The organism is Parageobacillus thermantarcticus, assembly GCF_900111865.1.
GTDB classification, from domain to species: domain Bacteria; phylum Bacillota; class Bacilli; order Bacillales; family Anoxybacillaceae; genus Parageobacillus; species Parageobacillus thermantarcticus.
Genome location: NZ_FOJS01000014.1, coordinates 1 through 57,671, shown reverse-complemented (window position 1 = coordinate 57,671; position 57,671 = coordinate 1). Strand labels below are relative to the sequence as shown.

Genomic DNA, 57,671 nt, shown 5'->3' with positions numbered 1-57,671 from the left:
AGTCATACATACCAAGCGCTTCTAATTGGTGGATTCGTTGCAAATAGCGGCGAATTGCGTCGTATTCGCCTTGTAAGTCTTGGCGTAGCATTTCTCTATTATCCATAGAAGTATATACCGAGGCTACTTGTGTGGTGGGGATGCCTCCAAGATACTGAATAAGCTCGCTTAAAACGATGGAATGGCCAAATTCATCTTTGGAATGTTCTGCTAATTCTTCAGCAACCGCAAAATAAGCAGCACCTTTAAGCATACTTGCATGTTGAGCATATTGAATTCCAGTTGCATATTCCCATGCTAAATCGAGATTAAGACCATGTACAATTTGTTCTATCGCCTTTTGATTATTCAAGTTATTGCCCATCCTTTCTAGCACAATTTAATACAATTGTATTCAATATAGCTTAAAAATGATATAAATGACCTAACTGAGACAGGGGAGTATATAATTTTATAAATCGCTACAATTTGATGTAAAATAAACCTATCGAGCACAAAAGGGGCTGAAACGATGAACGAAAACCGAAAGCCAAATCGCTTAATTTATTCGAAATCCCCATATTTATTACAACATGCGTATAATCCTGTAAATTGGTATGAGTGGGGACCAGAAGCGTTCGAAAAAGCAAAAAAGGAAAATAAACCAATATTTCTAAGTATTGGTTATAGCACTTGCCATTGGTGTCACGTCATGGCGCATGAAAGTTTTGAGGATGAAGAAGTGGCGAAAATATTAAATGAAAAATATATATCTATTAAGGTGGACCGGGAAGAACGACCGGATATTGATTCCGTGTATATGCGCGTCTGCCAGATGATGACGGGGCAAGGCGGCTGGCCGCTCAGCGTGTTTTTGACTCCGGAAGGGAAGCCGTTTTACGCGGGAACGTATTTTCCAAAACGGAGCCGGTACGGACGTCCCGGCTTTGTTGATGTATTGACGCGGCTATATGACAAATATAAGGAAAATCCGGATGAAATTATTCACGTTGCGGAACAAGCGACAGAGGCGCTTCGTCAGTCCGCGCGCGCTTCGGGAACGGAGCGGCTTTCGTTTGCGGCGATCGAGAAAGCGTACCGGCAGCTATCGAACAGCTTTGACGCGGTATATGGCGGGTTTGGCGGCGCGCCGAAATTTCCGATTCCGCATTCGCTGATGTTTTTAATGCGGTATTATCAATGGAAGCGGGATGACCGCGCGCTTTTGATGGTGGAAAAAACGTTAAACGGTATGGCCAACGGCGGGATTTATGACCATATCGGCTACGGGTTTGCCCGCTATTCGACCGATGCGATGTGGCTTGTGCCGCATTTTGAGAAAATGCTGTATGATAACGCGCTTTTAGTGATCGCGTATACGGAAGCGTATCAATTAACGAAAAACGAACGGTATAAAGAGATTGCCGAACAAATCATCGAATTTGTCCAACGGGAAATGACTTCGCAAGACGGTGCGTTTTATTCAGCGATTGATGCCGATTCCGAAGGTGTGGAAGGAAAATATTATGTATGGACGCCCGATGAAGTGATGAACGCGCTCGGTACGGAACTAGGCGAGCTGTATTGCCGCGTTTACGATATTACCGAAGAAGGAAATTTTTCTGGAAAAAATGTGCCAAACCTCATTCATGCGCAAATGGAGCGTATCGCAAAACAATACCGTCTGACGGAAGAAGAATTGCGCGAAAAGCTGGAAGAAGCAAGGGAGCAGCTGTTTGCCGAGCGTTCATCGCGCGTCCATCCGCATGTAGATGATAAAATTTTAACGGCTTGGAACGCGTTGATGATCGCCGCGCTGGCAAAAGCGGCAAAAGTATACGAGCGCCGCGACTATTTACAGATGGCAAAGCGCGCGCTTTCGTTTATCGAAACGCACCTTTGGCAAAACGGGCGGCTGATGGTGCGCTATCGCGATGGGGAAGCGAAACATCTCGGCATTATCGATGACTACGCCTATCTCGTTTGGGCATATATCGAGATGTATGAAGCGACTTTGGATTTGGCGTATTTGCAAAAAGCGAAAACATGTATGGAGCAAATGATTGACCTTTTTTGGGATGAAAAGGGCGGTGCGTTTTTTATGACAGGGAGCGACGCGGAAGCGCTCATCGTTCGGGAAAAAGAAATTTATGATGGCGCGCTGCCGTCGGGAAATAGCGTCGCCGCTGTACAGATGATTCGTCTTGCAAGGCTGACAGGCGATTTGGCGCTATTGGAAAAAGCCGAAACGATGTATAAAGTTTTCCGGCGTCAAGTCGAAGCATACGAAAGCGGCCATACGTTTTTCTTGCAAGGATTGTTATTGCTTGAAACGCCGACGGCCGAGGTCGTGCTGTTTGGCAAACAAGGCGACGAAAAACGGGAGCAGTTTATTCTAAAGTGGCAGCACACGTTTGCGCCAAACGTTTTTCTGTTGGCGGCGGAACATCCGGCCGATGTGGCGGGCATCGCACCGTTTGTGGCGGAGTATGAACCGCTTGGCGATGAAACGACCGTGTACGTGTGTGAAAATTTCGCCTGCCAGCAACCGACAACGGACATCGAATCCGTTGCCGAGGAATTGTTTGAATGATCTTTTTGTCCATGTTCGCAACGGTTGGCAGGATTTTTATTCATTCGCGAAGAATAAGTACGTTAAAGACGAAAATGAAGGGGAGTGCGGATATGCCAATTGCCAATCCAAGCAGAGAGGAAATCGGAGAAATTTTGCGAAAAGCAAAGCGTATCGCCGTCGTTGGGCTGTCGGACAATCCGGAGCGGACGTCGTACATGGTGGCAAAGGCGATGAAAGACGCCGGCTATGAAATTATTCCTGTCAATCCGATGATCGAGGAATGGGAAGGCATCAAAGCGGTGAAAAAACTAACGGATATTGAGGGGCATGTCGATATTGTGAACGTCTTTCGCCGGTCCGAATATTTGCCGGAAATCGCCCGTGAATTTGTGCAGATCGACGCTGACGTGTTTTGGGCGCAGCTCGGTGTCGTTAATGAAGAAGCCTATGAATTTTTGAAAGAAAAAGGCTATACGGTTGTGATGGATCGCTGCATTAAAGTGGAACACGCGTTAACGAAACAACATTAAGCGAAATCGACCATCTTTTTAGATGGTCATTTCCATTTTTAGAGGGAATTTTGCGTATTTTGTCCTAATCGGTAAAATAGGCGTAGACGCTCGCGAATTTTATGTTACAATAAAACAGAAACAAATGTTCTTGTTTTGTTTGAAAGGGGTATGTATGTGACAAAACAATCCGTATATGAATACAACGATGATGCGATTCAAGTGTTAGAAGGACTCGAAGCGGTTCGGAAGCGGCCGGGAATGTACATCGGCAGCACCGACAGCCGCGGCCTGCATCATCTCGTTTATGAAATCGTCGACAACTCTGTTGATGAAGCGTTAGCGGGTTACGGAAATTATATTCTCGTCAAAATACATAAAGATAACAGCGTTACGGTGCTTGACGAAGGGCGCGGCATGCCGACGGGAATGCATAAGCTCGGCAAGCCGACGCCGGAAGTGATTTTGACGGTGCTTCACGCCGGCGGAAAGTTCGGGCAAGGCGGCTATAAAACGAGCGGCGGTTTGCACGGAGTCGGCGCATCGGTTGTCAACGCACTGTCGGAATGGCTTGTGGTGACAATTCATCGCGACGGCTTTATTTATCAGCAGCGTTTCGAGAACGGCGGGAAGCCGGTGACGACGCTGGAAAAAATCGGGACGACGAATAAAACAGGCACGATCATTCAGTTTAAGCCAGATCCTACGATTTTTAGCACGACAACGTTTAACTACGAAATATTAAGCGAGCGTTTGCGCGAATCGGCGTTTTTGTTAAAAGGGTTAAAAATCGAACTTGTCGATGAACGGACCGGGATGCGCGACGTGTTTCATTACGAAAACGGGATTAAGGCGTTTGTCGAATATTTAAACGAAGATAAAGATGTGCTTCATCCTGTCGTTTATTTTGAAGGAGAGCAAAACGGCATTGAAGTCGAATTTGCCTTTCAGTTTAACGACGGCTATTCGGAAAACGTGCTGTCGTTTGTCAACAACGTGCGCACAAAAGACGGCGGCACGCATGAAACCGGAGCGAAGACAGCGATGACGCGCGTCTTTAATGAATATGCGCGCAAAAACGGGCTATTAAAAGAAAAAGATAAAAACTTAGAAGGCACCGATATCCGCGAAGGGCTGTCGGCAATCGTCTCGGTGAGAATTCCGGAGAACTTGTTGCAATTTGAAGGACAGACGAAAGGAAAGCTCGGGACAAGCGAAGCCCGTTCCGCCGTTGACGCGGTCGTGTCCGAGCATTTAACGTACTTTTTGCAAGAAAACCCGGATGTTAGCGCGATGCTGATTAAAAAAGCGATCCGGGCATATCAGGCGCGGGAAGCGGCGCGAAAAGCGCGCGAGGAAGCGCGCAGCGGGAAGAAGCGAAAAGGAAAAGAGACGGTGTTAAGCGGAAAATTGACGCCGGCACAATCGCGCAATCCGCAAAAAAACGAATTGTATTTAGTGGAAGGAGATTCGGCGGGCGGTTCGGCGAAACAAGGGCGCGACCGCCGCTTTCAGGCTGTATTGCCGCTGCGCGGAAAAGTGATTAACACGGAAAAAGCGAAGCTTGCCGACATTTTGAAAAACGAGGAAATCAGCACGATTATCCATGCGATCGGCGGGGGCGTTGGGCCGGATTTTTCGCTTGATGACATTAACTACGACAAAGTGATTATTATGACGGATGCGGACACGGACGGCGCGCACATTCAAGTGCTGCTTTTGACGTTTTTCTACCGGTACATGCGTCCGCTCATCGAAGCGGGAAAAGTGTATATCGCCCTGCCGCCGCTCTATAAAGTAAGCAAAGGCAGCGGCAAAAAAGAAATCGTGGAGTACGCATGGACGGATGCGCAGCTAAAAGAAATTACGAAAAAATTCGGCAAAGGCTATACGGTGCAGCGCTATAAAGGGCTTGGCGAAATGAACGCCGACCAATTGTGGGAAACGACGATGAACCCGGAGACGCGCACGTTGATCCGCGTACGGATTGAAGATGCGGCAAGAGCGGAGCGCCGCGTCACGACGCTGATGGGCGATAAAGTTGAGCCGCGCCGCAAATGGATTGAGGCGAACGTTGCGTTCGGATTGGAAGACGATCCAAATATTTTAGACAATGAGCACGTGTTTGTCGCAGGAGGGGATTATTGATGGCAGAAAGGTTATTGGATTTGCCGCTGGAGGACGTGCTTGGCGACCGTTTTGGGCGCTACAGCAAATATATCATTCAAGAGCGCGCGCTTCCTGATGTCCGCGATGGATTAAAGCCGGTGCAGCGCCGCATTTTATATGCGATGTATATCGACGGGAATACGGCGGATAAACCGTTCCGCAAAGCAGCGAAAACGGTCGGGAACGTGATCGGAAACTTCCACCCGCACGGCGATTCGTCCGTCTATGAGGCGATGGTGCGGATGAGCCAAGATTGGAAGCTGCGCAATGTATTGATTGAAATGCACGGCAATAACGGAAGCATTGACGGCGATCCACCGGCGGCGATGCGCTACACGGAAGCGCGCTTGTCTTCAATCGCCTTGGAGTTGCTGCGCGATATTGAAAAACAGACCGTCGAATTTGTCCCGAACTTTGACGATACGACGAACGAGCCGGTCGTGCTGCCGGCGATGTTTCCTAATTTATTGGTGAATGGTTCTACCGGCATTTCGGCGGGATACGCGACCGAAATTCCGCCGCATCATTTAGGCGAAGTCATCGATGCGGTGATTATGCGCATCGACAAGCCAAACTGCACGGTCGATGAGCTGATGACCGTAATTCAAGGCCCCGACTTTCCAACGGGCGGCATTATTCAAGGAAAAGACGGCATTAAAAAAGCGTATGAAACGGGAAAAGGAAAAATCATGATCCGCGGCAAAGCGGCGATTGAACAAGGAAAAGGCGGGAAAAAGCAAATTATCATCACAGAGCTTCCGTATGAAGTGAATAAGGCAAATCTCGTCAAAAAAATCGATGAGCTTCGCTTTGATAAAAAGCTGGACGGCATTGCCGACGTCCGCGACGAAACGGACCGCACCGGATTGCGCATCGTCATTGAACTAAAAAAAGACGCCGATGCGGAAGGAATTTTAAACTATTTATATAAAAACACCGATTTGCAAGTGCCGTACAATTTTAATATGGTCGCGATCCATCAGCGCCGGCCAAAGCTGTTAAGCCTTCCGGAATTGTTGGACGCGTATATCGAGCACCGAAAAGAAGTAGTGACAAACCGCTCGCAGTACGAACTGAAAAAAGCGCATGAGCGCCAGCATATTGTCGAAGGCTTAATGAAAGCTTTATCCATTTTAGACGAAGTGATCGCAACGATCCGCGCTTCCCGCGATAAGCGCGACGCCAAAGACAATTTAATCGCCAAATACGAGTTTACGGAAGCGCAAGCGGAAGCGATCGTGTCGCTGCAATTGTACCGGTTGACGAACACGGATATTACCGCGTTGAAGCAAGAAGCGGAACAGCTTGAAAAAACGATTCAGGAACTGACCGCTGTTTTAAATAGTGAAAAGAAATTGCTTGCTGTGATTAAAAAAGAATTAAAAGCGATGAAAAAGCAATATGCTGATGAACGAAGAACGGTGATTGAAGATGAAATCGAAGAAATTAAAATTAATTTAGAAGTGATGATTCCGTCAGAAGACGTTATTGTCACCGTGACGAAAGAAGGGTACGTGAAGCGGACGAGCTACCGTTCCTACAGCGCCTCAAACGGCCAAGATTTTGGCATGAAAGAATCGGACCGGCTGCTTTCGCAAATGGAAATAAATACAACCGATGTAGTATTATTGTTCACGAGAAAAGGCAACTACTTGTACTGCCCTGTTTATGAGCTGCCGGATATTCGCTGGAAAGATGTCGGCCAGCATATTTCCAATTTGATTCCGCTTGACCGCGATGATGAGATTATCGCCGCTGTTCCTGTCAAACGGTTTGATGAACCGTTAAGCCTTATTTTTGCCACTAAACAGGGCATGGTGAAACGGACGGAGCTGGCGCAATATAAAGTGCAGCGCTATACGCGGCCGCTTGTCGCGATAAATCTCAAAGAAGGCGACGAAGTCATACATGTGTATGCGACGGATGGACAACAAAGCGTATTGCTTATAACGAATCAAGGATACGGATTATGGTTTGATGAAGCAGAAATAAATATGGTCGGCGTGCGCGCTGCTGGAGTGAAAGGGATCAATTTAAAAGAAGGAGATTATGTCGTTTCCGCTCATTCCATCGTCGACGAAGACGAGCGGTATTTAGTTATCGCGACCCAGCGCGGAGCCGTGAAAAAAATGCCGTTGAGCGAATTTGCGAAAACGTCGCGTGCCAAACGCGGAGTGGTCATGCTGCGCGAGTTAAAAACAAACCCGCACCGCATCGTTGCTTCCGTTTTGACGGATAAGGGCGATGATATGTTGTTTATTCGCACAGAAACAGGAGCGATCGAGACGCTTTCCGTTTCTTCGCTGCGCGTTGCTGACCGTTACAGCAATGGTTCTTTTATTATTGATAGCGACGAAGCGGGAAACGTGATCGATATGTGGAAACAACCATCTAATATATTAGGGAAAGAGGAGATGAAATGAGATTTAGACGTCAAGAAGCGTTTCGCTACCAATTTGGTCAGCCGCTTCCATGCACATTTCGTCTTGTGCACGATCATGAAAAATATATAGAAATCGAGGAGAAAAGCGCCCATATTCATGATATTAGCCCACATGGAATGAAACTGGAAACTCCAACGCGGATTCCTTACGAGCATCATCAAGAGATTGAAGTCACATTTACACTCAATGATGTGACGTTTCGTTTTTTAGGAAAAATTGTATGGGAGAGGCCATTTGCGCGGACGTATTATTACGGCGTGCGGCTGTTGATTTCGAATGAACAAGAAGAAAAGCTTATCAGTGAGATTAAACGACACGCGGCGCTTCACCGCAAGCGGTAAAATCAAAACAACTCGGCGATGTGCCGAGTTGTTTTTGTTACCAAAATTTCCACCATTTATTCGAACGTTTCACGCTAGCGCTGGCCGCTGCTTGGCGGAAGGAAAGAACAAGCTCGCGAAACGCTTTTTCGCGCTCCATAATTTGTTCTTCATAGCGTCTTTGTTCTTCTTCCCGTTTCGTTTTTTCTTCTTGTAAAAATGTAACGACGTTGTCGAGATGTTCATGAATTTCTTCGGTCTCTTCCTGCAGTGTTTTTGTATATTGCGCTAGTGAGCGATGAATTTCTCGTTTAGTAGATGCGGAGTTTTCGTAAATTTCACCCATGTATGTTTTCATTTCTGCCACCGCTTGTTGCACCGCTTCTGTTGTTTCTTTTTTCAGTTCGCCAACGATTTCTTTTTTCATCGTCCTCGCCAGTTGTTCCGCTATGTGGTAAGAATCAGGACGCAAAGGATGCGACGCGTCGATCACTTCTCTCTCCAATCCGATGTTTTGTTGTTCCTCCTGCAAATATTGAATAATATCATGTTTCGTTTTTTTCACAGCGAACCATTGTTTAATTTTTGTAAATTGTTCCAACAACGCATCGTCATAAATGCGTGCTCCTTGTTTTGTCCGCGGAACCGTAATGTATTGCGCAAATTCTTTTTCCCATTGTTTTAGGATTCGCGGAGCGACTTCCACTTTTTTTGCGGCTTCGCGGAGTGTATAAGATTTCATTACGCTTTGTCCATCCTTTCTCTATCAAAATGGTTATATGTTTATTTCCAAGAAAATGGTTTATTTTCCTGCTAAATGACAAAATATAACAAAAAAAGTGATCGATAGCGAAAAAAGACGAAAGATGTCGAAAATAAATGTTGACGAACTTGTATATACAAGTTAAAATAAAAACAGCTTGTATATACAAGTTTGAAAACGATTGCTGAAAGCGGTTAAATTATGAAGTTAGGGAGGTTTTCGTGATGGGGGCTTACGAACAATCAGTCGCCAAAATTGTCGAAGCGATTGGCGGAAAAGAAAATATTGTCGTCGCCACCCACTGTGTCACGCGATTGCGCTTCGCGTTGAAAGATGAGGGGAAAGTCGATAAAGAAGCGCTGGAAAGCGTGGATATTGTGAAAGGCTCGTTTTCTGCGAACGGTCAGTTTCAAGTGGTGATTGGACAAGGGCTTGTCGATAAAGTATATAACGAAATGGTGGAAATGACCGGGATCGGCAGAGCGACAAAACAAGAAATTAAAGATGCCGCGGAAGCGAAGTTAAACCCGCTGCAGCGCGCGATTAAAACATTAGCGGATATTTTTATCCCGATTTTACCGGCGATTGTGACGGCCGGTTTGTTGATGGGAATTAACAACATTTTAACGGGTCCGGATATTTTTTATGAAGGCAAATCGTTTGTCGAAGTGCACAAAGAATGGGCAGATCTCGCCAACATGATCAACCTTATTGCCAATACGGCGTTCGTCTTCTTGCCTGGTTTAATCGGCTGGTCGGCGGTGACGAAGTTTGGCGGAAGTCCGCTGTTGGGGATTGTCCTCGGTTTGATGCTCGTTCATCCTGATTTGCTAAACGCATGGGGATGGGGAGCTGCGAAAGAAAAAGGCGAAATTCCTATTTGGAATTTATTCGGATTTGAAGTACAAAAAGTCGGGTATCAAGGCCAAGTGCTGCCGGTGCTTGTCGCCGCTTACGTTCTTGCGAAAATCGAACAATTTTTGCGCAAGCGCATACCGGATGCGTTTCAATTGTTGCTTGTCGCGCCGATTGCGTTATTAATCACGGGATTTTTAGCATTTATTGCAATTGGTCCGATTACGTTCGCAATCGGAAACGCGATTACGCATGTATTTGTTAGCATTTTTGATAATGTTCCGGCGATTGGCGGCTTTTTGTATGGCGCGTTGTACGCACCGCTTGTCGTCACAGGAATGCACCATACGTTTTTACCGGTCGACTTGCAATTGATTGCAAGCACAGGCGGTACGTTCTTATGGCCAATTCTTGTCATGTCAAACATCGCCCAAGGCTCTGCGGCATTAGCGATGATGTTTGTCGCCAAAGATGAAAAATTAAAAGGCCTTTCTTTCACGTCTGCGGTGTCGGCTTATCTTGGCATTACGGAACCGGCGATGTTTGGGGTAAATTTGCGTTTCCGCTATCCGTTTATTTCGGCAATGGCTGGAGCGGCGCTTGCCGGAATGTTTATTACGATTAATAAAGTGATCGCGCCGTCGATTGGCGTTGGCGGTTTGCCAGGATTTTTGTCGATCGTGCCGCAAAAATGGGTGCCGTTCTTTATCGGAATGGCGATCGCCATCATCGTACCGTTTATCTTAACGTTTGTATTTGGCAAGTTCCGCAAAGAGAGCCGTTAATGGAAAATAAAACTATGTTCCAAATAATCAATTTGACATGCCATTGGCGAGAACCCGCCAATGGTATCGTTTTTATCCATAATGCAATCGAACGAGGTGATGATGTAATGCAGCAGCCATGGTGGAAAAAAGCGGTCGTATATCAAATTTATCCAAAAAGCTTCAATGACACAAACGGCGATGGAATCGGCGATTTAGCGGGAATTATCGAAAAGCTCGATTATTTGAAACAGCTCGGCGTGGACGTCATCTGGCTGACGCCAATTTATAAGTCTCCGCAACGTGACAATGGCTATGATATTAGCGACTATTTTCAAATTCACGATGAGTATGGGACGATGGAAGATTTTGATCGCTTGCTCGAAGAAGTGCATCGGCGCGGCATGAAATTGATCATGGATATGGTCGTCAACCATACGTCTACAGAACATGAATGGTTTAAGCAGGCACGGACGTCGAAAGACAATCCGTATCGTCATTTTTACATTTGGCGGGATCCGAAGCCGGACGGAAGCGCTCCGACGAACTGGCAGTCGAAGTTTGGCGGCTCGGCGTGGGAGTACGATGAGAAAACAGGGCAATATTATTTGCATTTATTTGACGTGACGCAAGCGGATTTAAACTGGGAAAACGAAGAGTTGCGCCGCCGCATTTATGACATGATGCATTTTTGGTTTCAAAAAGGAGTGGACGGCTTCCGTTTAGATGTCGTCAACTTATTGTCCAAAGATCAACGTTTTCTTGATGATGACGGTTCGGTGCCACCGGGCGACGGCCGTAAGTTTTACACGGACGGACCGCGCATCCATGAATTTTTGCATGAGATGAACCGGGAAGTATTTTCGAAATACGATATTATGACGGTCGGGGAAATGTCATCGACAACGATTGACCATTGCATTAAATATACAAATCCAGAACGCCATGAGTTAAATATGGTGTTTAATTTCCATCATTTAAAGGTTGATTACCCGAACGGGGAAAAATGGGCGGTCGCTGATTTCGATTTTCTTGCCTTGAAGCGAATTTTATCAAAATGGCAAGTGGAAATGCACAAAGGCGGCGGTTGGAACGCGCTGTTTTGGTGCAACCATGACCAGCCGCGGATCGTGTCGCGCTACGGCGATGATGGAAAATATCATAAAGAATCGGCGAAAATGCTCGCGACCGTTATTCATATGATGCAAGGGACGCCGTATATTTATCAAGGTGAAGAAATCGGCATGACTGATCCGAAATTCGAGCGGATTGACGATTACCGCGACGTGGAATCGCTCAATATGTATCGCATTTTGCGAGAACAAGGAAAAAGCGAGCAAGAAGTGCTCGAAATTTTAAAACGGAAATCGCGCGATAATTCGCGGACGCCGATGCAATGGAACGACAGCGAGAATGCTGGATTTACGAAAGGCACTCCTTGGATTCGCGTTGCGCCGAATTATCGGCAAATTAACGTGAAAAAAGCGCTGGAAGATCCAACATCGGTTTTCTATCATTATCAGCGGCTCATTCAATTGCGTAAACAATATGACATTATCACGACAGGAGATTATCAGCTATTGCTTGAAGATCACCCGGATATTTTCGCTTATTTGCGAAACGGGGAGAACGAAAAGCTGCTTGTCGTGAACAATTTTTACGGGAAGGAAACGACGTTCGTATTGCCGGATGACGTCGACGTAAGCGGCTATGCGAGCGAAATATTGCTTTCTAACTACGATGACTCGCCGAGCGATTTTCGGAAAATAACGCTGCGCCCGTACGAATCGATTGTTTATTACTTGACGAGATCGTGATACAATACATGTCGGTGAAGCGTATGTATGAAAATAAATATTTAACTATTTATCACGATCTTGCCGAAAAAATTCGCCAAGGGCATTGGGAGCCGTATGACAAACTGCCGTCGGAAAACGAACTTGCCGAACGGTATCACACATCGAGAGAAACGATTCGCAAAGCGTTGAATTTGCTTTCCGAACATGGCTATATTCAAAAAATGAAAGGAAAAGGCTCGATTGTTTTGGATGTTGGCAGATATGATTTTCCGGTTTCCGGGTTGGTTAGTTTTAAAGAATTGGCGCAAAATATGAAACAGCCTGTAAAAACGATCGTCAACGAACTGGAAGTCATTAAGCCGGATTCGTATTTAAAGCGACATTTGCACGCGACAAGCAAAGACGAAATATGGAAAGTGATTCGTTCCCGTGAAATTGAAGGGGAACGGATCATTTTAGACAAAGATTTTTTTCTTAAAAAATATGTTCCGACATTGACGCGGGAAATATGTGAAGATTCGATTTATGAGTATTTGGAGAAACAGCTAAAACTAAAAATCAGCTTTGCGAAAAAGGAAATGTCCGTTGAAAAAGTCAATGACGACGATCGAAACTATTTGGATTTAAACGGTTATGATCATGTCGTTGTCGTAAAAAATTTCGTTTATTTGGATGATGCGACGCTATTCCAGTATACGGAGTCGCGCCACCGCCTCGATAAATTCCGTTTTGTCGATTTTGCGAGACGAAAGTGAACGAACACTTGTCCTCATGCAAGTGTTCGTTTCTTTTTCGTTAAGTTCCCAAAATTGTGTAGAAGAAAATTACCAAAAGCAATTTTATTTTTCGATAGCCCAAGTTCAACTGAAAAAGGAATTTTAAACGATAATTATAATTGACCATTTTTTCACCTCAATTAAATCTAATAAAACTATGTGCTAAATAATCAACAGAAAAAACAATCATAAATTCTCATAATTATGGCTATCCTTGTAACAACAAAGGGGTGAATTGGTTGGAAGGAACATGGTTGTCTTTATTACCGTTTCTTGTAGTCATTCCGCTTGCAATTTGGCTGAAAGAAATTGTTCCTGGACTTGTCGTCGGATTGGTCGTTGGCGCGTTTTGTTTAGAAAAAGGAAGCGTGCTTGCTACGATTGAGCGTGCGGTAGACACGCTGTTAAAAACGATGAATGATGTAGAACATTTGAAAGTAGTTGCATTTTTATATTTATTTGGTTCATTAATTGGCATGATTCAAATCGCTGGCGGAGTGAAAGGATTTGTGCAATGGATCGACGGACGGCTTCATTCGAAGCGAAGGCTATTGTTGTTTATATGGCTTACTGTCCCGTTTACTTTTTTTATGCCGATGTTTCGCATTATGTTACTTGGCCCTGTGATGAAATCGATCCTTGGAAAATTTCGCGTTGATCGACGGAGAGTAGCGTATATGATCGATGTATCAACGGAACCGATTATCGTCCTTCTTCCCGCCGCAACGGCATTTGTCGGGTTTATGGAGTCGGTGGTAGCGGGAGCACTCAAACAAAACGGAATCAACACATCGGCTTACGAACTTTTTTTAGCGAGCTTACCGTACAACTTTTTTGCAGTCATCGCGCTTTTTGTCGGATTGATGACGACAGTGACGAACGTGCGGATTGGAAGGAAGGAAAGAAAAAGAGAAAATGAAAAAACGAATCCGTTTCATCAATTGGGGCTGCGCAAAGAGTTAGCGCTAGTGACAGGGGAACCGCTTCATTTGTTTTTTCCGCTTTTTCTTGTGCTTGTGCTGACGTTTTTTTTCTTTTGGTACAGCGGGACGAAAAATGGAGCCGTTACCATGATCGATGCGTTTTCGAAAGCCGATGCGACGATGGCGATGTTAATGGCATTGTTTGTTACAATCATCGCAACGACGGTGTTTTATCTCATCAGGCGGCAGCCGTTGCATGAGCTGATTTATCATTTTTTTGACGGCGGTAATCAGTTGATGGCACCGATCGGGATGCTTCTTCTCGTTTGGGCGGTGTCTCTTGCCGCAGATGAATTAGGGTTTTCCACGTATGTTTCGTCAACGCTTGGAACGTGGCTTCCAAAAGAGGTCGTTCCTGCTACCGTATTTGTCGTCGGTTCGTTCATTTCTTATTTTATCGGTACATCATGGGGAACGTGGGGGATTTTTATGCCGCTTGGCGTAACGTTAGCGGCGGCGACGGAAGCGCCGCTGCCAATAACGATCGGGGCGGTATTTGCGAGCGGAACGTTCGGCGCTTTCGCTTCTCCGCTAGGCGACACAACGATTACAACCGCGTCGATGATGGATTTAGACTTAATGAGTTATGCGAAATACAAATTGCGTATTTCATTATTGTGCGCAATATTATCGACGGTCGCTTATTTCATCGCGCCGATCTTTTTTGCGTAACGACATCAGTGTACATACTTGTCGATGTCGTTACGTTTTATTTTTCGTTGTAAGGTATTTTTGGTTATTGCGATCAAGTCCGCAAAATTGTATAAAAACAAAACGGTAAAAAGCGATTTTATTTTCCCGTAATGATCAAGTCCTGATTATTGTGTAGATTTTCATTTCTTGGTCCAGCGAATTAACGTTTTGGAAAAATCAAGCTGCTTTTTGCCGCTTCTTTTTCCACAAATTCCCGGACTTGATCCCCGCAATCTAAGTTTACTGTGCTGGTAATAGAATTTTACATAACAATTTGGCTTTAACCGTTATTATTTTACTGTTCGTTAATAACTGCACTATTTTAATAAACAAAACTATGTGCTAAATAATCAAACAAAACACAAAAAAACAGTTGAATTAAACAAAAAGACAAGCTATGATAAAATTAACATACTGACTGGTTAGTTAAATAAGGAGGGAGAGTCTGATGGCAACTCATACAACAACCGTCAATATTCGTTTTTGTGAAACAGATGCGCTTGGACACGTCAGCAATATCAGCTATTTTATATATCTCGAGGAAGCGCGCATCCGGTTATTTGAAGAATTGGGTTATAACAGTGACGTAAAAGAATGGCGGTTTATACTTGCTTCCGCCAAATGCGATTTCGTTAATCAAGCGTATTTCGGACAAACATTAAAAATCGAAACAAATGTTTCAAAAATCGGCAATAAAAGTTTTCAACTCGTTCATCGAGTTTTAGATGCGAAAACGGGCACGCTCATCGCCCTTGGCGAGGCGGCCGTTGTCTATTTTAATTTTGAGAAACAACAAAGCGAACGCCTTCCCGACGATCTGCGAGAGCGATTGCAACGCTATGTTCTTTCCGATTCAGAGCAAGTGAAATAGAACGAATTGCAAAGAACGTAAACTCTCTGTAATAGCACCGCTTCAAATGAATAACGATATGATTTACACAAATAAAAACATCTCAGTCGAAATGTAACAAAAAGCAGCTACCAAAAATCAAGGTAGCTATTTTTTATACCTTCCAAATTACCTTGGTGAGTCCGAGAAATGGTGTAAAAAGTAATGTTTTTCTGAAGCCTAAGTTCACTAAGATGAAAGTGGAATTTTATAATCAGAATTTGATCTTCCGCTTCCCCAATATATTGCCGCTTAATGAGTTCCTCGTTTTTGTATTGACCACTTTTTCGCTTTCTACATACTGTATGAGTAAAAAACACAAGAAAAGGGGACAGCAATGGAAATTAAAGCAACCATCGGAGATGCGACGTTTACATGCCGGGGAGAGTTGGAAACGTATTTTCAACCGTTTCGTGAGGCAACAATTGGAGCAAATATGACGTTTTCCAGCCCATTTGGGCAACAGCGAATGATTTATGCAGATTGGACAGCAAGCGGCCGTTTGTATGCGCCGATTGAACGAAAAATAACCGAAGAACTTGGCTCGTTTATTGCCAATACGCATACCGAATCAAACATAACGAGCACGAAAACGACATTGGCGTACCAATACGCAAAAGAATTGATTAAACGTCATGTCAACGCAGGACGAAATGACGTCATCATTATGGAAGGAGCAGGGATGACGAGCGCGGTAAATAAACTGCAGCGGCTGCTCGGCTTAAGAGTGCCGGAACAGTGGAAATCACGTCTTAAGCTTTCCGATGAAAAACGCCCCGTTATTTTCGTCACACACATGGAACATCATTCCAACTTATTATCGTGGGCGGAAACGATTGGAGAAGTGGTGACAATTCGTCCGGACGCAAACGGTGACGTTGATGTCGATCATTTGCAGGAATTATTGCAGGCATATGCACATCGCCCGCTAAAAATCGGCGCTTTTACCGCATGCTCGAATGTAACGGGCATTCAAACGCCGTACCATCAACTAGCGAAAATAATGCACGAACACGAAGGAATTTGCTTCGTCGACTTTGCCGCCTCCGCTCCGTATGTTTCCATCGACATGCACCCTGATGACCCGCTAAAAAAATTAGACGGTATTTACTTTTCGCCGCATAAATTTTTAGGAGGCCCGGGAAGCGCAGGCGTGCTTATTTTTGATGCGCATTTGTATCAAAACCGCATCCCTGATCATCCGGGAGGAGGGACGGTCATATGGACAGACCCTTGGGGAAATTACAAATATATCAGCGACATTGAGACGCGGGAAGACGGAGGAACACCGCCGGTTTTACAAACGATTAAAGCAGCGCTTGCCATCCAATTAAAAGAAAAAATGGGGATTAAACGCATGCTGAAGCGGGAAAAAGAATTAACGACGCTTTTTTTATCCGAATTAAAGCAAATACCTCGCGTTCATATTTTAGAAGGTCACCGGGAAGACCGGCTTGGCATCATATCATTTATGATCGAAGGAATACACTACAATTTAGTCGTAAAGCTTTTGAACGACCGCTTTGGTATCCAAGCGCGCGGCGGCTGTTCATGCGCTGGCCCGTATGGCCATTACTTGCTTGGAATTGACAAAGAACAATCGAAAAAAATGATGGCACAAGTAGAACAAGGAAACTTGCTAGCAAAACCGGGATGGGTTCGTATTTCGCTTCATCCAATTATGACAAACGAAGATATATATCATATCATTCGGGCGATCCGCCATATTGTGCGTCACGAAGAAAAGTGGAAGCAAGAGTATATATATGACCATAAAAAAAACGAATTTCATCATCGCAACGATGATCGCGACGTTCGCCACTTATTTACTCTTTAGCAGCATATCGTTTCCATCCCCGCTTCCCAACGTGTACAATAAAACCATAATGGAAAAAAGAAGGGGAGACATATGAACGAACTATATCATTTATTTCTTCGCACAGAGCGGGAGCGAAACTTGTACGAACGGGCGCGGAGGCTTGCTGATCAATTTTATAAGCGCGCTAGATGGTACGATGAACACGCGGAATTTCCGTTTGAGAATTTTAATGATTTAAAAGAAGCGCGCTTTCTTTCTCTCACTGTCCCTAAATCCTATGGTGGAGAGGAAATTTCCCTTTATGAATTTTTGCTTATTCAAGAAACGATCGCCCAAGGAGACGGTGCGACGGCGCTATCGCTCGGCTGGCATTTGGGCATTTTGCTGAACCTTGCAGAGACGAAAAAATGGCCGTTACCCATTTTTGAACGAATTTGCCGCGAAGTGGTGGAAAAACAAGTTTTATTAAACAGCGCCCATTCCGAAAAAGCGACAGGAAGTCCAGCGCGCGGCGGAAAACCGGAAACCACTGCGGAGCGCCGCAACGGCCGCTGGGTCATTTCCGGCCGAAAAACGTTCGCTTCGCTAGCTCCGGCGCTCGATTACTTTATCGTATCAGCAATCATTAAAGAAACGGGAGAAGTCGGAAACTTTCTCATCCCAAAAACAGCGGCTGGTTTAAAAATTGAAAAAACGTGGGATACGCTCGGCATGAGAGCGACGCGAAGCGATGACGTTATTTTAGAAAACGTGGAAGTAGAAGAAGAAGCGCTTGTCGAAATGCTTAGTTCGCCAAAAGCAAAAGGTCATGCCCAAGGCTGGCTTTTACATATTCCCGCGTGTTATTTAGGAATTGCCATTGCCGCGCGCAATGAGGCGATCGCGTTCGCGAAAACATATCAGCCAAACAGCCTTTCCCATCCGATTGCCGAAGTGCCGGAAGTGCGGCGAAAAATTGCGCAAATGGATATACATTTGATGTCAGCCCGGCATTTTATGTATTCGATCGCCGATCAGTGGGACCGCTATCCGGAGAAACGGACAGAAATGAAAGAAGAATTGGCAACTGTAAAATATATTGCAACGAATGCCGCTGTCGATGTCGTTGATTTAGCAATGCGCATCGTCGGCGGGCAAAGTTTATTTGCCGAGAATCCATTGCAGCGATATTATCGCGATGTCCGCGCCGGATTGCACAATCCGCCGTCCGATGACATTACCGTTTCGATCGTGGCGGATCGCGCTTTAAATTCAAAGTAAAAGAGCAAAACTATGCAGTCAAACTTTAATCTGTCTGTAATAAAACATATAGATTGGAAAGAAAGTGAAGTTTTCACTTATGAAAGACTGGAACTCCGCGGTATTCCAGGGAAGATAGGAATATTGTCCACTCCTTGGAAGGCAGGAGTAAATAACAAGTATATGTGGCACTTCTTTGGCAATAACATCCCATCTGGAGAACTGACAGTGGTCGCAGTTCAAAAAGACACAAATAAAGTGAGTAAAGCACTTACAGTCGATGGAGGGAGTCATACGTGGGTATCTCCTTATGGTAGTGTACCAAAAGCGGTTAACGGTCATACGGATATTCCTGCTAGCATGATGTTGCCCGATAAGGGGAAGTGGGTTCTAAATGCTTATATAGGAAAAGAGTTGTTTGGGCAGATTATAGTGGATGTTCAGTAACCTCCCATTTGTTTTAGGTTATGCTACAGAATGTTGTTGAATTTTTTACTCAACTATCATGTATCATGGAAGAACGAATTAACTTCCATCATCTATGGTATTGCGAAGTGATGCATGCATGGGTGGCTATGAGTTTAATAATAAAGAAAAGGAGAACACATATTAGTCACGTACAATGTACAATATGTGTTCTCCTTTATTTTTAGGATTTTTTATAATTTAGGTCTTGATAACAAAACGACCGCTTTTCCTTTACTTTTCAAGCGCCTTTTTCAAAAACTGCGGAAGCTGGAAGCATTGTTTTAATATTCCTTCGTTAACGTATTTCGTGTCCGACGGAATCGTTGAAGTTTCTGGAAGAGAAAGTGGTTTTGTCGATCCGATGGTAAAGCTCCATAATCCGCCTGGATATGTAGGCACAGTGGCGGTATAAACTTGAACATGCGGGAATAATTCGCGAATGTTTGTATAGGTTTGACGTAAAATGTCCAAATGGAAAATCGGAGATTGGCTTTGGCAAACCATTAGTCCGTCATCTTTTAAAGCGCGGCGGACATTGGCGTAAAAGTCGCGCGAAAAGAGCGCCTCTGCTGGACCGACAGGATCGGACGAATCAATAATAATCACATCATACTCGTTTTCGTGTTCTTTCACGAAAGCGACCCCGTCATCATAAATAAACTGTACTCGCGGATCAGATAAATTTCCCGATACTTCTTGCAAATGTGCTTTGCAGGAAAGCACTACTTTTTCATCGATTTCAACCATATGAATTTCTTCAATGTGTTTATATTTTGCTACTTCTCTAGCCGCACCGCAATCTCCGCCGCCGATGATAAGCACTTTTTTCGCCGACGGGTGGAATTGCAGCGGTACATGGGAAATCATTTCGTTATAAATATGGCCGTCGATGGATGTCGTTTGCACGACTCCGTCAAGCACAAGCATGCGCCCGAAATCGTAAGAATCCAAAATCATGACATGTTGAAAGTCGGATTGTTCGGAGAAAATAATGTCTTTAATACGGTAGCTGATTTTTAAATTTTCGCGGTCATCTTCCGTTAGCCAAAGCTCACCGTTTTCGACTTTTACATAAGGTGGTAATGAATCGTGTACGTGCTTCATTGCGACCTCCTTTTAATCCTGCTTGTTTTCTCACACCTTTCTAATATTAATATATTTTACGAAATGTGACAAATCCTGCGACCAGAACCAAGCCAATCCCGCGCTCGCAACAGCGGATTGCTGTTTTTTCTTTAACAGCTATTTTTGGAAAAAAGCTACCGCCTTTCTTCGCGAAAAATCGCCTGTAAGCTTTGTTTATTTGCAAGCAAATCAGATAACGTATATGAATCCAACACGCGCAAAAACGCTTCTAACGCCTCATGCAACACGCTTTTTAACTGGCAGACAGGGGTCAGAACGCAATGATTGCCGTGGCTGGCGAAACACTCCACAAGCGACAAGTTTTCTTCCGTTTTGCGGACGACAGCACCAATGCGAATTTCTTCCGGCTGTTTAGCGAGCCGAATACCTCCGTTCCGTCCCCTTATCGTTTCAATATAGCCTAATTTTCCAAGTTCATAGACGATTTTGCTTAAATGGTTTTCCGAAATCGAAAATACTTTGGAAATTTCTTTAATGCTTGTTTTCTCACCAGGCTCTAGCGCTCCTAAAAAGAGAAGAACGCGTAAAGCATATTCGGTATAGTTTGTCAGCTGCATTTGTTTCACACCTTTAAGAGCGGATTTCAATACGATTTTATCATATAAATGTTTTTGAAAAAAATTGTGAACAATTTGTTAAAGATGTATTTTAAATATTGCTTTTGAAATATCACTATGCTTCAATAAAGATGTATTTAAAATACATGTTTTGTGGGGGATAAGAGTAATGGAAACAACAACAACATTAAGTCCAAAAACAATCGAGATCGTCAAATCGACGGTGCCAGTGCTTGAAGAACGCGGTGAACAAATTACGAAACGGTTTTATCAATTAATGTTCACCAATCATCCAGAACTTCTCAACATTTTTAACCATGCCAACCAAAAACAAGGACGGCAACAAAGAGCGCTTGCAGCCGCGGTTTACGCTGCAGCGAAATACATCGATCAGCTAGAAACGATTTTGCCTGTCGTCCAACAAATCGCCCATAAGCATCGCAGTTTGGGAGTTAAACCAGAGCATTATCCGATCGTCGGTAAACATTTATTGCTTGCGATAAAAGATGTGCTTAAAGAAGCAGCGACAGACGAAATCATCAACGCATGGGCGGAAGCGTATGAAGTAATTGCGGATGTATTTATTAAAGCGGAAGCACAATTGTATGAAGAAGCCGCAGCCAAACGTGGAGGATGGAAAGATTTTCGCCGCTTTATCGTTCAGAAAAAAGTAAAAGAAAGCGATGTCATTACATCGTTTTATTTCATTCCAGAAGACGGCGGGGAAATTAGCGAGTATTTGCCAGGACAATATGTCAGTGTCAAAGTTTCTATTCCAGGGGAAAAATATACCCACATTCGTCAATACAGCTTGTCCGATGCACCTGGAAAAGGATATTACCGCATTAGCGTAAAAAGAGAAGCAGAAACAGCAGAAAAGCCGGCCGGAATTGTATCCAACTATTTACACGACCATGTTCAAGAAGGGGATGTACTTGAACTAAGCGCTCCGGCTGGCGTCTTCACGCTCGATATGTCAAAAGAAACGCCGGTTGTGTTCATCAGCGGCGGCGTGGGCATTACCCCGCTTTTCAGCATGGCAAGCACAGTTGTTTCGCGTCAGCCTAATCGCCAAGCAACGTTTATTCATGCAGCGATCAACGGAAACGTCCACGCATTCGATCAAGAGTTGCGCCGCTTGGCGGAACATCCGACATTTTCGTATCATGTTTGTTATCAGTCACCTTCTGTGGAAGACCGTAAACACCCTTATTTCGGGAAAGAAGGATTTATTGATTTGCCGTGGATGCAAACGGTAATTCCAAACAAAGAGGCAGATTTTTACATCTGTGGACCAATTCCGTTTATGAAAACTGTCTATCGCGCTCTAAAAGAATGGGGCGTCGCCGACGAAAATATCCATTATGAATTTTTCGGACCAGCTGGCGATTTAACGAAGTAATCATTGTGTTAGAGGCACCTTTCCGTTTGGAGGAAGGTGCCTTGTTTTGCTATGATTAATAAAAAGGAGGGAGGCAACGAATGGGATACGAATTGGCGACATTCGCCGGCGGCTGTTTTTGGTGCATGGTTTCGCCGTTTGAAGAACAGCCGGGAATTATCCGCGTCATATCTGGGTATACTGGCGGCCATAAAGAAAACCCGACATATGAAGAAGTATGTTCGAAAACGACGGGGCATTACGAAGCAGTGCAAATTACGTTTGACCCCGACGTATTTCCATATGAGAAGCTGCTTGACATCTACTGGCGGCAAATCGATCCGACCGATGACGGCGGACAGTTTCATGATCGCGGCCCGCAATATCGCACGGCGATTTTTTACCATAATGAAAAACAACGCCTTCTCGCCGAAAAATCGAAGCGGGAACTTGAAGAAAGCGGCCGCTTCTCGAAACCGATCGTAACGAAAATCTTGCCGGCATCCACGTTTTATCCAGCGGAGGAGTACCATCAAGATTACCATAAGAAAAATCCGCTCCGCTATAAATTGTACCGGATCGGTTCAGGGCGCGATGCGTTTTTGAAAGAGCATTGGCGCGATCCCGAGCGGGAAGCGATGCTGCGAAAAAAATTGACTCCGCTTCAATTTGAGGTAACGCAGCGAAACGGGACAGAACCGCCGTTTAACAACCCATATTGGAACAACACGCGGGAAGGCATTTATGTCGACATTGTCTCCGGCGAGCCGCTTTTTAGCACAAAAGACCAATATGACTCCGGCTGCGGCTGGCCAAGCTTTACAAAGCCGCTTCATCCAGAAAATATTAAAACAGAGCTCGATTTAAGCCACGGGATGATTCGGACGGAAGTGCGGAGCCGCAAAGCAGATTCCCATTTAGGCCACGTCTTTAACGACGGGCCGGAGCCAACCGGTCTTCGTTATTGCATTAATTCCGCCGCGTTGCGCTTTATTCCAAAAGAAGATTTAGAAAAAGAAGGATACGGGGAATATTTATCCTTATTTGAGGAAGACGATAAGGCAAATCAATAAAGATAAAATCGGAAAAATTGTGTAAAAACAAAGCGGAAGGCGGTTTTATGTTTCCGTAATCCCAAATTTACTGTACTAGTAAATAGAATTTTTACACAATCATTCGTACTTGACTATAAAAAACGGTTGGCATTCCGACCGTTTCTTTATATGATGAAGGTTAAATAAATATACAGGAGGAAACAGTCTATGCAAACATTTCGCGAACATCGCTGGCAATCGTTTCTGCAAAACTATGAAAACCGGGCGCGTTTGTTGATTTCATGCCCGGACAAACCGGGGATTGTTGCGGCGGTAACATCGTTTTTATATGAACAAGGCGCAAATATTGTGGAATCTAATCAATATTCCACCGATCCTGAAGGGGGCACTTTTTTCTTAAGAATCGAATTTGATTGCCCAAATATCGCGGCGCGACAGCAAGAGATCGAATCCGCTTTTCGGCCGATCGCCGAGTCGTTTCATATGGATTGGCGCCTCCGCTTACATAACGATGTCAAACGAATTGCGATCTTTGTCTCCAAAGCGGAACATTGTTTGCTCGAGTTATTGTGGCAATGGCAAGCAGGCGAGTTAATCGCCGATATCGCGCTTGTTGTAAGCAATCATGAATATCTCAAAAGCACAGTGGAATCGGTCGGCATTCCATATTTCTATATTCCAGTTACGAAAGAAACAAAAGCGGAAGCCGAGCAAAAACAAATTCAATTGCTCAAAAAATACGATGTGGACACGATTGTGCTCGCCCGCTACATGCAAATTTTATCACCGTCGTTTGTCGCCGAGTTTCCGGGAAAAATCATTAATATCCACCATTCATTTTTACCGGCGTTCGTCGGGGCAAGACCGTACGAACGGGCATATGAACGCGGCGTGAAACTGATCGGCGCGACATCGCATTACGTTACCGACGATTTAGATGAAGGACCGATTATCGAACAAGATGTCACCCGCGTCGATCACCGCCACCATCCTGACGATTTAAAGCGAATGGGGCGGATTATTGAAAAAACAGTGCTTGCCCGCGCGCTAAAATGGCATTTAGAAGATCGTGTCATCATCCATAAAAACAAAACAATTGTCTTTTATTAAACGTGAACAAAAAAGGAGGCAAGCGCGCCTCCTTTTTGCAACTTAAAATCTATGTTCAAAATAAATAAAATTAGAAGGATTTCCAAGCAACAAGTGGAATTAGTTATAATGAAAGAAAAAGGAAAGAAAGAAGGGAGAAGCATGGGTGAAAAACGGACGCCAAGCGGTTTTCTATTAAAACAGCGTGCGTTTTTAAAATTATATTTAATCACATTGACCGAACAAGAACGTTTATATGGGTTAAAAATATTAGACTTACTGCGTCAAGAATTTAAGCCGTACGGCTATCGCCCGAATCATTCAGAAGTGTATAAAGCGCTGCATGACCTGATTGAAGATGGGATTTTGCAACAAGTAAAACGAAAAAAAGAAGGTATGAAATATCAAGAAGTTGTCTATTATCGGTTTGCCGATGGCGGTTATGAAAAAGCAAAATTGTATAAACGGCAATTAAAAGCGGAATTGGATCGCTGTGCCGCGCTTATTCGCAAAGCAATCGAAGATAATTTCAGCTGACGGAGAGCAATATAAACGATGGTGACTCTCCGTTTTTCTTGCATTTTATTTTACATAATATTTTTATAGTAAATATATAATCTTTTTTGCGCGAAAACAAGACATTTAGTAGAATAGTAACCGTAATGCAAAAAGGAAAGGACGACAACAAGTGAAACTGCCAGAGAAAATTGAACAAATGATTCAATATCGCAACCAGCTATTTTCTCACGATGAAGACGCTCATCTTATCGGAAAAGGCGGTTATACCGCTTCTGATGAGTCAATTATATATGATGCGATCATTGCGCTTGCGCTTGGGAAAAACGTTTTGCTAAAGGGGCCGACAGGGTCCGGAAAAACGAAACTAGCGGAAACGCTGTCATCTATATTCGGTCAGCCGATGCATAGTGTGAACTGCTCCGTTGACTTAGATGCAGAAGCACTGCTCGGCTTTAAAACGATCCAAAACCGCGACGGGAAAGCGGAAATCGAGTTTGTTCCGGGTCCTGTCATTCAAGCGATGACAAAAGGGCATTTATTATACATCGACGAAATCAACATGGCAAAACCGGAAACATTGCCGATTTTAAACGGTGTCCTCGATTATCGCAAAATGATTACCAACCCATTCACCGGTGAAGTCGTTAAAGCAAAAGAAACGTTTGGTGTCATCGCTGCCATCAACGAAGGGTATGTTGGCACCGTGCCGCTCAACGAAGCGTTAAAAAACCGTTTTATTGTTATCGATGTGCCGTATATTCAAGGAGATACGTTAAAATCCGTATTGCTTGCGCAAACTACATTAACGGATGAAACGTTGATCGACCGCTTCATCGCGTTATCCGCTGATTTAATTACACAAGTGAAAAATGGGCACATTTCTGAAGAAGCCGCTTCGATTCGGGCGCTCATCGATACGTGCGATTTAGCCGTATATTTGCCGCCGCTCCGCGCCATTCAGCGCGGAATTATCGAGAAGCTTGAAGATGATCGGGAAAAAGCGGCAGTGCGCAACATCGCGGAAACGTTGTTCGAAGAATGAGGGATGCAATAATATGGAACGGTTTATCCAATTTAACGATAAAAAGATTGATTCGTTTTTGTTTATGCAGCTTTCCGATTTAGCGAAAACGCTGGCGAAACATAGCGATTGGGAAATAGAGTTTGGCTTTCAGTCTTATGTTGACTTTCCAAACCGAAAATTATATGTCAGCCATTTTTGGGACAACCGCCCAAAAGAAGAAAAAGAAAACGGCCTAAAAAGCGATGTCTGTTTGCGGGCAGTCGGAACGCTTTTCCATACAGATTTTTCCGAAGTCACCGCATTTCTCGACAACATTAAAAACATATCGATCCCTAGCTTTGCCAAGCAGCTATTTGCGCTAGCGGAAGATTTGCGCCTCGAAGAGATTTGCAAAAAAGAACGTCCTGGCACGAAAAAGTGGTTTCGCATCCGCCGCGCTGTATACCGACGTTATTTTCAAAGCCAAGCGAACGCCAATTTGCTAAGAAGCGTGTATACAGATGCGTTGTTTTCTATTGTCTATTTATTATTAACATCCGACTCACCGCTAGAGGACGTTCCAACTATTTATGAGCCAATCGACCGGATGATGCCTTGGCTTCGTCAGACGCTCCCTCAGTTTTTTGACGCTGCTTCGACGAAAGAAGTGGCCCGCATCACGCTGATGATTGCCGAAGCGCTTGATGACATACTAACAAACGATATGTTAAACACATATTTTTATTTGCCAGAACAAAGTTATAACAACGTGGAGAAAATAGGGATGACGCTCGAAGACTTAAAACGAACCGACCCGCTTAATAATTGCGATATTTTGGATAAAGAAAAAGGCGGGGACGAAGATGTGCATGAGCAGGAATTGCCGACATGGCATCGCGAAACGAGCGACATGACGAAAAGTTTCTTGCGTTTCGAACTTGAGCAAGGCTCACGGACTGATTTATTAGGAAAGGGAGGGCGCGAAGGTGAAGACGGAGATCAAGCGTTTGTGATTGTACAAGGCTCCGCACGAAAATCAAATCGGAACGATTATATAAAACAAAGCGCCTATGAACAAAAACGAGAAAGCAAACAAGCAGGAAAAGGAGATCGCTACGGAAAAGACAATCGGTACGCGGAAGCGATTTTTCTTTTTCCGGCTTCTCCTTCATCCCAACAAATCGCTCAATATGAGCAAAAGAAAGCCGATATTTTGCCGTACCAAAAGAAATTAAAACAGATGATCGAAAAAACGTTGGAACATCAAAAAACACTTCCGCGAACGGATTTACATTTTGGCCGTCTTCATAAAAAACTGCTTCGTCTATGGACAGACGAGCAGCCGCGCCTATTTTACAAAAAACACCAGCCATCTTCCCGCATTGACGCCGTCTTTACGCTGTTAGTCGATTGCTCGGCATCGATGTATGACAAAATGGAAGAAACAAAACGTGGCGTGATTCTGTTTCATGAAGCGCTAAAAGCGTTGTTTGTGCCCCATCAAATCGTTGGATTTTGGGAAGATCCGAATGAGGCAACAGAAACGAAACAGCCAAATTATTTTCAAACGGTGATTTCGTTTGCGCAATCACGAAAAAAAGAAAGCGGCCCAGCGATCATGCAGCTGGAGGCGCAAGAAGATAATCGCGACGGATTTGCGATCCGTGTCATGACGGAGCAACTTTTGAAGCGGCCGGAAAAACAAAAATTTTTATTGGTGTTTTCCGACGGGGAACCAGCGGCACTTGGCTATGAACAAAACGGCATTATCGATACGCATGAGGCTGTATTAGAAGCGCGCAGACACCATATCGAAGTGATTAACGTCTTTTTAGCCAACGGGGAAATTGACGAAGGGCAAAGAGAGACGGTTCAAAATATTTACGGAAAACATAGCATTGTTGTTCCAAACGTGGAACAGCTTCCAGATTTTTTATTCCCGCTATTAAAAAAGCTATTGTACAAAAGTTTATGAAAAAGGATGGATTGGCGATGATCAAACTGTTTACGGACGGCGATTTAGACGGAATCGGATGCGGACTGCTGGCGAAAATCGCGTTTGAACAAGTAAATATCTCTTTTTGCTCCTACCGCAATTTAGACGAACGAGTGAAACAATTTATCGAAGATGAACAGCATAACGAAGCAAGCATTTTTATTACCGATTTGGCGGTTAGTGAAGAAGTAGAAAAAAAGCTGGCGGAACGGTTTGAGGCGGGAAAGCACGTGCAAATCATCGACCATCATGTCACCGCTCTCCATTTCAATAAGTATCCGTGGGGGTGGGTGCAACCGACAGATGAACAAGGCAAAAAAACGTGCGCAACCTCGCTGTTTTATGAATATTTAATCCGCACACAAAAACTTGAGCGAAACGAAACGCTCGATGAATTTGTCGAACTCGTCCGCCAATACGATACGTGGGAATGGGAAGAGACAGGCAACATGCGGGCAAAGCGGCTAAACGATTTGCTGACGATTTTAGGCTTGGATGAATTTTGGGATCGCATGAGCGAGCGGTTAACGGAAGGCGGCCCTTTTGCGTTAACAGAAACGGAAGAACTTATTTTAGATATGGAAGAAAAGAAAATTCAGCGCTATATCCGTATGAAGCAAAAACAGCTTGTCCAGCGCTGGTTTGGCGATTACTGCGTCGGCATCGTCTTTGCCGAACGGCATATGTCTGAATTGGGAAATGCCTTATCCAAGCGATGCCCACATTTAGACTTAATCGCCATGGTCAACATGGGAACGAAACATATCGGCTTTCGCACGATTCATGATACGGTAAACGTCGCTGAATTTGCAAAGCAGTTTGGCGGTGGAGGCCATCCAAAAGCGTCCGGATGCTTTGTCGATGAAAAAACGTTCCCGCTTTTCGTGGCAGACGTTTTCCCGCTGCCGCCGGTATATCATGATGCGGAGCAGAACCAGCTGAACACGAAAAAACAAAAAGAAGGCTTCTTTTTTACCAACAATCAAGGGCAATGGTTTTTCTTCCTTCCAAACAATGAAAATTGTCTCGTTTATTATGAGGAAAAAGAAAAACAATTTTCCAGCCAAGAAGAGGCGGAACGATTTATCAAACGCCAGTTCGCAGCGGGATTGGCGGACGATCAAGCGGTGATTGATTACTTGCAACAACAGTTGTCCATGGAAAAAGAAATGATCGCAAACGAGTATGTGAATGTCTTGCAACAATACAAACTGAAAAACCGATACCAAAAATAGGTGTCGGTTTTGACATTTTTGCGTAACTTCCATCATACTATATAGATTTAGAAAGTTTAAACTGCTTTTCAGAAAATGTTAACATAATTGTAACAGTTTAAATGTTTAATTAAGACAGATTTAGGTTATAATTATGAACGGGGAGGTGAGAAATATGAAACAGTATATTTTTTCTTTTTACACAGATCAAACGAAACCAGTCGTTTGGGAAGAGACCATTTTAGCATCTGGGATGATGGAAGCCTTTTCAAAAGTGAAGGCGCTCACGAGAAAATATAAACGAGAAAAAGGTGTACCAGTCCGCGTTCAATACAAAGGAGTTCTATATCGTCACACAGATATTGCGTAACAAAAACGGAAGGATGGTACGATGTGTTTCTTTATAATGTATTACAATTGGTAACATGCAGTGGTTCGCCGACATAAAAGCAGCCGCTGCATGTTTTATTATTATTTCCAGTTTGTATTGCTTAATCTATTATTTTCCAGTTATTCAGAAGTAAAAAAGCGATTGCATTAAACCACAAGGACGTCAATATAATTCAATTCAATATAATAATGATTTTTCACAGACAGACAACAGTAACAGATACAGATATGGATAGTGCCTGCAAAAAATAAGATGTTAATAAAAAAGTAAACCTGCGCTTCGTAATTTTCTAAATTCCAGAACAAAGTTTTTTATAGTTCATGATAAATCACATACTTTGTTTTGTACTTTTAATTTGCTGGCAAATAACATACGCAAACATCCATGTTAGTTAAATGTTAAATTTGAATCATCGTTTTTATTTTTTGTCTCAATATATCTAGTTTACTTAATTTGTGAAACAAATTCTTTATAACTTCCTATAATTTATATTATGTAAACTTAATGATTTCCGCACAAATGGAGGGTTTCTTCCCTCAAGTGCCCATAAAATCAATTATCCGGGAACTTGTTAACCTAAGTTCCTCATAATTTTTTGTGTCTACGAATTATCATTTTTTAAACGAATTATCATTATTTTTTTATCGATTATCATCGGTCGTTGATTATCAACTGGAGGCGTTTTTTATGTTGTTTCGACAAGCCATTGATGAATTTGTGTTGTACTTGCAAATTGAAAAAAACTATTCACTTAACACCGTTGATGGTTATGCGTATGATTTGAGATGTTTCGAGAACTTCTTAATTCAACACGGCTATTCTGTACAACTTCATGACATTACAAAAACGCATGTTCGTCGCTTCATCCAGCATCAAATTACAAAAGAAAATGTCAAGCCTCGAACGATCTATCGGAGAATTTCTTGCTTGAAATCGTTCAGTAAATACTGTGTCAAAGAAAATCTAATCGACAACGATTTTATGATTGGAATTGATACTCCTAAAACGGATAGCAAATTACCGACTTATATGTCTTTGTCTGAACTACGAAAACTGTTTCATTTTTTGGAGCAAGACAATAGCCGAATGGCGATGCGAAACCATCTTCTGTTTAAACTGTTAGCCACTACGGGTATGCGAAGATCTGAAATTGTTGAACTAACTTGGGAACAAATTGATTTATCGAACAACACGATACGTATTTATGGGAAAGGAAAAAAAGAGCGCTTACTCCCCCTTCATCCTATGGTTGTCCCTTTAATAAAAAGCTATATGGAAAGTTTAGAGGAATATCAGCTCCATCCTTCCCAACCGGTATTTTTAAATAAAAACGGCAAAAAACTGAACCCGCGTGGTTTACATAAGATATTTAAGGAAATCTTACAAAAAGCTGGTCTGCCACCTCAACGGTTCTCACTCCATCATTTGCGGCATACGTTTGCTACCTTGTTGATACAAGAAAATAAAGAAAATGTTGATTTGCGTACCGTACAAGAACTACTCGGCCATGAAAGTTTAGTCACGACGCAAGTATACACGCATGTTGACTTTGAGCAAAAGAAAAAAGCGATTGAAACATTTAACATATTTTAAAACCTGCTTAGTACGGAAATAACTACCCTAGCCGGGTAGTTATTTCATGTGAATATGAGTTGGCGGATACAAAGGCACTGGATGCGTGAGATCGTACGACATTGAGTGCATTCCATGAGTTTGCTGATAAGGCATTGGAGCATGGGGAAAATACCCTTGCTGCGCCATAGCAATCTGATTATAAAGTTCTGGTGCTTTAAATGTAAAATAATCAGAATGATTATTCCCTGATTCTTTAAGTATTTTTTGCTGTAATGCTGTAAATGCATACTTTACGAGATGTTCTTTAAACAGATTGATGTAATTTTTGTTTTTCAATTGATTCGAATAAACTTTAGGAATTTCATCAAAAATTTCTTCTAAATCTAGCGTGATATTATAATTAGATTCAAGTTCCATAGCAGTTTCAAAAAGAGTTTCGATTATTACTTGGGCCGCTCGAATTTCTTTAATATACTTTGCATCGCTTAAAATATAATGCTGCAGAGCGTCAAGCTCATATCTAGAGTGTCCAAGCAAAAAGCGTATAGCATCATCTGAGACCCCCATTTCATGAAACAATGTAGAAAGAGTGTATCGTAATCCGTGCGGTGTGAAATACTTCTCTGTTTTACGGATGATTTTGTTTCTTCTTCCCTTCTCTTTTGCATGATTATGATTTTCCTTATTCTCTGGTTGTTCATATTCTACTTTTATCCATCCCAAATGTTCACATACTTTATCGATTATATAATTCATCTGCTTGTTAATGAGCGGCTTTCCTCTCAAGCCGTATAACAATGCATCATTTGGTTCCATGTGTTCAATATATTGGGTGAGTAATTTCATGAGCTTAGGTGGTAATGGAATAAAGAAGTCTTTGTTTTTGCTGTTTGGCGAATTGTCAGTGTGTTTATCCCCTTCCTCTAGATATTGGTCAAGAAGTTTATCTTCTTTTACTCGATCTTTTTTGGGATCGAACTCATAAACTAGACCGTTCATAGTAGTAGAGACTGAACGAACGGTTAGTTTTTCGAGCGATGTGACTCTGAGAGCAGTAAACATATCTATTAGGGTTGGAACTAATACATTAACACCTCTTTCTTGCAACTCAAACGCAGCTTTGTAAACTTGGTATAATTCGGTGATATTTAATGCTCTCGAATGATGTTTTTGTTTATTAGAATCTGTGATTTTTAATGCTGCGAATGGATTTCCGTTAATAACTCCGAGCCGGTTATAATGCGTAAACATAGATTGCATCGTTGCCTGATGTTGTTTTATCGTTCTCGGACTATAGCCTTGTTTTCGTTGATCATTTTCCCATATCTTCACAAATTCATAATCGATATTCTCAAGCACTGGATTTAACCCTTGGTTTAACATATATTCTGACATGTAAATTACATTTTTACGGTAGGTACGTCTAGTGTTTTTTGACCAAAACTGGCTTTTTTCATATTCATTAAAAGCCTCAATTAAAGTAGATTTAGCTGAAATATTTGTCTTGCTCATGATCTATTACCTCCGTATAAAAATAATTGAGCTTAAAATACAAAAAACCCCAAGCCAAACACCGCTACTTCTTATGCGTGTATATACGCATAGGTAGCGCTGTAAAGCTTGGGGTTTTCCCTTGTCGTATATTAAGTTATTCATTTGTTTTGTATTTTATCAGATTATGATGAAAAGTCAACAACTATTTTGCAAAATTTTATAGATTTGTTTCTTTTTCAGCTAAATATTTTTATAAATCATCTGTAACGGATAGCGTATTTAACGCTCGTTTAATTAAAGCTGGACGGTGTTTTAAATAGCTGTTTAAAAGGTGTGATTGTGTTCCACAATTGCGCCTTATTTTATTATTGAACAATACTATTTCTGTGGCCGTAATGACCCTTCTTCTATATTCTATAAAGACAAACGTTAAAGTTCTTGGTTAATTAACTCGCTCAGTAATTTAGTTTCATCTTCTGTAAGACTAACTGAGGGGTCAATTAAAGAATAATCTCGAAGTCTTTGTTGCCTTTTAATCGGATGTTCTGCGACTGTTTTGCAATCTCTTCTCATTTTATCTACCCAGTACATTACGTATTGTTGTATTTGTTTTGGTAAAGCCTTAAAATCTGCTCCTTTTTCAATCCAGTGATTAACATTCCAAGAAAGAGGAGGTGTTGGTTTCCATCCCCAACTATAGACGTATTCAATTGCTTTTGCTGCAACAACAATGTAAGTACTTTTACTAACACCTTGCATCCCAACAAAGAAATGGTCACCACCGTACTTACTTTTTGGGCTTCTTACATTAGCAGTTGCCATAAGTGCAGCCAAAATCCTAAGTTTATTCAATGGATTCTTTAATTTTAAGTTAAAGATTGCTGCATTCAAAGAATCGGTATCTTCATCGGTCTTCACTTTCTTAGCTAGTTCAGTAAAAGCTTCGACAATTCGCTTTTCATAATCTAAAGGAATATCTGATAAATCGCAAATTTCCCGAAATAATTTAATGCCTATAGAAAAAGGTTTCTTTTTTATAGTTTGTTCTAAAAGATCTATTTCTTGCTTACTTACCACTTTTACAGGTGTTGAAGATATTGGTGTAAAAAACTCTTCCATTCCATCTTCAAATTTTTTGCTCCTTGTTTCTTCTAACATACATTTTAAAAAGGTTTCGAAGGCTTCTATATGATTTTTAGCTTCAGGGCATTCCTTCATGGGATCTATCAATGTAATTCCGTATTGATCACACAATGATTGGAGTTCATTACTATATCTATATGCAATCATATAGGATGTTGGTAATTCTCCATAAAATGCTTTCTGTAGTTCAGCAAACATTTGTTGAATATTGATATCACGAAAACTATAGCCTACAAATAACAAATTTTTTGCTAATAGATCCGCTCGTAAACGGATGTTAAATGCATTTTCCGGATCACTCATTCTTTTTTGATAATCCTCTTGTGTGAATACGATAGATTCAGGATAGTTAAGATCCCCATGAAACTTAATATAAAGCTGTTCTGACAATTTCGCTTCAGCAAAATCCTTTAAATGAATGATAGTCCTGTATTTCCTTCCATACTTCTCAAACGCTTTTTCCATCACATTATCTTGGTTTGTAGTGTAAATAACGGGAACACCCATATTCATTATTGTTAAATGGACATATCCTTTTTCATCATCAAATTCCGAAATTTCTAATTTACTCTTCAAAAACTCACAAAATTTATCCCTTCCGAACGTATCCACATATTTTTGAGCAATTTCAAAATGATTCGTAATAGACGTTAGTCCTAACTGCTCGGCCATCTCGCTGACTAGAGAATCCCAATCTGGTAGCATAGAAGCAGAACAGCCAGCACCCATAAATGGGACCAATTTTTGCTTAGCAGCTAATTCGCCTAAAGTATCAATAATTTGACTCATTTTCTTTCCCCTTCTTCTTGCAACTCTAAAATATTGACTAGTTGTTGAAAACAATTCAAGACTTCTCTAATTTATAAGCTTATTAAACTCATCAGTAAAATTTTTTTAATTCCTTTTTTATTAAAATACATTTTTCCTTTAATCTACTATCTTTTTCAAATTCATCAATATAACTATTTACTATCATTTCTGCAAAGTCTACAAAATCATATGGCTTGTCGGGTTCATGTTTTGTAATCGAAGATAACTGTTTAATTATTAATTCCCATAATTTTTCATCGTATATAACTCGCGTAAGTCTGCAACACTCTTCATATAGATTGGTGCTTACAAATTCTGAGATAGGTATTGAGTAAAACTCTAATACTTCCTTTTTTTCTTCTCTTCGTTTTAATATATCAAAAATTTCTTTTCCAAGATTTCTTCCTTGGTTTCCACTAAATAGCGAAAATAAAACTGTTGAATAATCCTCGTATGATAATTCAAGTTTCTTAATCTCTTGACGCAAAGATAAAATAACTCCAAGCTGATTATAAGGTAATTTTGGTGTAAACTTTATTGCACTAATTATTGCAAATAAATCATAAATCAATTCATTAGCAAAGTTTTTAATATCGTCTGGATCCCAAAGACCATTATGGGTAATTTTGTTTCTAAAGATTGGAGCTTCAAATGCAAAATAAGGATACATAGATAACCACAATGCACGATTTGTTGAAAATACTTTTTCGGCTTTCACACTAAATAAGTGTTCCAAGATTATCAAATTCGATTTCATCATTAAGAATTAAACAGAAATCGTAAAATAAACCTTCGACTTGAATAACAGACAAGTTTATAAACGATTGATATTTTTCATCTCTATACAGACTAGAAAGTATCTCAAATATTCCTTCGCGCTTTTTTAATAGATGATGGCTTTTAATAACAGTTTGGTGAACCATCCTTAGGTTATTTTTCACTTTTTGAATTAAACTTACTTCCAATAACTCTTGCTTTTTTAGGTGGTGGAATTTTGCTAGACATCCTAAACATTAATTGGTTATATTTGGAAATTTATTTGAGATAGTTATAATAGTTGAAAATTGCTTATCATTTTACACAGAGATATATTCCTTCATGTCATCTAAATAAAATCCTAAGTTTAATATCTCTTCGCTGTACTCTGGAATAGCTAAAACTAATAAATCTTGTGGTCTTGAACATGCTACATAAGCAAAGCGGCTTGCTTCTGTACCTTTCTGTAACCATTGTGTGAAATGTCCACCATCAGATTTTTTAGTTGGTGAAGAAACTACAAGAGCGGCCCTGTAAGTTTCTCCTTTTACTTTATGTATCGTATCTACTTTTACTTTAATTTCGATCTTTTTTTCACCCATTAAAAATTTTTTAGACATAGGAATATCTGACAATCCTTCAGGAGATCTTAATCTTCTGACAATTTTCTCAAATGAGTATTCAACATCTTTAAGTTCATCCCAAATATTCTTAAATTCACTTTTAAGAATATCTTTAACCCAATTTTTCCATATTTGTTTAGAAGTTTCTTTAACTATAAAATCACTTTTACTAGCAATCTTCTCGAGATAAGTTCCAAGTTTTATACGCCAATCTATTGGGTTGTAAGAAAAAGGGGTTGTAATAATTCCTGATTTACCTTTTCCGGCATACGCTAAGTCGATAATGGCTTGACTAAATAATTCTAATGCGACATTTTTGTCTTTAAAATTAGCTGAACTCCAGTGAGTAATAGCGGATGCAATTTTGTATACAATATGATTTTTAGCTTTGTCTAGTTTTGTATCCTTTGGGTAACCTTTAATTTGCCTAATTGTCGAGGATCCTCTAGCAATAATAATCGCATCTTTGACATTTAAATTCCTTTTGTCTAATAAGTTGATAAATGCTTCTTGAAGTTGATATAGATCATTTTTTTTATCATAAACCCAAAGTAAACAAGATTGATTAAGACTTGACCGGGTTCCTATAATTTGTTGCTTTCCACCTAGTTTAGCAACAACATTACAAATTTGCTGGACACTTCTGTGATTAATGGTTAATTGTAAACGTTCCATTTTCCATTCATCTATTTTCTCAATCACTTTTTCCGGATAGACCTTTCTAAATCCGTAAATTGCTTGATCTAAATCACCGATTAAATGAATAGTTACCCCTGCCTGTTTTAATAAACTTAAAATACCAAGCTGAATTTCAGATAAATCCTGACACTCATCAATAAAAATATAGGGAAATCTTTTAGCAATTAAATCAAGAATATCCCCTCTTTGTTGCAAAAGCTTGTAACACCAATATTCTATGTCTGCATAGGTTACAAAACCTTTTTCTGCAAACTGTTTCTTTTTGTTTAATAGAGTACTAATAGTTAAGGGATCATTTTCGATTTTTTTCTTTTCATCACAAACTGTAGGATTTTCATTCATATCAATAGTGTAATCTAGTATAGAAATTTTATTGGTACTAAAATTTTTTAACCATGTACCATGATTACCATCCTGTATTAATTTATGTGAAACATCCCCTTCAGCTCCCTTATACCTAGTTACTACAGAACCAAAAGGGTGGAAAATATAGGAATGGAGCCAACTATCAATCGTACCAACGAAATGAGGATGACTTACATTCAAATTTCCCAAAAAGCGATTAGCACGATTTTTGATTTCTTCCGCAGCATTTTTCGTAAATGAGAGAACAGCTATACCACTTATCTTGGAAATCCAATTTTGAATTTCATATGCTATTTTGATGCCAACCGAATGCGTTTTTCCACTGCCCGGGCAAGCGCTTAAAAAACAATCCCGATTAATTGGATGTAAAATAAAAGTAGCTTGCTCTGGGGAAAGACGTTTTATATCTTCGTTATTTAACACCGAATAAATTAAATCTAATTTATTTATGGGTTTAATTTCCAGAACTTGTTGGTACATTACTTTCACTCCTTTCATTTAGATTGCAAGCCCAAAGAATAGCTTTCTCGATATAATTAGGAACTGTAAATTCTATTTCCTCATTGGCAAGTTTATAAGCTAAGTGTTGAGCAAATAAACCCTTACCGCATAATTTAGGGTTATCTATTCTATCTAATAAGCATTTTGCTATTTTAGCTTTTTCACTATCAGTTTTTCTGATAAATTCCTTTTTATATTTTTCAAAGTCTTCTCTGATAGATCCATCTGTTTCTAAAATTTCAAGGAAGGTATCAACCATTACCAAAAAGTTGTTTCCGCATAGAGCCAAGTCATATTCAAAAGTTTTAGAATTACTGTATAAGCGGCAATATTTGTTATCTTTCAGTATCATCTGTAGTTTTAATGCCGGATTATTACATTCGCACTCATTTCCAACATAAGGAGTGTCACTTTCTTTAGGATCACAATCTGTTATACCTGCACATCTAATTGGTATACCTTTTCCTTGTTCTTCTGCATTCATAAATAGTTGAAAGAATGACTCGAAATAAATACCACCCATATTTATTACGGAAACGCTATATTCTTCTAAAGAGTAATCGGATATTTTTTTCTTTGAATTCAAATATTTATGTAATACTCTTTTAGCCAACTCTGGAATAACTAGTCCTTCCGCTATCCCTTCAACAAGAATCACACCTCTAGCAAACAATAAAGTTGATTTAGTAATATCCATCCAACGTTGCAAGAAAAATTTCTGTTTTGGAGTTAATCCTACATTCTTTAATGGAACAATCGTAGGACTGTTATTAAAATCTGTTCTTTTAACAACTAAAATATTATTTAAGTCAACAGAAGAAGCTATTATTGGTGAATGGGTAGTGACAATAACTTGAACACCACTTATTCGAGCTTGTTTTTCTATATATTCAAGTAATTTTGTCTGTAGTTGTGGATGTAAATGTGCCTCGGGTTCCTCTATCAGAAGAATGCGAGTAGATAACTCATTTTCTTCTGTTTGCTCTAATTCCGCTAATACAGTTGCTAAATAAATTAAGTTGTTATATCCAAGACTATTTTCTGATAACTCCCGAAACTCTTCTACACTCACTTCATTATCAAGAAGCGGATAGAATAACAGTTTTAAATTTTCAATGATTCTCTCGAATCGAGTTTCCGAAAAAGAAACGCTAATATCTTGAGCCAATTGTTCTCCCAAAGATTCTATTAGTCGATTTTTAATATTATCCTTTGCTTTTACGATCAGCTCATCTTTTAATAATTCTTTGTTATTTTGTTTAACTATATCTTCTAAACGCTCTCTTGCGTTATTTTTTGACTCCATTTTAGTTATTAAGCGAGCTAAACGTGATCCTCTAACAGCTCTAAGGCGTTGTTCTGCGTCACGCAATGGCGGTAAATATGTGCATTGAATTGAATTATATGTATCCCACTCGAATATACTACTTGAGGAATTACCTCCCCATAATTCCCTCTTATATTGATTTCTAGAATTAGTCTTATTTTGCACTTTTAAATGTAAAGATGCCGAACATAAATCGTTCGGGTTTAACCAAGGTAAATAAGCTAATTGTTCCTTTTCGTTGAGACCCGAGAAGATTAGGTCAATCGTAAAATTAGACCTTATCTCATTCTTAGTATTACCAATTGAGTGCCAAAACTCTTTTTCAGTAATTTTAACATTATCAAACTCGTCTTCATTTAAGATTAATCGTATTGCATCAATAATAGCCGACTTGCCACTTCCGTTTTCACCCAAGATAACTGTAAGTCCTTCATTTAAAGGTATTTCGGTTTTTTCATTAAAACAACGATATCCTTCTATTACTAATTTAGATATATACATCAAATCTCCCCTTCCCCAATTAAGCTAAAAAGAAGAAGATCAAATGACCTTATTCTTGAATTTTATCATTTTTTGGCGAAAAATGTTACATTTTGTATATTTTTATTATTATCCGTATGAATTGTAAGTTTACTCAGAAATCATTATGTAAATTATAGAATGTGATTATGTGGGTACAATTCTGGGTATAATCCTGTCAAAATAGAAAGGGGAAAAACAAGTGAGTTAAATACGTAAAATGGTTAAATCGATTAAAATGCGTCTTGAAAATACGCGATATTTCAAGGTTTTTCTATTTAAGAAAGTTAATAAAATGAAATAAATTAATTGTGTTAAAGTGCCTCTTGTGCAGATTTTTCTTCGGTGTGTAGTATGTGGGTTCCTAAGTTAAGTCCGTATAATTGTGTAAAAAAGGAATAGAAAAAAGAGCCACGTTGCTTCCCCTTTGGTCAAATAAACAGTGAACCCCAAACATAAGGAGGAATGCAACGCTGGCTCAATATCATATTCCTGTAAATGATGAACTTTTGCACGGGCTATTGCTGAAAGATAAAGGATTGACTAAGCTGCTCGAACAAGTTCTGAATCAAATCCCCGAAGAAGGGTTTAGATTGTCTGACTATTGGCAGTGACAGAAAACAAAAGAACAAGAAGCCCGCTCGATGAATCAAGAGACTCCGGCGATGAAAAGAGTGGGATAACGGCTCACCCCTTTGACGTGTCAAGGAGAACGTGGAATACCAGAGCGAAACGAGGATATGCCTGAAAGCTCCTTGACGCATTGATTCCTTGACAACATGATCGTTTGTCCGGGAAGACGACCGTCAGGGACGTTTACCGGACTCACCTATACTATACGTCAAGTTATCAGGTCCATGTTTTCTATCAAAGGGGAATTTACACAATAATTAGGACTTGACCATTGAAATTGAGAAAGATCACGTTGAAAATGCATCGGAGCTAAATTAGTATGTAGCTCCTTCTTTTTTTCTGTTAAATGAGATAAATATATGCTATGATAAGCAATAATAACGAGAAAGAGGGCATATATATGTTGCAACAAGTCGCAATCATTCAGGAGGATGAAATGAAAAAAGCTACTGGAAAAAATGAAAAAGATGTAAGGCTTCAAAAAGTTGCTGCCAAAGTCATTCGCAGAAACCTCAAAGGTTTAAAGAGGTTGAGTAAAAATTGAGCATTGAACCTTTAGAGCCGAAACATATCCGAATGTTCCATGATATGGCCTTAAAAACATTCGGAGGTTTGTCGGGAGAACATGAGCCAAATCTCATCGACAGCCTTGGGTACAAACCGGGTTTATTAAAAAAAGCTGCTGTATATATGCATACTTTAACCACAATCAGTATTTTGTGGATGGGAACAAGCGGACAGCATATATTACTGCGGCATCTTTTTTGGAGTTTTAAATGGATATGTATTTTGCGTTGCGGATAGGATATGTATTTTGCCACGAAGCTGGTTGCTAACAAAAAGTGGAACTTGAATCGGATAGCCGAGTGGTTAGAGGTCAATAGCATACCAGAATCCAAATATGTCGAAGGCATGGAAGCCGAGAAAGAAACATTAATCGAACTATACGAAGAATACATAGCTATGGCCAAAGAACTGGAATTACAAGAAATCCTGACGGAAGAAGAAATAGAAGAACGAAAAAAATTGAAAGACGATGTTGTTCAACTATACCTAATTGTTGTCTATCGATTTCTTATCGCCTATATTCAAAATTAGTAGGCATAAGAAAAATAGAAGATTAAAAAATAAACAGCATGAAACATAAACCAGTTAGTTATGTTCATGCTGTTATTTCAGGCAGTAAATTTAAAACAGAAATATTACCAATAGTCAGCCATCCTTTTCTTTTAAATCAACCTTGTAATATTCCAACCCTCTTTCCAGCAAAACATTTACTAGTGCATTTATTTTAAATGATTTTTCTACACTTAGATTTTTTATTGTGTTATACATTTCTTCTGTTAAGAAAAAGGTTTTCTTCTCTTTTAACAACGAATGATCTACTTTTAAGTAATCTTTGAACATTTTATATTCCAAATCGAAATTCTCTTCAACGTTTATTGGCGTTCGATTTTCTTGTTTCTTTTTTACAAAGGGTTTATCAACTAATAAAACGACGATTCTACTTTTTACATCTCTACTCAATGATTCTTCTGGTGCAATACCTTTATATTTATATTCATTTTCTTCTTGATCAAATTCAATTGCTGCATTTGCCAGTTTTCTTTCTAAGTCTTTTTCATTTATTCCTGCCATAGTTGCAACCTCTGCCAACGATTTTCCGTTGTTTAATTGTTCTAATGCTTCTATTAATTTCATTTAAATCACCTCCGATTTTTTTAAACATTATAACTTCACTTGTGCTAAATTCTAATAACTTTTGCAGAATATTTGTGGCAATTTATAACCATATAATTTCAGATGTGCTACGGATTCCGAAAAGAATGTATTCGGAATTTATCATGATGCTTTGATCAATCTATACTTAACCGATGGCCTTACAAATAAATGCAATTTTTCAATAGGAAACCGATCGACGATTTTACAATGCCCTATCGAAACGAATATACGTATCTATCAATCGTTACGAATACATTTTCAAGTTCATTATCAAATCCTTTTATCCCCATTTTCTGTTTTTAGAAACGAATATGGGTTGCCCCGCTTAATATCGCAATGATATTGCATCATTGCCATTCGTTTATTTCCATTCGATACAAATAAAAGATACGAATATTCGTTACGAATGAAAGTAACGACGTGCCGATTTAAAGCGCATCCAACCCAGCACTTATCGAAATAGTATTGGCCGTCATGCAACCTTTCTTTTATTGAGCGATTTAAAAGTGCATTTTTTCCATTCGGCTCAAACGAAAAGCTAAAATATTTAACATTGAGCCACAGATTCATAGGGTTAACTGGGTACATTAAAACCTACCCAGTTAACTGTATGAACAACTTCATATACCTAATAGTTTAAAAATGGCTTCAGATCAAGTGTTCTAAAATTTAGAAGAATGACCTATCCAGACGAGTATTACTATATCCCGACTCCTAATTTGACCCAAATTTTTTAATAAAATAAATTACATTTTTCGGATGGATATAACATTATTTGATAATAAAAAAACCAGTATCAAATTGATACCGGTTAATCATTCATCATAGTAATTTTTATTTTTTACATATTTCCCGTACTAAATCAAATCTTTTTACATAAATCCCGTACCGAGAAAAATTCCGCACTGAGACCACAGTTTTTACTTAAATCCCGTACTGAGCTTTTACAAAATTCCCGTACCAAAATAATAGTTTTTACATAAATCCCATACCAAGCTAATGAAAACTATAGATTTCCGCAAATAAATACACTTTTTGTTCAAGCATTCATCATGTTTTAACTGTACACCCTACAGGATTTTTCATGCGTGTATGATCGTTTCACGTTTAAACGAAGGGTCTTCTATACCTGTACTTATATATTCAAAATCCCCATTAAATAAAAGATAGAGATCTATTTCTATCCAATCATCAGATTCTCGCTTACCTAAAAGAATAAGTGACTGTTCTAATTCTTGCCTGTTCCATCTACAACATTAATTTGGTCTAATTCTATTTGGATACGTTCCAGAACATTTGCTTTTACTATTGCCACCGGTATAGTGGCTTTTTGCGTTTCTGTACCCCCAAGTTCCAAAGCTAATTTATATAACGGATGATCATTTTGTAATAGTTGAATATCTTCTGTTTCAACTTTCGGTTTTAATGCAAATCGGACTGATTGATCCGTTTTTGATAAAATCTGTTCTAAACATCGATAAGATGAGTCGTTACGTCTAACAGTGGCGAATGCGATGCAATCATGATGAAGAAGATGTAGATTTGATTCGATGGCCATGGGGATCTATTGTTCGGTACCATGAAAAGAAACGAAAAAAAATGACCCCCGTTGAACTGCACTTCAACGGGAGTCATCTTTGTTTTCTTTAGAACTTCATCATAATTTTCATATTCCCTCCGCTGTTGCTAACAAATCGATTATTCTCATCAAATGCAAGAGGTCCTATCGCTGGAAAAACAAACAGACTATCTCCCTCACGCATTCTTTCTTCATAACGTATTCTGGCAATTGCCCATGCTTCCTCTAATGACAAAGCCCCCACGACATCCATTAATTCGTCTTTCTCTTTTGTTCTAAGAACGACATAATACTGATTCATAAATAATCCCTCCATCAAAAATGTTGATAAATAAAAAACATCGGCAAGAATGCCAACGACTGTTTTCGTCATACATCCTTGCCGATGATTTTTCACCATTTCTCTGGACCAAAAAGGCCTTCTGTTATATTAATTTGTAAAAGGAAAAGAAAATAAAATCGATTATCTATTATTATTCTATCTTACACTTTGCCCCTTTTTAACCCATTTCATCGAATTTCTCCCTGTAAAATAACAAATCTACTCAACAAAAAGTGAAGACTGGGTAGATAAAATAATGGCCGTCCAGATAGAGAATTCAAATACAGGCAAGCAAAAGAAACTTATTATTTCGCTCATCCGTATATTTGGTAATGAAATGAAAAGGAAACGGGAAGAAGTACGAATACACCCAAGAGAAAAATATAATCGAATAAATAGACCAGATAAGAAAGGAGAAGAGGAAAATGGAGGATAGCAAAGAATTCTGCCCCTACTGCGGCGCTAATTTGCAAGGAGATCCGATTCCAAAAGAACTGCAAAAGCATTATGGCAATGCCACCCACTTTAGCAGAAAAATTGGCATTTCCAGTTTGGAAAAAGATCGTGTAATCAAATGGCAATGTCCGGATTGCAAACAGGAATGGGAGCGGGAGGAATAGGTGGAAAGTGGTTTTTTACACATTTTCCGTACTAGGCCTCTTCTTTTTTTACAAAAATCCCGTACCAGAAAGGAGTTTTTTACAAAAAATCCGTACCAGAAAAGAGGTTTTTACAAAAATTCCGTACCGAAAAGGGTTTTTTACACATTTTCCGTACCAGACCCCTTCTTTTTTTACAAAAATCCCGTACCAGAAAAGAGGTTTTTACAAAAATTCCGTACCGAAAAGCGATTTTTACATATTTTCTGTACTCCGAGTTCGACAGTTTGAAGTCCAATTTTAGGCAAGCACAATTTAGAAAAAGCCTTTTATATCAAAGGATTTAAGGTCTATACACTAGAAAATACGTTGATTTTCGTAGGCACACGCTTCGTAAATTAGTCCTTTTAATATCGGTGTTTATGAGTTATAACGTAAGAACATATAAATCAGCATGCGAAACTCACTTTAAAGCATCGCCAAAACTTTGTGGCTGCAGGCGTTGGATCTGCTTCTAAGAATCCTACATATCCAGCATCACTCATAGATACACGCGTGAAGTATGCCTAATCGCTCATCAACCCTTATGTATCAAGGGCTGGTGAGCAATTTGTTTGCCTAGTAATTGTCTAACCCGGGCCAACCTTTGGAAAATTTATTTTTTGCAATTCTTTAAATTGAACCTGCCATTGTTCTAATGCTTTTATCGTCGGTGACAGGTTAATCTTATCTAATGTTTGATTAATTGTTCTTTGGAGTTCTGCAATCGGACTATCGATACTAGTGTAGATTTTGCTTAATGATAAACTTAATTGTTTAACACTATCTAAAACAGTTTGCATAGAATCAGTTCACCAGCAAAACCGTTCCTTAACGTACTAATTGATTCTAAGGATGGAGCAACAGATTGTATATGTAATTGTGTTTTCCTCAATTCCGAGGATCAAGTCCGCGAAATTGTGTAAAAACAAAACGGTAAAAAGCGATTTTATTTTCCCGTAATCCAAGTCTACTGTACTGGCAATGGAATTTTACACAATAATTTGGACTTGACCATTCCGAGGCTAATGTATTAAAGGCATTTGACAGTTCAGATTGATAAAATACCGAATTGAACTGCCGGCTTATGTTTGAGAAAAGATTGATTCACGTTATTAATTCTGTCTGCTCCCGAAGCATTTCACTCAATGGTGAAAGCGACTCTACTATCCTTGTAAGATTTTTAATAATTTCTCTATCTAATCCTATTTGCATGCATTTCTTCTTCCTTCATAACCATTTTATACAAAAACAGATGCCCCTATAAGAGACATCTGTTTTAGTTGTTACGCATTCATTGGCCAGTTTTTATATTGTTGTTCGGCTTGTTCCATGAATTTGTTTGTTAAGAATTGCAATTGTTGGCCGGTAATTTTTTCTTTCATGAGTACTTGCTTGACGGCTAATTTCACTTTAGCGTAAACATCTCGACGGTGAGGACTTGTCCAGTCTACGGCTAATTGTTTCTTTAAGGCTTTGACCACCTTATGGATTAGACTAGCAAGAAACTCGTTTGAGAACGCTTCCTGCTCCATAGCAGTAATCGCTTTGTAAAATTCAATTTCTTCCTCTGACAACCCCAAATCGTGTCGCTTGCGTATTTCCTCTTCCATTTCTTTGCGCATGTTAATCATAACCCTGACCACATCGGCAGCCTGAATGACACGATTATGATAATCCCTTAACGTTTTCTCTAGAAGTTCGCTTAACGCCTTTGACTGTGGGCTTCCTTGGCTAAATGTCACTTTAATTTGGTCCTCTAAAAGTTTTTTCAGCAACTTTAAGCGCAAGTCTACATGCTCTTTTTTCGTTAAATCTGCCAAGAATGCATCATCCAATATGCTGATATCTGGACGTTCAATTCCTGCTATTTGGAAAATGTCAACCGTTTCTTTCGCTAATAGACTATTGTCAATAAGTTCTGATAATCGCTCTTCTAATGTTTTGTTTTCCTTAGATCCCCCAGTTGACGGGCGTAAATGTTTGCGAAGCTGTGCTTTCATCATTAAATAAAGCATAACCTCATCTGCAAGTTCAAGCACTTCCGGCTGATGCTTCACCAACTGATATGATTTTTCTAGTTTGGTAGCTGCTTGGATATATTCCTCGGGATCTCGATTTAAAAGCATGTTAACAAGATCTGCAATGAAGTCTTCGCGCTCTATCTTTGGTTTTGCCCGCCAGTTTTGAACATCAATATCGCTTGGAATAAATCCCCTTACTGTCTCCAGATGATTCATAAAGATGTTAACGGCCTCGGAAATATCATAAGTAGGACTTCCCGTTCCGCCGCTTTGCGTATATTTATGAGTTGCTTCTTTCAGGGAAGTGGCGATGCCAATATAATCAACGACGACACCGCCTTCTTTTCCCGGAAACACACGGTTTACACGGGCAATGGCCTGCATCAGGTTGTGGCCTTTCATTGGCTTATCGACATAAAGGTAAGAAAGCGGTTTGGCGTCCATTCCTGTCAGCCACATATCGACGACAATGACAAATTTCAAAGGGTCTTCTGGGTCACGAAGTTTGGCTTTCACTTCTTCTTGCTCTTTTTTCGATTTAATATGCGCATATTTGCTTCCCGGCTGAACCTCTCGCCACTCTTTAGGATCCTTTGATACATCTCCTGTCATAATCACTTCAACAGGAGGGCATTCTGGAATCTCTCTTAGATAATTATACAAATCAACCGCAATTCGCCGGCTCATGCAGACAATCATCGCTTTTTGAAATGGATTGGCGACTTGGTTAAAATGTGATACGATATCTTTGGCTAAACGACGGAGCCGTTTTGGAGTACCGACGACTTTTTCCAGAGCGGCCCATTTTCTTTTATAGCTCTCTGACTCTTCATCGTCTCCCCCTGCTTCTTCGATAATTTTTCTGTATTTTTCATCAATGTCCCCAGCGGATAAATCAAGCGGAATTAGGCGGCTCTCATAGTAAATGGGCAATGTCGCTTTGTCTTCGACCGCCTGAGCCATATCGTAGCGGTGGATAATATGTCCAAAAATTTCTTCTGTATTGTTATCAACAAAATCGACCGGGGTTCCTGTAAACCCAATATAGGAAGCGTTCGGCAAAGCATAACGCAACTGAGCGGCAAATCCGCCCGCAAAACCGGCTTGGGTGCGATGTGCTTCATCGGCAATCACAACAATGTTTCGTCTTTCCGATAAAACAGGGTGTCGGGTTTCTCCTTCTTTTTTACGGAATTTTTCAATAGTGGAGAAAATAATTTGTCCCGCTTCTCCTCTCAGTAATGTCCGCAGCTGTTCGGTATTCTCCGCGTGATGCACATGGCCGATGTATGATTTCCCTTGCACAAACGTATCATGCAACTGTTCGTCTAAGTCATTACGGTCCACTTGAATGACAATTGATGGATTTTCCATTTCCGGATGGCGAGACAAAATTCCTGCGAAAAATAACATGCTTAGCGATTTGCCCGAACCCGTTGTATGATACATTACCCCGATTTTCCGGTCTCCGTCAGGCCGCGTCGCACGGATCGCTTCATTGACAGCGAAGTTTACGCCAAAAAATTGGTGATATTTCGCGCCGATTTTTGTAATTTTGCTTCCTTCCTCCAAAAAGACAATAAAATTACGAATATAATTTAGCAGACGGTCTTTTGGAAATAATCCTTCAATCAGCGTGCGCATCGTATTAGCACGGTTGTTATCGACATTTCGCCCATCAATCGATTTCCATGAGGCAAAGAAATCGTAATCGGCAAACGGCATCCCATGCTTCGTTTCCACGTTATCGGAAATAACAACAAAAGCGTTGTAGTTAAATAATTGCGAAATATCATATGTATAGTTTTGAATTTGGGTATATGCATCATAAACAGTCGCCTGCTCGTTGTTCGGATTTTTCAACTCAAACACAATCAGCGGCAAACCGTTAATATATATAACGATATCTGGCCGGCGGGACATGCGCCCTTCAATCGGCAATTGATTAACCACTAAAAAGTCATTGTTCTCCGGATGTTCCCAGTCAATCGGGAAAACATGAGGCGTGTACGTTTCATCGTTTACCTCATAAGAGAACTCAAGTCCTTTCGTCAACATTTGGTGAAAATGCATATTTCGGTTGATCAGTTTTACCCCATCCGGCGCCGTCAAAATTTGAGCAAGCCTTTTGATTTCTTGTTCCGGTATGGCCGGATAAGCCTTCTTTAAGAAGGCTTCCAACCGACCGTAAAGAACTACCTCGTGAAGACTGTCCCGCTCTCCGCGCTGAAACAATTCCTGCGCATGAAGATAGTCATAACCTAACCGTTTTAAACGTTCAATCGTCGTCTCTTCAAATTCCGTTTCACCTAGAGGTCTCGTTGCCATGCTGCTTGCACCTCCTAGTCGAATTTATATCCAATTTAAAGTACTTCTTCTACTTGTTTTTCTGCTTTTGATACATCAATTTCACCTGATAAAAGGCGAGGGAGGAGATAATCTCTTATTTCACTAAGTTGTTTATTAATGTTATCATTTTTATCTATTAAACTGTAATATGTTAACACTTGTTTATTATATTGTTCTATAGTTTCCTCAGGTGGTATTATTACTTTTATAGACTTTAAACTTGTTTGTGTTATTAATGGTTGAGTCGAACCACCTGTTATTAGAGAAAAATCTATATTTTTAAGAACAGCATATAAAAAACTATAGTAATATGCTTTTAAGGGGATTAAAACCAGAGAATTGTCAGAAGGCCAACATGGTTTTGAAACTCTAAATACCTTGCCAATTGTCCCTACACGACCAGTAATAAATATAGGTTCATTATACAAATATTCATTTGTAACTCCCATAGGCCCCCCTCCCCCAAATATAGGGTATTCACCTATATCTTTAACCTTAGGACGTTTACCACTTAATACTTTTGCCAAATCTTTAACTTGACCAATTTTCCAATTATTTGGGATAACTCCTAATTCCGACTCCACAAACTCCCCGTCTTGAAACGGTCCAAAATCAACAAACCAATGCTTGTAAAGCGTCATGGCCATTTCTTCGAGAGTTTTGTTCATCCGAATATTAATATCGATTTTATCGTCTATTGTTTCGAGTATCTTACCTATTCTTTCCTGTTCATTGACATCTTCAGGTATACTTATCTCTAGATTCTGAAGCACTTTCCAATCAGCTCTTGGCATTTTTGTACCACTTGAAGAAGCTGTAGCAAGATCAATCATCTCTTGTGAAGCCATTAGATAAAACAAGAAAGTTTGATTGAACTTCCTAGGATTTTTACTTGTTAATACAAGAATATCGGTTGAACATACGCCATTGAATTTAGGTCTTACTACTTTGCGAAAATATGGGCGTAATTTCCCAAATAAAATATCTCCCTTTGAGAAATAACTTTTTGTACTCGTTACTTCATTTGATTTTCCAACACTGATTAACCGTAATGTTCCTTGACCTATATGTTCTAACCCAATATAAGGTAAAACCTCATCAGGTTTGGGTTGATATGACTCTCTTTTTAGTTCAACAATATCTCCTAATTTCACTTTAATCCAATTACTCACAGTAATTCCTCCAAGTCTTTCTTAATCTTTTCTTGAAGGCGATTCGATTCTTCAAACTGTTCTAAAAGACGCTGAGTTAATTCAGCCATTTTTTCTTCAAACGGTACATCGTCTTCATTGGATACTTCCGTCCCAACATAAATGCCCGGCGTTAATTTGTAGTCATTTGCCCGAACTTCTTCAATTGTTGCAACTTTACAGAATCCAACAACGTCTTCGTATCCTTCTGCCCCTTCGTATTTATAGGCACGATAAACGGCTGCGATTTTATCAATTTCCTCTTTAGACAACGCTTTTTGCTTACGACTAACGAGCGTTCCCATTTTACGGGCATCGATAAACAAAATTTCATTTTTTCGCGCCCGATAGCCGTTTTTGCCGTCACGGTTTTTGCTTAAAAAGAATAAGCAACATGGAATGCCTGTGGTAAAGAACAGTTTTTCAGGCAATTGAACAATGCAGTCAATATATCCTTCATCCACTAATTTTTGACGAACTTCTTTCTCCTCTTTCACATTCGTTGTCATCGCTCCGTTTGCCATGACAAATCCTGCGGTACCTGTATCATTTAAATGATATAGGAAGTGCTGCATCCACATATAGTTCGCATTGCTGTTTGTGACTGGTCCGATTAAGCGTGGGTCATTTTTTGATAAACGGTCTGCTCCCCAGTCTTTTTGGTTAAACGGCGGATTGGCAATCACGTAATCGGCCTTTAAATCAGGGAACTGATCGTTTAACAGCGAGTCTCCTAAGCGAATTTCTGCATTGATGCCATGCAACAAAACGTTCATTTTTCCAAGACGTACGGTCGTTACTACATTTTCTTGCCCGTAAAACGAAAGAGCGTGTTTGTTTGGAGCATATTCTTCACTTTGTATAAACATCCCACCGCTGCCGCACGCAGGATCAAACACAATCCCGCTTTTCGGCTCCAGCATAGCAACAAGCAACTTAACGATACTGGATGGCGTAAAGAATTCTCCGCCTCTGTTGCCTTCAGAAGCAGCAAAAGAACTAATAAAATACTCATATGTACGGCCCAATATATCTACACTGTCATCCGTATTGGCGCTAAATACATCACGAGAAAAAATTTCGATTAATCCCGCCACGTTTTCAGGCGGTAAGTTCGAACCTTGGTAAATTCGCGGCAATATGCCTTCCAGTTCTGGATTTTCCTCTTCAAGACGCTTCATCGCGTTATCAAGAATCTCTTTAATATTCGGCTGCTTGGCGTTTTTCATAATATAAGACCAACTTGCTTCTTCAGGCACGACAAAGACGTTTTCCGCCTTATATTGGTCCGGGTCTGTAATGATGATTTGCCGCATTTCATCATCTTCCGTATACCAATCGCTGCTTGGATCTTTTACAATTTGCTCTAATTCTTTTCGGCGCTTTTCGTACTTGTTAGAAAGATAGCGCAAAAAGATTAACGGAAGAACATAGTGTTTATAATCAGCAGGAGCCACACTCCCGCGCATTTTATTGGCTGCCTCAAATAAATCCTTCTGAAAATCGATGTCTGCTTTTACAGTCATACTCTGCCTCCTGTTTCTTTATCTTTTTCATACTAGATTTGTTGAAAAACAAAAGTAAAGACTTGAAATCATTAGGATGCTCCAAAGTGTTCCAACTTTAATTATACAGCGTTCCCTATTCCTTAGAAACTCTATTATAACGACTCAACTTCTTACCAGCAGATGCAGAATAGTTTTTATAAATGTATTCTGATAAAGCTAATGCATCATCCTGTATTTTCTCCACATCCCATTTATCTTTGGATAAACGCCTCTTTGCAGTTAGAACAATATTTCTATATCCTTTCTTTATTTCCCAATCATACGCAAAACTGACTTGTTGATTAGCTTCCATAAGTATGTTCCGGATTGTTTCGGCATAATCCTGTCTGCGTAGCCAGATGTTTGGCTCTCTTTGCCCATGGCCGTCACAACTCATAGAAGTATATAACCCGACTTTATTTAATGCAAATACTAGGCTAGCAATCCCGCTGTCTAAATCCAATATAGAGAGGTCATTGTCCGGATTATGGTTCCATGCAGCTGGGACTTCTTGTGGTCTTAAAACAGAAAACCAGTTCCATCCTTGTCGATAAAAAAACTCTATTTGCTGGAACAGTTCATCCGAAACAAGGGTATTCGGCTTTAGCCGAATACCTTTTTCGCCAATGTTGATGCCTATTTGTAATACTGCTAATAAACTGACCATTTCGATGAAGTTAGATTTTGAATACCATAGATCCAAAACTAATTCCTCATCTACTACGTTCACCCAAAATCCTCGTCTTCTTAAACTATTTCTTAATTCAAGAAGAAGTTTCTTTTTCAACACTCATTCCCCCTACTTTGTCATTGGTCGGATAAAAGCCCCGATGCCAAATTTTTGATAAGCATCAAAGTATTTTTTCTTTCTCTCTTCATAAGCTTTGCGAATTAATTCATCTGCCTCTTCCAATTGTCTAATCATCTCCTGTTGCTGCTCAATAGGAAGCAAAGGCAGCTCAATGGAGCGAATATCATTTGGAGTTAAAACTGTTGCAATGGATCCGCTTTGATGAGCTTCAAAAAAGTATTGGCCAATCGGACTTTCTAAGAAACGTTTGACGTAGACAGGATCGACTTCTTTTGTAGAATGAAGGCGAATGATAATAAACATATTCGATACTAAAATCATTCCGTCGTACTCTGGAACAACGGCAATTTTCTGTTGGGTTCCCCTGCTTGACACTAAAATGTCCCCCGGCTGTGCGGTAACGCGCTGTACATCTCTTGTTTGAATTGGAAATTCATCGATGGTTTCAAAGCGTATTTCTCCATTTTCGATATCTCGTATTTGAATAACAGGGAATAACTCCCCGTCTGTATTTTCGATTTGTCTGCGGGATGGAAGATTCACGCCGCGGATGACCTCCGCAATGTCCCCGATCTGCACAAGGTTTTCCGCTTCGCCTTCGTATTTTTTCTTATTAAAAACGATCTTGCCGAATTCTGTGTCCAGTTCCACATGAATGAAGTATAAGGATGGGTTTAAGTCCCAATTGTTTTCGGCAATTTCATCTATAGTAACAATGCGTGAGTATTTTTCTTTGTTTTCATATGCCTCAAGCGTTTCAATAATTTTCTGGACATGTTTGGAAGTCAAATATTTTTGTGTTCTTGTCCGCTCATAATCCCCTTCGGCATTAATGAATTGCACTTTGCCTTTTTTGTGGCTTGGTTTATGTTTATTCAATAGAAGAAGCGCCACCTGAATACCCGTTCCGCTAAATAAATTGTTTGGAAGGGAAACAATGCTTTCGATTACATCGTCTTTTAATAGGATGGAACGAATTTTTCTTTCTGCCGCACCTCTAACCAGTGTTCCAAAAGGAACGATTAATGCCGCTTTCCCTTCCTGATTTAAAGACGCCAATGCATGTAATATAAAGGAATAATCTCCTTGTGATTTAGATGGAAGATCATATAATTCAAATCGATGATAAGGGTCATTGATGGCAAACTCATATCCCCAATCTCTTAAACCGAATGGGAAATTCATCATAATATAGTCAAATTGCATCAGACGCCCATTTTCGAGCCATTTCGGGTCACGAATGGTATCACCCAATTTCATATCTCCCTGTTCTGGCAAGATATGATTGACAAACAAATTCAGCTTGCCAATAACATATAACTCTTCGTTAATCTCTTGTCCATAAACAGAAATATCTTTTCCTTTGCCTTTAGCGTATCGGTAGGCATCAACCAGTATATTTGCAATTCCAGCGGTTCCGTCATATACGGATCCCGTAATTGGCTTTAATGCCTGAATCATTAGCTGTGACAGGCCATCAGGTGTGAAGTCATAACCTTTTGAAGATGCAAGCAGCTCTTTTATTAATGTTTCAAAAAAAACTGTCGTAGCCTCGTTATTTTGATACTCCGTTTTCGTTAATCCATATCGTTCAAGAAGGACCACTAATTTATAAAGAGTAGTTTCCTCGATGTTCTTGAATGTATCGTTAAGAAACACGCCAGAGAGTGAAGGCTCTATGCTTTCAAGCGTACGGTATAAAGATTGGATGGTCTCTTTTACATTTCCGCGGCGATTTTTAAGTTCTTCCCTTGTTATGATGTTTGTGAGCTTCTCACCATATTTTTCATTCTCCATGGCAAAAAACAAAGTATGCAGCTTTAATAATTCGACTGCTAATCCTTTTTCTACTTCAATTTCTTTCTTATTAAATTGATTTTCGAATTCATGAATAAATTGCAACGCTTTGTCACGGCTCATTATTTTACCTCCTAATTTCCTAATAAAGTATTATCAATTCCTTTTTAATTTTGATGCAAAAAAAGAAACTTCATTATGCAATAATTCCATTGTCGCAAGGATTGCCTTCAAAGACATTACTTCTAATGAAATAACTTATGGTTGACCATCTCTGTGTTTTTAATGTAACATACAACAAAATTTTTGTAAAGGGTATTTTTAATTCTTTTTTGGCTTTGTTATAATTCCTCTATAAAAACAAGAATTATGAACTATAATTTGAGCTACAACAAATGATATAAGGGGATTTTATTCCATTACCTATCAAATTACGTGAAGGCATGGATCAAAAATTCGTCAACTCCTTTCCGCCAAAGAACTGACCCTTCTGGAATGAGAAGTAGGACTCATTCAACGGCAGCATTCCTTAACTGCTAAAGCCTTCCTGACGCTATGTGTATAGGGAGATGGTTCGCTTGGGGGTCAGTCGCTTCAGCGGCTATGCGCCAATTTGGCGCTCTGGCATGGTTGCTCCCTCCCTGTTCCAAGCTCGAATGTATTGGCATCAACGGGAGGGAATCGAGATCAGTGAACGGAAAGCGCCCGATCTCCCCCGATCGTATTAGCATCGGTTTCTTTTGCATTCTCAAACGATGAAAACCGATCTTCCCTCTCTCTCTGATGTTAGTCTAGATTATACAACGAATAGAGAAATGAATTGAGCGTTTTTCACAAAAAATGGTGAAGAACCATAAATAAAAACTGCATTCTCATGATAAAAATAGTGAAAAATTATTGAACTTTAATATTTACTGCTTTTTTTCTTAAATATTTTGTAATAAAATCAAGGTTCAAAGTGAAGTAATTGTTAGGAGTGTTAAACGTGTTGTCAACTAAGGTAAAGTGGTTAAGTTTTACTATCGTTATTCTGATAATCCTACTTGGCGTTTTTTTCTTCGTACCTTTTAAACAAACTCCACCAGACAATACGAGAATGATACTGGACCATGAAACAAAAACATACATTGCTCCAATCTGTTTTGAGGAATCGATTGCATCCAACTTTCTTGAAGAAACTACATTAAAAAAAGTGAAAGAAACAGATTATAAAGCAAGCACAAAATGTACAAAAGAGGCTTTAGAAGGAAAACAAACAACACTATTTATTATGCTTGCTGAAAAATTAGGGATAGTAAAGAGCAAATGGGATTGGTAGTTTTGAATTAATCCTTTAAATTAAAAAGGGGTATAATGCTTGAGATATTATGCCCCCTCAGTTGATGTTCTTTATTCTTCTCTTCATTATATGAATATATGCTCATGTATATTATGTTTTATAATCAAAAAAGTTCAACTTTTATTGTAATTTTTCCACTTTCTTAGGTCAGGTCCTAATTATTGTGTAAATTCCCCTCTATTTTTTGTTAAAAACCAAAGATAATGTATTTTATCAATCAAGACTAAAATTCAGTGCAAGAAGGCGAAAAAGAAAATGAATAACAAATGGAATCGGATTATTTATAAATGTTGGGCTCCTTTTTATGATTTATTTTTTAATAGAGGTGTGTTTTATTCAGCGCGAAAACAGATATTTCATGAATTTCCTTTTGGAGATGGTGAGAATGTTCTATTTGTTGGAGTAGGAACGGGTGCTGATTTGGCCTTTTGTCCATTAGAAAAAATAAATGTAGTTGCTATTGATTATTCTAAAGAAATGCTGGAAAAAGCAAAAAATAAGTATCAGAATGAAAATATAAAATTCATTCAAATGGATGCTCAATCTCTAACATTTCCAAACAATTCGTTTGATGTAGTAGTAGCAAGTTTAGTCATAAGCGTAGTCCCTTCCCCTGACAAAGTGATGTCAGAAATCGTGCGTGTAACGAAGAAAGGTGGACGTATTATTATATTTGATAAATTTGCACCTAAACATAGAGAACTGTCATTCGGAAAAAAAGTAATTCGTCCCATCATCAAGCTGTTGGGTACTGACATAGGTATCTCATTTGAAAAGGTTTATAAAAATATCAAACATGAATGTTACTTAGTTGAAGATAAAGATGTTATGATGAAAGGTATGTACCGAAAAATCGTATTAAAAAAGAACTAGGTGATTAAAAGTGATGAAAAAAATGATTCTAATCATGTTTCTCATCTTTTTATGTATTCCATCCATCGGATATGCTCATAGTTACTTATCATCTTCCAATCCGAAAGAAAGAGAAACCGTAACTACACCACTAAAAACAATTACTCTTACATTTGAGACAAAAATAGAGAAACTAAGCACAATGCATCTTCTCAGCTCAGGAAATGAAATACCTTTCAATAATATTACTGTAAAAGACAATCAACTTATTGGTACTGTCTCAACCCCACTTGAGAACGGTTCATATACGATTGTGTGGAAAATTGTTGGAGAAGATGGTCATCCAATCACTGGCGAAATTCCGTTTGATGTAAAAGTAGCACAAAATAAGATAAAAACGCCATCTCAGTCAACGACTTCTACAACGAAACAAGACGGTATTGAAAAAAATACGAAACTGGAAAAAAGTCAGAAAAAAGAAGAAGATAGTCAAGCAAAAAATACATCTTCTAGCACATGGATTAGAATTTTAATAGTTAGCTTAGGTATTATTGTTATCGTTGGTTTGATATCAATCTTAAAAAAGAAGGGATAAGCATTGCCATTCATTGTTTCGCTTAGCGAATTTTTTAACTATATTTTCTATTCTATACTTGCTGGTCATGTTGCATTATCTTTTGTACCTGATGAAAAAAAGCCAAAAATCATCATTCCAAAACCAATGCTCCTTTTATCTATATTAGGCATCTTCGTCTCGACCTTTGGCCCAGTTTTACAAGTCATTTATTATTTTTCTGATGGCAGTAACTATTTTAATCAGAAATCATGGTCAATCTTAACTGACTTTCAAGTTGGAAAAGCGTGGATTTTCATTGGTTGGATGGCAACCTTCTTGTGGATGACGGTGTATGTGGAAGGTTCGAAATATTTACAAGCCTTTTGGTTGTTATTAATGATTTTAGCAGTTGGTTACGCTAGCCATGTCGCTTCATTATCATTTTGGACTGGGTTGTTTTCTCACAGCATTCACTTTTTAGCAGTAGCATTATGGACTGGAATTCTCATTCATGTCGCATGGTTTGCGAAAAACTTAAGTAACTGGACGAGCTTTCTAAAATGGTTTACACCATTTGCTATTGGTTGTATGGTAATCATATTAACAAGCGGTTTTTCCATGATGCTCGTTGTAGTAGATATAAGCGATTATATTAATTCTTGGGTTTTGCCTTATGGTCAAATGTTATTATTAAAGCATATCAGTATCATACCTTTACTTGCATTTGCTCTAATAAACGGGATTCTTTTAAGGAAATTGTCAGCGCAGCCTAATCTTAATATTCGAGCTTGGTTGAAAGCTGAAACCATCATTATTACTGTCATATTCTTTTTCACAAGTATACTTGGTACCTCATCCCCCCCCTCACGATGACATAGATTTTATGGTCAAATCTGAGGGAGCATCCAAGTGGCTTGAATACTTAATCGGCAAAACGATTATAACTCCCGTTAATCTAAAACCAATGTTTTCTATTGAAGGATTCTTCTTAATACTCTTTGGTTTTATGTTTTTAATGATGATCTTTTTAAGCTTTTACAAAAAGATGAAGCCATATTTTGCAGTAGTTTTTGGATTGTTATTTATAGTTTGTACTTATTTTGG

General features: G+C 39.9%; 48 protein-coding genes and 1 pseudogene (1 of these 49 running past the window's edge). 31 read left to right on the top strand and 18 right to left on the bottom strand.

All coding sequences use genetic code 11. The annotated features are described in order from the left end of the window. Positions 1–352 carry the 5' portion of a ferritin-like domain-containing protein gene (locus BM278_RS08990; protein ID WP_167359608.1) on the bottom strand. It extends 59 nt beyond the left edge of the window, so the window shows 352 of its 411 coding nt (coding positions 1–352); its start codon is at positions 350–352; its stop codon lies off the left edge, out of view. Between the two features lie 159 nt (positions 353–511). Here BM278_RS08990 and BM278_RS08985 point away from each other — a divergent pair, with 159 nt between their 5' ends. The 5 genes from BM278_RS08985 to BM278_RS08965 all read left to right on the top strand — a co-directional run bounded on the left by BM278_RS08985 (position 512) and on the right by BM278_RS08965 (position 8,017). Continuing rightward, positions 512–2,572 carry a thioredoxin domain-containing protein gene (locus BM278_RS08985; protein WP_090949092.1) on the top strand — a complete coding sequence of 687 codons (2,061 nt, stop codon included), beginning with the start codon at positions 512–514 and terminating at the stop codon, positions 2,570–2,572. A 92-nt stretch (positions 2,573–2,664) separates the two neighbouring features. After that, on the top strand, positions 2,665–3,084 hold the full coding sequence (locus BM278_RS08980; RefSeq protein WP_090949090.1) for a CoA-binding protein: 420 nt from the start codon (positions 2,665–2,667) through the stop codon (positions 3,082–3,084). Positions 3,085–3,240: 156 nt separating this feature from the next. Then, the gene (parE, locus tag BM278_RS08975) at positions 3,241–5,211 is read left to right on the top strand and encodes a DNA topoisomerase IV subunit B (protein ID WP_090949088.1); all 1,971 of its coding nucleotides are present in this window, start codon (positions 3,241–3,243) and stop codon (positions 5,209–5,211) included. Continuing rightward, a complete protein-coding gene (gene parC, locus BM278_RS08970) occupies positions 5,211–7,655 on the top strand; it encodes a DNA topoisomerase IV subunit A (protein ID WP_090949087.1) in 2,445 nt (814 codons plus the stop codon). Before parE ends, parC begins: the two co-directional genes overlap by 1 nt. Then, complete coding sequence (locus BM278_RS08965; protein ID WP_090949085.1) at positions 7,652–8,017, top strand: PilZ domain-containing protein; 366 nt, start codon at positions 7,652–7,654, stop codon at positions 8,015–8,017. The genes parC and BM278_RS08965 overlap by 4 nt, the downstream gene beginning before the upstream one ends. Before the next feature lie 37 nt (positions 8,018–8,054). On the opposite strand, the gene BM278_RS08960 is transcribed toward BM278_RS08965, so the two are convergent. Beyond that, on the bottom strand, positions 8,055–8,738 hold the full coding sequence (locus BM278_RS08960; protein WP_090949084.1) for a MerR family transcriptional regulator: 684 nt from the start codon (positions 8,736–8,738) through the stop codon (positions 8,055–8,057). Between the two features lie 245 nt (positions 8,739–8,983). Here BM278_RS08960 and treP point away from each other — a divergent pair, with 245 nt between their 5' ends. The 8 genes from treP to BM278_RS08920 all read left to right on the top strand — a co-directional run bounded on the left by treP (position 8,984) and on the right by BM278_RS08920 (position 19,023). Next, on the top strand, positions 8,984–10,399 hold the full coding sequence (gene treP / locus BM278_RS08955; protein ID WP_090949082.1) for a PTS system trehalose-specific EIIBC component: 1,416 nt from the start codon (positions 8,984–8,986) through the stop codon (positions 10,397–10,399). Positions 10,400–10,506: 107 nt separating this feature from the next. Further along, entirely contained in the window at positions 10,507–12,195 is a 1,689-nt protein-coding gene (treC, locus tag BM278_RS08950; protein WP_090949105.1) for an alpha,alpha-phosphotrehalase, read from the top strand. Between the two features lie 23 nt (positions 12,196–12,218). Further along, positions 12,219–12,932, top strand: a complete 714-nt coding sequence (gene treR, locus BM278_RS08945; protein WP_090949081.1) for a trehalose operon repressor — start codon at positions 12,219–12,221, stop codon at positions 12,930–12,932. Positions 12,933–13,192: 260 nt separating this feature from the next. Continuing rightward, on the top strand, positions 13,193–14,608 hold the full coding sequence (locus tag BM278_RS08940) for a Na+/H+ antiporter NhaC family protein (protein ID WP_167359607.1): 1,416 nt from the start codon (positions 13,193–13,195) through the stop codon (positions 14,606–14,608). A gap of 469 nt (positions 14,609–15,077) precedes the next feature. Beyond that, positions 15,078–15,500, top strand: a complete 423-nt coding sequence (locus tag BM278_RS08935; RefSeq protein ID WP_090949079.1) for an acyl-CoA thioesterase — start codon at positions 15,078–15,080, stop codon at positions 15,498–15,500. A gap of 355 nt (positions 15,501–15,855) precedes the next feature. Next, positions 15,856–17,355 carry an aminotransferase class V-fold PLP-dependent enzyme gene (locus BM278_RS08930; protein ID WP_090949067.1) on the top strand — a complete coding sequence of 500 codons (1,500 nt, stop codon included), beginning with the start codon at positions 15,856–15,858 and terminating at the stop codon, positions 17,353–17,355. Between the two features lie 72 nt (positions 17,356–17,427). Next, the gene (locus BM278_RS08925) at positions 17,428–18,597 is read left to right on the top strand and encodes an acyl-CoA dehydrogenase family protein (RefSeq protein WP_090949065.1); all 1,170 of its coding nucleotides are present in this window, start codon (positions 17,428–17,430) and stop codon (positions 18,595–18,597) included. A gap of 12 nt (positions 18,598–18,609) precedes the next feature. Next, the gene (locus BM278_RS08920) at positions 18,610–19,023 is read left to right on the top strand and encodes a DUF4871 domain-containing protein (RefSeq protein ID WP_090949064.1); all 414 of its coding nucleotides are present in this window, start codon (positions 18,610–18,612) and stop codon (positions 19,021–19,023) included. A gap of 252 nt (positions 19,024–19,275) precedes the next feature. On the opposite strand, the gene speE is transcribed toward BM278_RS08920, so the two are convergent. After that, the gene (gene speE, locus BM278_RS08915; RefSeq protein WP_090949063.1) at positions 19,276–20,148 is read right to left on the bottom strand and encodes a polyamine aminopropyltransferase; all 873 of its coding nucleotides are present in this window, start codon (positions 20,146–20,148) and stop codon (positions 19,276–19,278) included. Positions 20,149–20,303: 155 nt separating this feature from the next. Continuing rightward, a complete protein-coding gene (locus BM278_RS08910; protein ID WP_090949061.1) occupies positions 20,304–20,747 on the bottom strand; it encodes an Rrf2 family transcriptional regulator in 444 nt (147 codons plus the stop codon). A 169-nt stretch (positions 20,748–20,916) separates the two neighbouring features. Between BM278_RS08910 and hmpA the strand changes: the two genes are divergently transcribed. From hmpA to BM278_RS08865, 9 genes are all read left to right on the top strand, one after another. Continuing rightward, on the top strand, positions 20,917–22,149 hold the full coding sequence (gene hmpA / locus BM278_RS08905) for an NO-inducible flavohemoprotein (protein WP_090949060.1): 1,233 nt from the start codon (positions 20,917–20,919) through the stop codon (positions 22,147–22,149). 80 nt (positions 22,150–22,229) lie between these two features. Next, the gene (msrA, locus tag BM278_RS08900; RefSeq protein ID WP_090949058.1) at positions 22,230–23,201 is read left to right on the top strand and encodes a peptide-methionine (S)-S-oxide reductase MsrA; all 972 of its coding nucleotides are present in this window, start codon (positions 22,230–22,232) and stop codon (positions 23,199–23,201) included. 189 nt (positions 23,202–23,390) lie between these two features. After that, positions 23,391–24,293, top strand: coding sequence for a formyltetrahydrofolate deformylase (gene purU, locus BM278_RS08895; protein ID WP_090949057.1), 903 nt, complete (start codon positions 23,391–23,393; stop codon positions 24,291–24,293). A gap of 141 nt (positions 24,294–24,434) precedes the next feature. Then, a complete protein-coding gene (locus BM278_RS08890; RefSeq protein WP_064550480.1) occupies positions 24,435–24,809 on the top strand; it encodes a replication termination protein in 375 nt (124 codons plus the stop codon). A gap of 178 nt (positions 24,810–24,987) precedes the next feature. Continuing rightward, positions 24,988–25,833 (top strand): ATP-binding protein, encoded by an 846-nt coding sequence (locus BM278_RS08885; protein ID WP_244151139.1) that lies wholly within the window; start codon positions 24,988–24,990, stop codon positions 25,831–25,833. 13 nt (positions 25,834–25,846) lie between these two features. Further along, positions 25,847–27,769: a vWA domain-containing protein gene (locus tag BM278_RS08880; protein ID WP_090949054.1), complete on the top strand. Its 1,923-nt coding sequence runs from the start codon at positions 25,847–25,849 to the stop codon at positions 27,767–27,769. A 17-nt stretch (positions 27,770–27,786) separates the two neighbouring features. Next, complete coding sequence (locus BM278_RS08875) at positions 27,787–29,025, top strand: DHH family phosphoesterase (RefSeq protein ID WP_090949052.1); 1,239 nt, start codon at positions 27,787–27,789, stop codon at positions 29,023–29,025. 154 nt (positions 29,026–29,179) lie between these two features. Next, entirely contained in the window at positions 29,180–29,374 is a 195-nt protein-coding gene (locus BM278_RS08870) for a hypothetical protein (protein WP_090949051.1), read from the top strand. 708 nt (positions 29,375–30,082) lie between these two features. Next, positions 30,083–30,988 (top strand): tyrosine-type recombinase/integrase, encoded by a 906-nt coding sequence (locus BM278_RS08865; RefSeq protein WP_090949049.1) that lies wholly within the window; start codon positions 30,083–30,085, stop codon positions 30,986–30,988. Positions 30,989–31,027: 39 nt separating this feature from the next. Here the strand turns inward: BM278_RS08865 and BM278_RS08860 are convergent, their stop codons facing one another. From BM278_RS08860 to BM278_RS08835, 5 genes are all read right to left on the bottom strand, one after another. Then, the gene (locus tag BM278_RS08860; RefSeq protein WP_090949048.1) at positions 31,028–32,482 is read right to left on the bottom strand and encodes a tyrosine-type recombinase/integrase; all 1,455 of its coding nucleotides are present in this window, start codon (positions 32,480–32,482) and stop codon (positions 31,028–31,030) included. A gap of 411 nt (positions 32,483–32,893) precedes the next feature. Next, positions 32,894–34,396, bottom strand: a complete 1,503-nt coding sequence (locus BM278_RS08855; RefSeq protein WP_050367253.1) for an SIR2 family NAD-dependent protein deacylase — start codon at positions 34,394–34,396, stop codon at positions 32,894–32,896. Between the two features lie 91 nt (positions 34,397–34,487). Beyond that, positions 34,488–35,135, bottom strand: a complete 648-nt coding sequence (locus tag BM278_RS08850; RefSeq protein WP_143093431.1) for a hypothetical protein — start codon at positions 35,133–35,135, stop codon at positions 34,488–34,490. 358 nt (positions 35,136–35,493) lie between these two features. Next, positions 35,494–37,341, bottom strand: a complete 1,848-nt coding sequence (locus BM278_RS08840) for a UvrD-helicase domain-containing protein (RefSeq protein ID WP_244151136.1) — start codon at positions 37,339–37,341, stop codon at positions 35,494–35,496. Next, the gene (locus BM278_RS08835) at positions 37,316–39,190 is read right to left on the bottom strand and encodes an ATP-dependent nuclease (protein ID WP_167359606.1); all 1,875 of its coding nucleotides are present in this window, start codon (positions 39,188–39,190) and stop codon (positions 37,316–37,318) included. Before BM278_RS08835 ends, BM278_RS08840 begins: the two co-directional genes overlap by 26 nt. Before the next feature lie 1,051 nt (positions 39,191–40,241). Between BM278_RS08835 and BM278_RS18735 the strand changes: the two genes are divergently transcribed. Genes BM278_RS18735 through BM278_RS08825 form a run of 3 tightly spaced genes read left to right on the top strand, consistent with a single transcriptional unit; the run spans position 40,242 to position 40,939 of the window. Next, positions 40,242–40,385 carry a hypothetical protein gene (locus BM278_RS18735; RefSeq protein WP_167359605.1) on the top strand — a complete coding sequence of 48 codons (144 nt, stop codon included), beginning with the start codon at positions 40,242–40,244 and terminating at the stop codon, positions 40,383–40,385. Continuing rightward, positions 40,382–40,645, top strand: coding sequence for a hypothetical protein (locus BM278_RS19225; protein ID WP_244151135.1), 264 nt, complete (start codon positions 40,382–40,384; stop codon positions 40,643–40,645). Before BM278_RS18735 ends, BM278_RS19225 begins: the two co-directional genes overlap by 4 nt. 45 nt (positions 40,646–40,690) lie before the next feature. Further along, entirely contained in the window at positions 40,691–40,939 is a 249-nt protein-coding gene (locus BM278_RS08825; RefSeq protein WP_143093430.1) for a hypothetical protein, read from the top strand. 114 nt (positions 40,940–41,053) lie between these two features. Here BM278_RS08825 and BM278_RS08820 read toward each other — a convergent pair whose 3' ends face one another. The 3 genes from BM278_RS08820 to BM278_RS08805 all read right to left on the bottom strand — a co-directional run bounded on the left by BM278_RS08820 (position 41,054) and on the right by BM278_RS08805 (position 43,515). Further along, positions 41,054–41,542: a hypothetical protein gene (locus BM278_RS08820; RefSeq protein WP_029761317.1), complete on the bottom strand. Its 489-nt coding sequence runs from the start codon at positions 41,540–41,542 to the stop codon at positions 41,054–41,056. 1,249 nt (positions 41,543–42,791) lie between these two features. Beyond that, positions 42,792–43,121 carry a hypothetical protein gene (locus BM278_RS19030; protein WP_208601780.1) on the bottom strand — a complete coding sequence of 110 codons (330 nt, stop codon included), beginning with the start codon at positions 43,119–43,121 and terminating at the stop codon, positions 42,792–42,794. Between the two features lie 88 nt (positions 43,122–43,209). Continuing rightward, positions 43,210–43,515, bottom strand: a complete 306-nt coding sequence (locus tag BM278_RS08805; RefSeq protein ID WP_223810910.1) for a hypothetical protein — start codon at positions 43,513–43,515, stop codon at positions 43,210–43,212. Positions 43,516–43,889: 374 nt separating this feature from the next. On the opposite strand from BM278_RS08805, the gene BM278_RS08795 reads away from it, so the two are divergent. Next, positions 43,890–44,084 carry a hypothetical protein gene (locus BM278_RS08795; protein WP_090949035.1) on the top strand — a complete coding sequence of 65 codons (195 nt, stop codon included), beginning with the start codon at positions 43,890–43,892 and terminating at the stop codon, positions 44,082–44,084. Positions 44,085–44,692: 608 nt separating this feature from the next. Here the strand turns inward: BM278_RS08795 and BM278_RS08790 are convergent. From BM278_RS08790 to BM278_RS08760, 6 genes are all read right to left on the bottom strand, one after another. After that, positions 44,693–44,905 (bottom strand): hypothetical protein, encoded by a 213-nt coding sequence (locus BM278_RS08790; RefSeq protein WP_244151134.1) that lies wholly within the window; start codon positions 44,903–44,905, stop codon positions 44,693–44,695. A 483-nt stretch (positions 44,906–45,388) separates the two neighbouring features. After that, positions 45,389–48,454: a type I restriction endonuclease subunit R gene (locus BM278_RS08780; protein ID WP_090949033.1), complete on the bottom strand. Its 3,066-nt coding sequence runs from the start codon at positions 48,452–48,454 to the stop codon at positions 45,389–45,391. A gap of 35 nt (positions 48,455–48,489) precedes the next feature. Continuing rightward, a complete protein-coding gene (locus BM278_RS08775; protein WP_020154871.1) occupies positions 48,490–49,647 on the bottom strand; it encodes a restriction endonuclease subunit S in 1,158 nt (385 codons plus the stop codon). Continuing rightward, the gene (locus BM278_RS08770) at positions 49,644–51,191 is read right to left on the bottom strand and encodes a type I restriction-modification system subunit M (protein WP_090949031.1); all 1,548 of its coding nucleotides are present in this window, start codon (positions 51,189–51,191) and stop codon (positions 49,644–49,646) included. Before BM278_RS08770 ends, BM278_RS08775 begins: the two co-directional genes overlap by 4 nt. A gap of 115 nt (positions 51,192–51,306) precedes the next feature. Beyond that, on the bottom strand, positions 51,307–52,002 hold the full coding sequence (locus BM278_RS08765) for a hypothetical protein (protein ID WP_090949029.1): 696 nt from the start codon (positions 52,000–52,002) through the stop codon (positions 51,307–51,309). Positions 52,003–52,011: 9 nt separating this feature from the next. After that, positions 52,012–53,820, bottom strand: coding sequence for an N-6 DNA methylase (locus BM278_RS08760; protein WP_244151133.1), 1,809 nt, complete (start codon positions 53,818–53,820; stop codon positions 52,012–52,014). Between the two features lie 985 nt (positions 53,821–54,805). On the opposite strand from BM278_RS08760, the gene BM278_RS08750 reads away from it, so the two are divergent. The 5 genes and pseudogenes from BM278_RS08750 to BM278_RS19220 all read left to right on the top strand — a co-directional run. Next, complete coding sequence (locus tag BM278_RS08750; protein ID WP_090949026.1) at positions 54,806–55,138, top strand: hypothetical protein; 333 nt, start codon at positions 54,806–54,808, stop codon at positions 55,136–55,138. Positions 55,139–55,414: 276 nt separating this feature from the next. After that, positions 55,415–56,032: a class I SAM-dependent methyltransferase gene (locus BM278_RS08745; protein WP_090949024.1), complete on the top strand. Its 618-nt coding sequence runs from the start codon at positions 55,415–55,417 to the stop codon at positions 56,030–56,032. 13 nt (positions 56,033–56,045) lie between these two features. Next, a complete protein-coding gene (locus tag BM278_RS08740) occupies positions 56,046–56,606 on the top strand; it encodes a copper resistance CopC family protein (protein WP_090949021.1) in 561 nt (186 codons plus the stop codon). Between the two features lie 3 nt (positions 56,607–56,609). Then, positions 56,610–57,440: a copper resistance D family protein gene (locus BM278_RS08735; RefSeq protein ID WP_244151132.1), complete on the top strand. Its 831-nt coding sequence runs from the start codon at positions 56,610–56,612 to the stop codon at positions 57,438–57,440. A gap of 10 nt (positions 57,441–57,450) precedes the next feature. Continuing rightward, a pseudogene (locus BM278_RS19220) lies at positions 57,451–57,671 on the top strand (copper resistance D family protein); the annotation flags it as partial.

Excerpts from the sequence above, each read along its gene's own strand:
- BM278_RS08980 (WP_090949090.1), top strand. The coding sequence starts at position 2,665 with ATGCCAATTGCCAATCCAAGCAGAGAGGAAATCGGAGAAATTTTGCGA.
- BM278_RS08880 (WP_090949054.1), top strand. The coding sequence starts at position 25,847 with ATGGAACGGTTTATCCAATTTAACGATAAAAAGATTGATTCGTTTTTG.
- BM278_RS08840 (WP_244151136.1), bottom strand. The coding sequence starts at position 37,341 with ATGTACCAACAAGTTCTGGAAATTAAACCCATAAATAAATTAGATTTA.
- hmpA (WP_090949060.1), top strand. The coding sequence starts at position 20,917 with ATGGAAACAACAACAACATTAAGTCCAAAAACAATCGAGATCGTCAAA.
- BM278_RS08875 (WP_090949052.1), top strand. The coding sequence starts at position 27,787 with ATGATCAAACTGTTTACGGACGGCGATTTAGACGGAATCGGATGCGGA.
- BM278_RS08795 (WP_090949035.1), top strand. The coding sequence starts at position 43,890 with ATGGAGGATAGCAAAGAATTCTGCCCCTACTGCGGCGCTAATTTGCAA.
- BM278_RS08865 (WP_090949049.1), top strand. The coding sequence starts at position 30,083 with ATGTTGTTTCGACAAGCCATTGATGAATTTGTGTTGTACTTGCAAATT.
- BM278_RS08740 (WP_090949021.1), top strand. The coding sequence starts at position 56,046 with ATGAAAAAAATGATTCTAATCATGTTTCTCATCTTTTTATGTATTCCA.
- treP (WP_090949082.1), top strand. The coding sequence starts at position 8,984 with ATGGGGGCTTACGAACAATCAGTCGCCAAAATTGTCGAAGCGATTGGC.
- BM278_RS08985 (WP_090949092.1), top strand. The coding sequence starts at position 512 with ATGAACGAAAACCGAAAGCCAAATCGCTTAATTTATTCGAAATCCCCA.
- BM278_RS08855 (WP_050367253.1), bottom strand. The coding sequence starts at position 34,396 with ATGAGTCAAATTATTGATACTTTAGGCGAATTAGCTGCTAAGCAAAAA.
- parC (WP_090949087.1), top strand. The coding sequence starts at position 5,211 with ATGGCAGAAAGGTTATTGGATTTGCCGCTGGAGGACGTGCTTGGCGAC.
- msrA (WP_090949058.1), top strand. The coding sequence starts at position 22,230 with ATGGGATACGAATTGGCGACATTCGCCGGCGGCTGTTTTTGGTGCATG.
- BM278_RS08820 (WP_029761317.1), bottom strand. The coding sequence starts at position 41,542 with ATGAAATTAATAGAAGCATTAGAACAATTAAACAACGGAAAATCGTTG.
- BM278_RS08925 (WP_090949065.1), top strand. The coding sequence starts at position 17,428 with ATGAACGAACTATATCATTTATTTCTTCGCACAGAGCGGGAGCGAAAC.
- BM278_RS08870 (WP_090949051.1), top strand. The coding sequence starts at position 29,180 with ATGAAACAGTATATTTTTTCTTTTTACACAGATCAAACGAAACCAGTC.
- BM278_RS19030 (WP_208601780.1), bottom strand. The coding sequence starts at position 43,121 with ATGGCCATCGAATCAAATCTACATCTTCTTCATCATGATTGCATCGCA.
- BM278_RS08745 (WP_090949024.1), top strand. The coding sequence starts at position 55,415 with ATGAATAACAAATGGAATCGGATTATTTATAAATGTTGGGCTCCTTTT.
- speE (WP_090949063.1), bottom strand. The coding sequence starts at position 20,148 with ATGAAGCACGTACACGATTCATTACCACCTTATGTAAAAGTCGAAAAC.
- BM278_RS08910 (WP_090949061.1), bottom strand. The coding sequence starts at position 20,747 with ATGCAGCTGACAAACTATACCGAATATGCTTTACGCGTTCTTCTCTTT.
- BM278_RS08935 (WP_090949079.1), top strand. The coding sequence starts at position 15,078 with ATGGCAACTCATACAACAACCGTCAATATTCGTTTTTGTGAAACAGAT.
- BM278_RS08790 (WP_244151134.1), bottom strand. The coding sequence starts at position 44,905 with ATGCAAACTGTTTTAGATAGTGTTAAACAATTAAGTTTATCATTAAGC.
- BM278_RS08965 (WP_090949085.1), top strand. The coding sequence starts at position 7,652 with ATGAGATTTAGACGTCAAGAAGCGTTTCGCTACCAATTTGGTCAGCCG.
- BM278_RS08835 (WP_167359606.1), bottom strand. The coding sequence starts at position 39,190 with ATGTATATATCTAAATTAGTAATAGAAGGATATCGTTGTTTTAATGAA.
- treC (WP_090949105.1), top strand. The coding sequence starts at position 10,507 with ATGCAGCAGCCATGGTGGAAAAAAGCGGTCGTATATCAAATTTATCCA.
- purU (WP_090949057.1), top strand. The coding sequence starts at position 23,391 with ATGCAAACATTTCGCGAACATCGCTGGCAATCGTTTCTGCAAAACTAT.
- BM278_RS08885 (WP_244151139.1), top strand. The coding sequence starts at position 24,988 with ATGATTCAATATCGCAACCAGCTATTTTCTCACGATGAAGACGCTCAT.
- BM278_RS08920 (WP_090949064.1), top strand. The coding sequence starts at position 18,610 with ATGCAGTCAAACTTTAATCTGTCTGTAATAAAACATATAGATTGGAAA.
- BM278_RS08860 (WP_090949048.1), bottom strand. The coding sequence starts at position 32,482 with ATGAGCAAGACAAATATTTCAGCTAAATCTACTTTAATTGAGGCTTTT.
- BM278_RS08780 (WP_090949033.1), bottom strand. The coding sequence starts at position 48,454 with ATGGCAACGAGACCTCTAGGTGAAACGGAATTTGAAGAGACGACGATT.
- treR (WP_090949081.1), top strand. The coding sequence starts at position 12,219 with ATGTATGAAAATAAATATTTAACTATTTATCACGATCTTGCCGAAAAA.
- BM278_RS08770 (WP_090949031.1), bottom strand. The coding sequence starts at position 51,191 with ATGACTGTAAAAGCAGACATCGATTTTCAGAAGGATTTATTTGAGGCA.
- BM278_RS08805 (WP_223810910.1), bottom strand. The coding sequence starts at position 43,515 with ATGACGAAAACAGTCGTTGGCATTCTTGCCGATGTTTTTTATTTATCA.
- BM278_RS08930 (WP_090949067.1), top strand. The coding sequence starts at position 15,856 with ATGGAAATTAAAGCAACCATCGGAGATGCGACGTTTACATGCCGGGGA.
- BM278_RS18735 (WP_167359605.1), top strand. The coding sequence starts at position 40,242 with ATGTTGCAACAAGTCGCAATCATTCAGGAGGATGAAATGAAAAAAGCT.
- BM278_RS08960 (WP_090949084.1), bottom strand. The coding sequence starts at position 8,738 with ATGAAATCTTATACACTCCGCGAAGCCGCAAAAAAAGTGGAAGTCGCT.
- BM278_RS08760 (WP_244151133.1), bottom strand. The coding sequence starts at position 53,820 with ATGGAGAATGAAAAATATGGTGAGAAGCTCACAAACATCATAACAAGG.
- BM278_RS08890 (WP_064550480.1), top strand. The coding sequence starts at position 24,435 with ATGGGTGAAAAACGGACGCCAAGCGGTTTTCTATTAAAACAGCGTGCG.